The organism is Ruegeria sp. CJ6 (assembly GCF_056536665.1).
Map to the genome: position 1 here is coordinate 336,861 of NZ_JBQFQB010000003.1, position 56,233 is coordinate 393,093.

Sequence of the window (56,233 nt, forward strand, 5' to 3'; positions counted from 1 at the left end):
GGAAATACTGCCGTCGAAGAAGCGCTGTTCCTGACCAACTTCGCAAGCAAAGTCACTCTGATCCACCGCCGCGATGAGTTGCGAGCTGAAAAGATCCTTCAGGATCGGCTGTTCAAGAACGAAAAGATCGAGCCGCTTTGGTTTCACGAACTGGATGAGGTGATCGGAACCGATGCCCCACTGGGTGTGGAAGGCGTCAAGGTCAAGAATGTAAAGACCGGCGAAATCACGGAGATTCCGTGCAAAGGCGTATTTGTCGCTATCGGCCACGCCCCGGCAAATGAGCTGGTCAAAGATACGCTGGAAACCCACATGGGTGGCTACGTCGTGACCAAGCCGGGCACGACGCAAACTTCGGTTCCGGGAGTTTTCGCTGCCGGAGACCTGACCGACCACGTATACCGTCAGGCTGTGACAAGCGCCGGTATGGGCTGCATGGCCGCGCTGGATGCAGAACGATTCTTGGCGGAGAACGACTAAGATGATCACAGATTTCTCCGGCCTCGTCTGGAGAATTCTGTTCCGCACCCAATCGGGTGACCCGCTCTCATCGGCCCGTGCCCCCGAAGGACGGTTTCATCATTCTGGCCAATTCGCGCTTTATGCGTCGCTTAGCGCTGAAGGGGCCGGGATCGCCATTCGGCGCTATGTCTCGCAGTGCGACCCTCCACGGACGATCCATCGCTTGAAGATATCCAAGGCGCAAGTATTGGATTTGCGAGGGCAACCTTCTGCCTCGATCGTCTGGCAAGACATGCGGGCAACCGGCATACTCTCTCCAACATGGCAATTTTCGGACAAGGCCCGCACATACGGCGCGGATGGGCTGCTATATAGTTCGCGCTCGCGCCCTGAACTGAGCCATCTGGTATTGTTCAACGCAGAACACCAGATAATACAAACCGCAGGCGCCCCCTGCGACTGGTTCCCCGAAAGGTGACCGCGCCTATCTTGACCGGCACCCGGCACCGTATCAGGATCAACCGCAGTAACGCGAAGAACAGGTGAGCTTTTGGAAAACGTTCTTTGGCGCGGCGGATGGATGAGCCGGCTCAGAATCGCAAGCGGCCTCGTGCTGTTTGTCTTTGCGTTCTTTCATTTCATCAATATCGGCCTTGGTCTGTTTCACACTGATTTGCTGCACGGGATGCAGGGCGGACGTAAAGCTGTCAGCCGTAATGAGATCGGCAGCGTCGTGATATATGGCGCATTGCTGATGCATATGGGACTGGCGCTTGTCTCACTCGCGCAGCGCCGCACGCTCAGAATGCCTTTCAGCGTCGCGCTTCAGGTTATTCTTGGACTGTTGATCCCGCTGCAGCTTATCTCACATCTGGTTCAGACCCGATACGCGCATGAGATTTTCGGGGTGAATGATGAAATGGGTTACATCATCATTCTGATGTGGCCCAGCACCGCGATCTGGTTTCAAAGCCTATTGCTTCTGCTGGTGTGGATCCACGGATGTATCGGGCTACACATGTGGTTACGGTTGACCACATGGTGGCGTGCGATGGTTCCATATCTGATCGGTCTCGCCGTCTTTGTACCGGGCTTCGCCTTCGCAGGCCTTCTGACCGAGGGGCGGCGAATCTGGGCCGATTTTGCCGACCCCGATCTGCGAGAACAGTATATCGAATACTATAACTGGCCTTCGCAAGAAGAGTTTCGGTCCTTGTTTTCCGTCACAGACTATACGCAGTGGGTATTCTGGGCCGCGCTTGCACTAACAGGCTTGATCTATCTCGGGCGCAAGCTTTGGCGGCGGCGGCATTCGGTGCGGGTGCGCTATGTCAACGGTCCAGAAGTTGTGTCGGAGAAAGGCATGACCCTTTTGGAGATGTCACGCGCAAATGGCATCCCACATACCGCGCTGTGTGGTGGCAAGGGGCGCTGCACGACCTGTCGCGTAGTGGTTGAAGATGGTGCCGATCAGTTGCACCCGCCTACCGAAGTTGAAGCCCGCAGTCTGAAAGCGATCAGCGCGCCAGAAGGAACCCGCCTGGCCTGCCAGATGCGGCCGTCCGATCCGCTCACGGTGTTTCGTGTTTTCCGCCCCGACGGCGCGCGTGATCGTGCGCATGCGAGCCAAGGGCAAGAACGGCAATTGGCGGTTCTGTTTCTGGACATGCGCGGGTTCACCGCCCGCACAACGGGGCAATTGCCGTATGATATCGTGTTTCTGTTGAATCGTTTCTTTGACGCAATTGTCCCAGCAATCACGGCACAAGGCGGGGTTGTCGACAAATACATGGGCGATGGGTTGCTGGCGATGTTCGAAACAGCCAACGCCGCAAGTTCGGCAAGTGCCGGTCTGAGGGCGGCGGCTGGGATCGGACACGCATTGGAGCGTTTCAACCAGCAGCTCCAAGCAGAAGGCAGCCAACCTGTGCGCATTGGTATGGGTCTACATCTTGGTGATCTTGTGCTGGGCGAAATCGGAGCGGCTAAACACGCGCCACGCACGATCATCGGAGACGCTGTAAATGTTGCCAGCCGTTTGGAGGCTGAAACCAAAGCACTGGGGGTTGAGCTCCTTGTATCGGACAAGGTTTTGGACGCGGCTGGGTTACAATGTGATCCCCGCGATCTGCGGGAATTCAGCCTGCGCGGTGTCTCTGAACCCGTCCCTGCCCTGCCCGTCAGGCACGCAGCCGACCTTGAGTCGCAAACCTCACCGCTGGAACAGATTGCCTGAGAATGCGCCTAATGAGCCTGAGCGGCGGGATTTTTTCAATAACATGAAACAAAAAACAGAAAACCGTTCCATTTCGAGAAAAAACCACGCATTTCATCCTTAGTTTTTGCAAGTCTATGGACTTCACCCTCAGGCCGAGGCACATGCCCTGCAAACACCCTTGAAACAAATGCCAACAGAACTGCGATAAGAGTTTTCCGATGACGATGTTAAGCAATCTGGCCCCTATCTCTGAACTGTATGTTTCCTACGAGTCTGCACAGAAATTGAAGATAGAAGCCGCTGATCTGACCAGCTGGGATCTTAAGCCCCGGCAGATTTGCGATCTGGAACTGCTTATGAACGGCGGGTTCAATCCGCTCAAGGGTTTCCTGAGCGAAGCGGACTATGACAACGTGGTCGAAAACATGCGCCTCGCCGACGGGACGCTGTGGCCAATGCCGATCACCCTGGATGTTGACGAAGATTTTGCCGCATCGATCGAGCTGGGCCAGGACATTGCCCTGCGCGATCAGGAAGGCGTGATCCTCGGCACCATGACCGTGACCGACCGCTGGACACCAGACAAGACGCGTGAGGCGGAAAAGGTCTTTGGCGCTGATGATGATGCGCACCCGGCTGTGAATTACCTGCACAATGTAGCGGGCAAAGTTTATCTGGGCGGCCCGGTCACTGGCATCCAGCAGCCCGTGCATTACGATTTCAAAGCCCGCCGCGACACGCCGAACGAGCTGCGCGCCTATTTCCGCAAAGTGGGCTGGCGCCGGATCGTTGCGTTCCAGACCCGTAACCCTTTGCACCGTGCGCATCAGGAATTGACCTTCCGTGCCGCAAAAGAAGCACAGGCCAACTTGCTGATCCATCCCGTGGTTGGCATGACCAAACCGGGCGATGTGGATCATTTCACCCGCGTGCGTTGCTACGAAGCCGTGTTGGATAAATATCCGGCCTCGACTACGTCGATGTCGCTGCTGAACCTTGCGATGCGCATGGCTGGCCCGCGCGAGGCAGTCTGGCACGGGTTGATCCGCGCAAACCACGGCTGCACCCATTTCATCGTCGGTCGTGACCACGCAGGTCCGGGCAAAAACTCTGCCGGTGAGGATTTCTACGGCCCCTATGATGCGCAAGACTTGTTCCGAAAATATCAGGACGAGATCGGCGTCGAGATGGTCGATTTCAAACATATGGTCTATGTGCAGGAACGCGCGCAATACGAGCCGAATGACGAGATTCTGGACAAGGACAACGTCACGATCCTCAACATCTCGGGCACTGAACTGCGCCGCCGTCTGCGCGAAGGGCTGGAGATTCCGGAATGGTTTTCGTTCCCCGAAGTTGTTCAGGAACTGCGCAACCGCTTCCCGCCGCGCTCGCAACAGGGATTCACCGTGTTTTTCACCGGTTTTTCAGGCTCGGGCAAATCCACCATTGCCAACGCCTTGATGGTCAAGCTGATGGAGACCGGGGATCGTCCGGTTACCCTGCTGGACGGGGATATCGTGCGTAAGAACCTGTCTTCGGAACTGGGCTTTTCGAAGGAACATCGCGATCTGAACATCCGCCGCATCGGTTATGTCGCGTCTGAGATAACCAAGAACGGCGGTATTGCCATCTGTGCTCCTATCGCGCCTTACGCAACTACCCGTCGTGCTGTGCGTGAAGAGATCGAACAATTCGGTGCATTTTGCGAGGTGCATGTCGCGACCAGCATTGAAGAATGCGAGCGCCGAGACCGCAAGGGTCTGTACAAACTGGCACGTGAGGGCAAGATCAAAGAGTTCACGGGGATTTCCGACCCTTACGACGCCCCTGAAGACCCAGAGCTGCGCGTCGAGACCGAGAATGTCGAGGTTGACAACTGCGCACATCAGGTTCTGCTTAAGCTGGAAAGCATGGGGCTGATTGCAGCATCCTGATCACTTAAGACGAAAAAATACATCAAAGGCCCTCAGATTTCTGAGGGCCTTTTTCGCAGGTGCGGGTCTGGTTCAGTCGGGCAAATTCACCTGCCCGCGCATCAGGACATGGCCGCGCCCGGCAACTTTGATCCCCGTCATCGCATCCGAAGGTCCAACGCGTGTCACGGTCGCCTGACCGGGGCGGCCCATGTCATGGCCCTGTTCGGCGATGAATGTCTCTTTGTCCATCAGTCCGTGTTTCCAGAGATAGGCCGCCATCGCACCGGTGGCCGATCCGGTGAACGGGTCCTCGGGCGGGCTGGGGGGCGCCATCATCAGGCGCGAGAATGTGTCGCCCGTAGTCGTTGCGCCTTTCAGTGTTACAAGAAACGGTTCAGCCATGTCCGACCCCGAGAAACCGGCCTTTTCGGTAATATGACTGAGCAAAGCAACATCCAGCTTGGCAGCGCGCAGCGCCTCGTGATCGCGCAGGACCGTAATGCAAAAGGGCAGACCGGTTGAAACGAACTGCGGTGGAGAAATTACCACCTCTTCCGGCAGGCTGATGGCGGCGGCAACCAGATCTGCGGGCACATGATCGCCGAATTGCGGGGCGACCTGCGTCATTTCGATGTCATCACCATTCAGTTTGATCGATACAATCCCTGCTCCGGTCTCAAGCGTCAGAGCATCACCCTGAAACAACCCCCGTGATCGCATCGCTGCAACGGTTGCTATGGTCGGGTGCCCGGCAAATGGGATTTCCCGGCTGGCCAGGAAGTACCGGACCCGGATATCAGCGATATCGGATGGCCCGGTAAAAGTGCATTCAACCAGAGAAGTCTCGCGCACATATGCCATGCAAACCGCGTCCGACAGCCCTGCACCCTCATGCACAACTGCGCAGCCGTTGCCACCAAAGGCCTGATCGCTGAACGCATCCACCCAATCGAAATCATACCAGCTCATCGCGCACTCCTGCGTTTCAATCAGCGGCACGATCACCGCTTAGGCAGAAAATGTCACGTCAATTCGGCGGAATGTTTGGTGGCCTAGTGTACGGCCACCGGGGACAGGTCATGTTCGCGTGCCAGTACAAAGGCCAGCTTGCGATCGGCCACCAATGCCAGTTGCTGCCCATCGGAATCGTGGACAGCATACAGCTGATCCAGATCGCCTGCCTGCTCGCGCAGATCTTGCGGCAGGTCGGCCACATCAACGGCCTTTACATAGACAATCCGATTGCCTTCGGCGTTGATCTCAATCGGTGTATTCATTGCTCTTACCCCTTCTTGATGTTGATTGTCTGAACCACGGTTTCAGGCACGGCGCGGGTCAGGTCCACATGCAGCAGACCGTTTTCCATGATCGCCTCGCCCACCTCGACCCCGTCAGCCAGCACAAACATGCGCTGGAATTGACGCGCCGCGATGCCACGGTGCAGGAATATGCGCCCCTCGCTGTCGTCGCGCTGACGGCCCCGGATCACCAACTGGCGATCCTCGATTGTAATCGACAGGTCCTCTTCCGCGAAACCGGCCACCGCCAAGGTGATGCGATAGGAAAAATCCGAGGTCTGCTCGATATTATAGGGCGGGTATCCTTCATTTCCGGCCTTTGCAGACCGTTCCAGAAGGCGTTCCAACTGCTCGAACCCCAAAAGATGCGGGTATGAGCCTAAGGTAAGTTTCGACACGTATTTTCGTCCTTCATTGTCAAAGCGACGTATTCTGCGGTCCCGATGTCGGCAACCGCGTGATATAGAATATGGGAAGATACAGGGATGTCCACAAGGTCTGGCCGGATAAACCCTGACACACTATCTTGTGTTAGAAGCACCACTTGAAACACTGAGTCGTCCATGAACGCACCCACCGATCTTTCGATGAAAACCGATGAAGTCCTACGGGTGGAATTAGAGGTCTTTCGACGCCAGCACCGTGATTTGGACGAAGCGATCGAGGCCTTGCAGGCCAAGGGGACCTCGGACCAATTGACGATCAAGCGGCTAAAAAAGCAGAAACTGCGCCTGAAAGACATCATCCGTCTGATCGAAGACAGATTGACCCCCGATATCATCGCCTGAGACGCGCGTACCGCATTGCCACATATGCGGATTTGGCTATAGTGCGCGCTCTTTCCGATGGCAGGGGCGTAAGCGGATGAGCGATGTGAAAGTAGGGATCATCATGGGCAGCCAGTCGGACTGGCCTACGATGAAAGAGGCCGCCGATATTCTGGATGAGCTGGGCATCGCTTATGAGGCGCGGATCGTCTCGGCCCACCGCACGCCGGATCGCCTCTGGGATTATGGTAAAACCGCCGTGTCGCGCGGCTTGCAGGTCATTATCGCGGGCGCGGGTGGCGCGGCGCATTTGCCCGGCATGATGGCGTCGAAAACACGCGTGCCCGTGATTGGCGTTCCGGTGCAAACCCGCGCGTTGTCGGGCGTAGATTCGCTCTATTCCATTGTGCAGATGCCCAAAGGTTTTCCGGTTGCGACCATGGCTATCGGTTCGGCCGGCGGGGTCAATGCGGGCCTGATGGCCGCGGGCATTCTGGCGCTGCAGGATGCCGCGCTTGCGGAACGGCTGGATGCCTGGCGCGAGGCCCTCTCTGCTTCGATCCCGGAAGAACCTCAGCAATGAGCCGTATCGGTTTCATCGGCACAGGCCACATCGCTGCGCCAATCGCGCGGCTGATGGCTGCAAAAGGTCATGATCTTTACGTCACCGAGCGCAATGCCCAAGTCTCCTCGGCTCTGCAGGCCGAGCTTGGGGTCCGAGTTGGCACTCCGCAAGACGTGATTGATGCGTCCGAGATCGTGTTTCTCTGCCTGCGCCCCCATGTGGCCGAGGACGTTCTGGCCCCGCTAAGCTTTCACGCAGATCAGAAGATTGTTTCGGTGATGGCCGCCGTCTCTGAGGAGCAGCTATCCGGCCTGTGCGCGCCGGCATCGGATTTAGTGCAAACGATTCCGCTGGGTTTCCTTCAGACAGGAGGTTGCCCGTTGGCCGCTTACGGCAAAGATCGCCTCTTGGCAGATTTGTTCGAGCCCGAAAATCCTGTGGTCAAAGTTGCCAATGAGGCCGCGTTGAACGCCCACTTTGCCATCTGCGCCATGGTGCCAGGTATCCTGGACCTTATGGCAACAGGCACCGACTGGTTGGCTGATCAGACCGGTGACAAAGACCGGGCCGAATTCTACACCACGCAGCTTGTGTCAGGGTTTCTGACATCAATGCACAAAGAGCATGCGGGCCAACTGGCAGCCGAGCGTGACGCGCTTGCGACCGAGGGCACACTGAGCCTTCAGATGACGGATATTTTGCAATCCGAGGGCGCGCATGATGCCTTGCGTGCTGCACTGAGTGCCATTGGCAAGAGATTGGAGACATGACGATGTCAGATATGCTTACGCCCGGTGCGACAATCGGGATATTGGGGGGCGGTCAACTGGGCAGGATGCTCTCGATCGCGGCTGCACGGTTGGGGTTCAAGTCCCACATATTCGAGCCGGGCGCAAATCCTCCGGCCGGTCAAGTTGCAAATCAGGTCACGACCGCAGCCTATGATGACGCCGACGCATTGAAGGCCTTTGCTGAGTCGGTCGACGTGATCACCTACGAGTTTGAAAACATCCCCACCCAGGCGCTGGATCTGCTTGAGGCACACCGCCCCATTCACCCGGGTCGAGAGGCGTTGCGGGTCAGTCAGGACCGCTTGACCGAAAAGACATTTCTACAAGGCTTAGGCCTGCAAACCGCGCCCTTTGCAGACATCTCCGATTTGGACAGCCTGCGCGCCGCAATTGATGACATTGGCACCCCCGCTATCCTGAAAACCCGACGCTTCGGCTATGACGGCAAAGGTCAGGCCCGGCTGCGCGCACCCGAAGATGCCGGGGCGGCACTGGCTGATATGGCGGGCGCGCCGTCCATACTGGAAGGGTTTGTGGACTTCAGCCACGAGGTTTCGGTCATCGCAGCACGCGGTCTGGACGGGCAAGTTGCCTGTTTCGATCCGGGCGAGAATGTCCATCGCGATGGCATATTGCACACGACTACAATACCGGCACGCCTGTCTCCGGCGCAGCGGACAGATGCGGTATTGCTGGCCGCCAACATTCTCAACGCGCTGGATTATGTCGGCGTCATGGGTGTCGAATTGTTTGTGACGCCACAAGGATTGATCGTGAATGAAATTGCGCCGCGCGTTCATAACTCGGGTCACTGGACCCAGAACGGCTGCGCCGTGGATCAGTTTGAACAACATATTCGCGCCGTGGCCGGTTGGCCTTTGGGCGACGGTCAGCGCCACTCGGACGTCGTGATGGAGAATTTGATCGGGCATGACATGGACCGCGTACCCGAGCTTTCACGCGAACGGGACGTAGCACTGCATCTCTATGGCAAGGCCGAGGTCAAGGCGAGCCGCAAGATGGGGCATTTCAACCGGATTTCGCGATGAGGTAATCGCGCTTACGCGCGATGCCTCCGGCGGAGGTATTTTTAGCCAGATGAAGCCGGGATCAGCTCAAGAAACGTGTTGCGATACTACCGGACATATAGCTGACACACCCGCCTGACAGTGTGGCAGCCACTTTGTGGGTTGTCGCATCGAGTATCACCAGATCAGCACGATATTCGGGCTGTAGCGTTCCGCGATCCTTCAGGCCTAAAACCCGCGCGGGACCGGACGAGACAAGCGCCCAGGCGCCCGCAATATCCAGCAGGCCAGATTTTACCAACATCAGCGCAGCGCGGCGCGGGCTGGGGTAGTGGTAATCCGATGCCAATGCATCACACAAACCCATCGAGATCAGATCCACCGCGCTGGCATTTCCCTTGTGTGAGCCGCCCCGCACAACATTGGGTGAGCCGAGGATGATGTGATCTCCGCCCGCCCGGGCACATTCGGCGGCTTCCAGCGTTTCCGGAAATTCCGAGATCATCACCCCGCGCTCGCGCCACTCAGCACGATCCTGCGGCGTTGTATCATCATGGCTGCCGAGCCGAATTCCTCGGTTCGCAAGGACAGTGCAAAGGCTGTCCAGTGCTGCTGGCACCTCGGCGCTGCGGTTGTGCATTGCCTTCAGCATCTCAAAATGCACTTCGGGATTCCGTCCCGCCTTCAGTGCCTGCCCTGTCAAGCGGGGTGGTTTTCGCCCCTCAGCCAGCCGGTCATGAGGTAGATGATCGTTCAGAACCACATAAGACACTTGCCAATCCGCAATACGTTCGGGCAGCCCGTCATAGTCGTCAAGCATATGGGTTTCGAAGCGCAGTTGAGGGATCAGTTGGGTTACAACATCATCCCGAACCGAAGCGATGGCGTCAAAAACCTGACCAGCAAACTCGGGCCCGCGCACGCCGCCTTCCCAACTGTGGAACTGCGCCAGAACGGCTGTGGTTATTCCATTCGCGGCCAGTTCCGCCTCAACCGATAAAATGCCCTCTGCCATCTGCTTCATGGCACCGCGTCGGGGGGCAATGTGACGTTCAAAACCGTCGCCATGCAAATCAATGATGCCAGGCAGGATGAGGTATCCTGACAGATCAATCTGTCGCCCTGCCCTGTCGGATTGAACGGCACCTTCGGCGATCGTCAGTTCAGCACGCGACACCCCTTCGCCGGGCAACAGAACATTCGCGCCGGTCAATGTCAGTTCCAACGAGTTCATTGAGTGGGCTCCGAGTCCGGTTCCGAGCAATCTTCCCCAAGGCAGATCTGGTCGATGATATCCATCACCCCGTCAAGCCAAGTGATTTGTGGATCGAACTGTCCGAATTCGATGAAATGCAGGGTCTGCGCCATGACCCGCGGGTTGTTCATCATGAACGTATGCGTCACCGGCAAGACGATGTGATCAGCCATACCTTCAACCTTTGTGGTCTCTATCGATACCTTCCCGTCATCTGGACCATCGATCAGAGACGAGAACAATGGGTTCAATGAGTTCTCGCCTGCGATCACCCCCAGATCAAAATCAACAGGCGGCAGACGGCGTGGAATACCCTCGGGTCCGGTTCCCAATGCCAGCCCGGCAGGGCCGTTCAGAAAGCCGAAAACCTCCCAAGCACCAAGCTCATCCACCAGTTGGCTGCCCTGATTAGGAGGTCCGAGCATGACAACGCGTCCCAGATTCTCGGGGTCGTTGTCCTGCAACCAATAGCGCAGCAGAATGCCCCCCATCGAATGCGCTACAACGTTAACCGTATCCTCCCCGCAGGCGGCGAACGCAGCTGGTAAAGTCTGGTTGGCGAGGTCTGGTATTGGTAGGTCTGTCGAAGGGTAACCTGGACGAACCACAGTGTAACCATGCGCATGAAAAAGCTGTTCCATGACGGTAAACGAGGCCTCTGTGCGCGCGAGGCCGTGCAGAAGGACCACGCATTTCGCATTGGCCACCGCAGGCATAAGGCACAAGAGGAGAACAGCAAGAAATTTCATACACGCCAGATAAGGCCTAACCCAGGCCGAGGGAACCCCTAGCCACGGTTCCGGCGCAACACCGCCAGTGCGATGCCGCCGAGTACAAATCCGGCGCCGAGCAGAAGCCTTAGACTTGCCATCTCGGCTAACAGGATGACCCCGGCAGCAATTGCGATAACTGGAACGCTGAGTTGCACGATCGCGGCCACCGCCGGTGAAAGCTGTGGCACGACACGGTACCATAGCGCATAGCCGAGACCGGACGTGACGCCTCCGGAAAGCGCAGCCAGCCCATAGCCAAGCGGAGACATTTGCCAATTGCTTCCCAGCAGGAACAGGGCAAGTCCCGTGACGGGCAACGCCATGATGAAATTTGCTGCAGTTCCCGACAATGCATCTGGTTCGGACCGGCCCGCGATGGAATATATGGCCCACCCGACCCCGGCAGCCGTCATTAAGCCGGCCCCCTTCGGGTCGACCTGAACCGTCCCAGCAGGCCAAAGAACAAAAGCCAGTCCACCAAGCGCAATACCGGCACCCAATATCTGTCTCAACGTGGGTGCAGAACCGGTCATTGCACCAATCGCAAACATGGTAATTTGCACAACCCCGAACAGGATCAGCGCACCAAGCCCGGCATCAAGCGTCAGATACGCTACTGAAAACCCGATCATATAAAGCGACAGTGACCCGGCCCCAACAACACGTCGACGATTAAAAACAGGGATCGAGCCGCCCCGAAGCGCCACCAATACCGTTAAAACCAAGGCACCAGCCAAAACCCGGATGATGGCAAATCCCGCCGGATCACTTGCGCCGCTATCGATAGCAAGGCGGTTCAGGATCGAATTCGCAGCGAAGGCGCACATGGTCAAAGCGGTCAGAAGAAACAGTCGCATATCAACCGCATAGCCGTTTCAAAGGGATTTGCACACTCACATTCCCGATTGCCGAGCCAATCCCGACCCTCCTCGGACCAGAGCCTACCAGCGCCAATGATACGAATGCACAACAGACATTCCAAACAAAACCGGGGCCGCCCAAAGGCGACCCCGCTATTAAGCACTAAGGCTTAAGCAGCTTACATCATGCCGCCCATGCCGCCCATGTCGGGCATGCCGCCGGCAGGTGCCGCGCCTTCTTTGGCGGGCTTGTCGGCAACCATTGCTTCGGTGGTGACCAGCAGGCCAGCAACCGATGCCGCATCTTCCAGAGCGGTACGGACAACTTTGGCCGGGTCGATGACGCCGAACGAGAACATGTCGCCATATTCCTCGGTCTGAGCGTTGAAGCCGAATGCTGCGTCGTCGCTTTCGCGAACTTTGCCAGCAACAACCGCACCGTCGACACCTGCGTTCTCGGCGATCTGACGCAGAGGCGCTTCGATTGCCTTACGAACGATGTTGATACCTGCGTTCTGGTCAGCGTTTGCACCTTCCAGAGTTTCCAGTGCTTTACCGGCCTGAACCAGAGCAACACCACCGCCCACAACAACGCCTTCTTGTACAGCAGCGCGGGTTGCGTTCAGAGCATCGTCCACACGGTCCTTACGCTCTTTCACTTCAACTTCGGTCATGCCGCCAACGCGGATAACGGCAACACCACCTGCCAGTTTGGCAACGCGCTCTTGCAGCTTCTCACGGTCGTAATCCGACGAGGTTTCTTCGATCTGAGTGCGGATCTGAGCAACACGTGCTTCGATCTCGGCTTTCTCGCCAGCACCGTCGACGATGGTGGTTTCGTCTTTGGTGATCTCGATCTTCTTGGCGGTGCCCAGCATGTCCATGGTGACGGACTCGAGCTTCATGCCCAGATCTTCCGAGATCACCTGACCGCCGGTCAGGATCGCGATGTCCTGCAGCATGGCTTTGCGGCGGTCGCCGAAGCCCGGTGCTTTGACAGCAGCAATTTTCAGGCCGCCGCGCAGTTTGTTGACCACGAGGGTCGCCAGCGCTTCGCCTTCAACGTCTTCCGCGATGATCAGCAGCGGCTTCTGCGACTGGATCACCTGCTCGAGCAGCGGAACCATCGGCTGCAGCGAGGACAGTTTCTTTTCGTGCAGCAGGATCATGCAGTCGTCGAGTTCTGCGATCATCTTGTCTGCGTTGGTGACGAAGTAAGGCGACAGGTAGCCACGGTCGAACTGCATACCTTCGACAACATCGGTCTCGGTTTCCAGACCTTTGTTTTCTTCGACGGTGATAACGCCTTCGTTGCCAACCTTCTGCATCGCGTCTGCGATCTGCTGGCCGATTTCGGCTTCGCCGTTGGCCGAGATGGTGCCAACCTGAGCAACTTCTGCCGAGTCTTTGACTTCACGCGAAGCGTCTTTGATGCCTTCGACAACCTTGGCAGTTGCCAGGTCGATGCCGCGCTTCAGGTCCATCGGGTTCAGGCCAGCAGCAACCTGCTTCAGACCTTCGCGAACGATGGCTTGGGCTAGAACGGTTGCGGTGGTGGTGCCGTCGCCGGCTTCGTCATTGGTGCGGCTGGCGACTTCTTTCACCATCTGCGCGCCCATGTTTTCGAACTTGTCTTCCAGTTCGATTTCCTTGGCAACCGAAACACCGTCTTTGGTGATGCGCGGCGCGCCAAAGGATTTGTCCAGAACCACGTTGCGGCCTTTCGGGCCCAGGGTCACTTTAACAGCATCGGCCAGAACATTTACACCGGCCAGCATGCGGTTACGGGCATCGGTGTCAAACTTGACGTCCTTTGCAGACATGTTGTCTCTCCTTGAGAATATCTGTTGAAATGAAGATCAGAGAAAGCGGGTGCGCTTACTCGATGATCCCCATGATGTCGCTTTCTTTCATCATCAGCAGCTCTTCGCCGTTGACCTGAACCTCGGTGCCCGACCATTTGCCGAACAGGATCTTGTCGCCAGCTTTTACAGCCATCGCGATCAGTTCGCCGCTGTCCTTGCGCGCGCCTTCGCCGGTTGCAACGACTTCGCCTTCGCTGGGCTTTTCTTTTGCGCTGTCGGGAATGATCAGTCCGCCTGCGGTTTTCTCTTCGCTTTCTACGCGACGAACCAGCACACGGTCATGAAGCGGTTTCAATGCCATCTTTGCAGCTCCTTGGGCTCAAAGTTTGTTATCCTCCCCTCGCCGACTGACGAGGCGTTAGCACTCGGGTCTCATGAGTGATAACGACGCATAGCTAGGGAGTTGCAGGAAGCGAGTCAACAATATGTGAAAGATTTTTTTGCCTGGCGCGATAAGCAGGCAAGAACAAGGCACCTAGTCTGGCTGATCCCAGCTGTACGCCCAGTGTTTCAGACCTTCTTGCCCTGCCTCAGACAGCGCGTAGACGCCCTTTTCCACTTTTTCGAACCAGCCGTAATGATTGTCGTACATCAAACGTGTCGCCGCACTTACGCCAGTGGCCTTTGCGACATCGGCCCCCTTGCCCGCTCCGTTTTCCGCCAGATGTGCCGCGCATTTTAGCGCATCCTGTCGGTAAGCCGTTACTATCCCCTGACGCGTGGCACCGCCCGCATTCGGATCGCCCTGCAACCTTTCAAACTCGCGCAGCAATCGCTTTGCCTTGACCTTATCCTTGCGCGGCGCATAGGGGCCGGGATCGCATTGAACCTCGACCGTCCCATCAGAGCGCACGGTGATCAGACCCAACCCCAGGCGACGGCACAACGCCAGATTATCCTTCACCGCCCGTCGCGCTGCCCGGCCTTTTGGTTTACAGACCCCAATGTAGACCTGATCGGTTATTTTCAGACGAGTGATAGCTTGGTGAAACAGCGCGAGGCTGAAGCGAAGCTTGAGTTCAACGATCACCGGCTCCTGCCCGTCTCGCAGAGCAACAATGTCGGCGGCGCCAACTTCACCTTTCACGGTATATCCCTGACGTTCCAACAAGGCTTTGATGGGTGGGTAAAGGTCCTGCTCGAGCTTCATAACGCTATGCTATGTAGTTTCGCGCGGATTGCCAGCCACGGTTTGAAGACAAACTACATTGCAACTTACAAGAAGGCAGGAGTACGTCTTGGTCATATTCGCCATTTCCGGAAGGTTCCATATGCGCTTGCTCAGCTTTTGTCTCGGCCTTTTGCTTCCGATTACCGCCCATGCGGCCTGCGAAGGGAGAGATCTTAGGCTTGACCTGTCGGCCGAAAGTCAAGCTGATCTCGAGAAGACAATCAGTGACATTCCGTTTCCGGAGGGCAACCACTGGATCGCGACAAAAGACGGGACCGTCTTGCACCTGATCGGCACCCTCCACACCAGCGACCCCCGCATGGCACCCGTGGTCGAGCGCTTGGAGCCAGTTCTGAGTCAGGCCGACGCGTTTTTCTTCGAGGTCACACAGGACGAAATGGACGCGTTCGAAAAAGATCTGGCCGATGATTTCAGCCCGGTCCTGATTACGTCCGGCCCCACTTTGATTGACCTGATGTCGGAAGAAGATTGGACAGCGCTGTCCGCGACTCTGGCCGAGCGTGGCATTCCCGCCTGGATGGCCGCCAAGATGCGCCCCTGGTTTCTAAGCATGATGTTGGGCATTCCGCCTTGCCTGATGAATACCCCAGACTTTGATCGCGGCATGGACACGCGCCTGACGGAACTGGCCGAACAACACGGGATACCCCAGTATTCGCTAGAGCGGATCGAGGATCTGATCGCCATGTTCGACAGCCATCCTCTGGAGGAACAAGTGGCGTCACTGACCAGGCTCGCTGGGGCGCTGCAGACCGGAGACGACCAAATGATCACGATGGCGAACGCCTATATCGAAGAGCAGCACGCCGCGATCATTGAGCTTGCGAAAATTCAGGGACTTGAAGCTTCAGGGATGACACCAGAAGAGTTTAACGCCGAATGGAAAGGGTTCGAGGATCAGCTTCTGGTGCAACGCAACGCCAACTGGATGGAAAAGATTCTGGACCTGAAGGATCAGACCGCGGTGATCGCTGTCGGGGCCGGACATCTGAGCAACGACTACGGCTTACTGAACCAGCTACATCAAGCCGGATATACACTGGAACGCGCTGAATTCTAGGTTTTCAGACCAAGGGTCGCAGCAAGTTTGCTTCCGGGTGACAACCGTGTTTGACCACCCTATAAGGCGCGCAAATCCATATTCTTCAGGACACGAGACATGACAACGCTAGTTTTTGGCCACAAATCTCCCGACACCGATTCCACCGGCTCTCCAATCCTGTGGTCGTGGTATCTGAACGAAGTGAAAGGTGATCAGGCACAGCCCGTTTTGCTAGGCGAACCCAACACCGAAGCCGCCTTTATGCTTGAGCGTTGGGACCTGCCCAAGCCGCAAATCATCGAGGACGTGGCCGAGGATGCACCGGTTGTCATCGTCGACACCAACAATCCGGCCGAGCTGCCCGCCAGCATCAACAGCGCCGATATCCGCGCCATAATCGACCACCACAAACTGGTTGGCGGGCTTGAAACCAAAGGCCCCATCGACATCACTGTGCGCCCGCTGGCCTGCACGGCAACCATCATGGTCGACCTGATGGGTGACGACGCCGCCAAGATGCCCGACGCGATCAAAGGTGCCGCGTTGACCTGCATCCTGTCGGACACACTGGAATTCCGCTCACCCACAACCACCGCGCACGACCGCGCCGTGGCTGAGAAACTGGCGGCTGAACTTGGTCTGGATGTCTCGGCCTACGCCGCCGACATGTTTGCAGCAAAATCGGATGTATCGTCATTCTCGGACGCCGAACTGATCCGCATGGACAGCAAAGAATACGAAGTCGACGGCACCAAGTTCCGGGTCTCGGTTCTGGAAACCACTGCCCCCGGTGTCGTGCTGGATCGCAAGGACAGCATCGTAAGCTCGATGGCTGATGTGGCCAAGGAAGACGGCGTTGATCAGGTGTTGCTGTTCGTGGTCGACATTCTGAACGAAGAGGCAACGCTGCTGGTTCCAAATGATCTGGTCAAAGGTGTCGCTGAGAAGAGCTTTGGCGCAACCGTGGACGGTGACGCGGTTGTGTTGCCCGGCGTAATGAGCCGGAAAAAGCAGATTATTCCGAACCTCAAGGTTTGAATTTAGATTATCAAAGGCGCCCGAAACCGGGCGCTTTTTTTTGCGAGGCTCTGCCTCGCGCTCCGAGATATTTTTGGCCAGATGAACAAGGGGGGTTGATTTCGGCCGCTCCGCCTTGGGCTGCACCTCTGGCCAATCCCCCCGCGCTCTGCCATAGGCTTTGACATCTCGCATTCCCTGCTGCACGAGGCGCGCCATGACCCAGATCGTTTCTTCACTCGCTGAAATCTCTGACCGCTACAAAGCGTTATTCGTTGATTTGTGGGGATGCGTCCACAACGGGATCACAGCCTACCCAGAGGCGGTAGCGGCGCTGCAAGCTTATCGTCAACGTGGTGGCACGGTGGTTCTTGTAACCAATTCCCCCAAGCCTCGGGCCGGGGTTGCCGAGCAGCTTTTACATTTCAATGTGCCGGCAGATTCCTATGACACGATTGCAACCAGCGGTGATTCGGCGCGTTCAGCGATGTTTCGCGGGGCGATTGGCGAAAAAGTCTACTTCATGGGGGAATGGCAGCGGGATGCCGGTTTTTTTGAACCCCTGAAACTGCTGGATCATCCGATCCATATTGAACGCGTTCCGCTGGACGCGGCCGAAGGCATCGTGTGTTGCGGCCCGTTCGACCCGATGGCTGACCCGGATGTGAACCGGCCCGACTTTCTTTATGCCAAGCAGAAAGGGATGAAACTGCTCTGCGCCAATCCAGACATCGTGGTGGACCGAGGCGAAACGCGCGAATGGTGCGCAGGTGCTTTGGCCCGACTTTATACCGAGATGGGTGGTGAAAGCCTATATTTCGGCAAGCCACACCCGCCGATCTACGATCTGGCCCGGCGCAGGTTGCAGGCGATTGGGGTTGATGTGTCGGATTCTGAAATACTTGCCATTGGGGACGGGCCGCAAACAGATATCGCTGGAGGAATGGGGGAAGGCATTGATACCCTCTTCATCACCGGCGGTTTGGCAGCCGCAGAAACTAAAACATCACTTCATCCAGACGAAGACGCGTTGAAAGCTCATAACGAGAAGGAACAGATCAATCCAACTTATTCGATTGGTCGCCTGAGATAGCAAAAAAGACTTGATTTTCTGCAACTGCGAAGTAATAAAGTTGCCGACGAGCGGCAGATGATGGTCTTTTGTTGCTCTTTCGATCTCGAATGAGGGCAGCATGTTGGACAACCTTCCGCGCGGAACGATTTGCATCGAAGACATCGAAATGGGCATGTCACGGCACTTGCGCAAAGTCGTGACCGATGAAGATATCGAGATGTTCGCTCAAGTATCGACCGACCGGAATCCGGTTCATCTGGATGATGACTATGCCCGCGATACGATTTTCGAAGGGCGCATTGCCCATGGCATGCTGACCGCCGGCCTGATCTCTGCCGTGATCGGAGAGCAGCTGCCCGGACATGGAACCGTGTACATGGGACAATCGCTTAAATTTCTGGCGCCGGTGCGTCCGGGCGACATGGTTTATGCCGAGGTCAAGGTGATCGATATCGATTTTGCCAAACGCCGGGTTAAGCTGGATTGCCACTGCGCAGTTGACGGAAAGAAAGTGCTGGTGGGTGAGGCCATGGTGCTGGCTCCGAGCCGCAAGTTCGACTGATAATCCACCTTAACCGAACTGCGGCTTGAACCTGACGGGCAGTCCCGCTAGGCAAGCCGCATGCATATCATCCGGGACTTCCAGTTTGTTGAACCAGAAGACCGAGGCGCAAGTGTCGCCATCGGGAACTTTGACGGTGTTCATCTTGGCCATCAATCCGTCATCGAGTTGGCGCGCAATGCTGAATTGAACGCGCCGCTGGGGGTCATGACATTTGAGCCGCATCCACGAGAGTATTTTTCCCCAGAGGCACCGCCCTTTCGTCTGATGCGCGGCAATGCACGCGCGCACCGGCTGGAAAAACTCGGCGTGCAGAAGCTTTATGAACTGCCTTTTAATTCAACGCTCGCGGGTATGACGCCCGAAGCTTTTGCGAGGAATGTCATATGCGATGGTCTGGGGCTTTCTCATGTTGTCGTGGGTGCCGATTTTTGTTTTGGCAAAGGGCGCAGCGGTAACCCTCAGGACCTGGTTCGCTTTGGCGAAGAGATGGGGTTCGGTGTGACCATCGCGCCCCTGTTGGAGCGCACCGAGAATGTGGTTTCGTCGACTGCGATCCGGACAGCTCTGTCAGAGGGGCGCCCGCGCGATGCGGCAACAATGCTGGGGCACTGGCACCGGATTGAAGGTGAGGTCGTCGGAGGCGAGCAACGCGGACGAGAGTTGGGGTACCCGACAGCCAATATGTCGATCGAAGGACTACACCCTCCGAGATTCGGCGTTTATGCAGTTTTGGTCGACGTCCTGGATGGCCCGCATCAGGGCAGCTATCACGGGGCGGCATCGGTCGGGACCCGGCCCATGTTCCAAGGCGAGGTTCCTAACATCGAGACATTTCTGTTCAATTTCTCAGGTGATCTTTACGGTGCCACGCTGTCCGTTGGTCTGGTCGACTATCTGCGGCCCGAAATGACATTCGACGGCCTTGACGGGTTGATCTCGCAGATGGATGCCGATTGCGCGCGCGCGAGAGAGATACTGGCCAGTACATGACTACGGATCCAATCGATCGAGCTGGCCTCGCGCCCCGATTCTGGGAACGCAAGCCGCTGCGCAAGATGAACCAGCGTGAGTGGGAGGCACTGTGCGATGGTTGCGGCAAATGCTGTCTGAACAAGCTGGAAGACGAAGATACGGGCGAGGTCGCATTGACCTGTGTTGCCTGTCGCCTGCTGGATGACGAAACTTGCCGGTGCACCCAATATGATATCCGCCACCAATTCGTGCCCGAATGCATCGTCATGACACCCGATAACATCGACAACCATGCCTATTGGCTGCCGCAGACTTGCGCCTATCGACTGCTCTGGGAAGGCAAACCGCTTTACGACTGGCACCCTTTGCTATCAGGTACGCCTGAAAGCGTTCAAACCGCCGGAGTCTCCGTGCAGCGGCGAACCGTATCTGAATTCGAAACGCCCATGGAAGAGTGGGAAGACTACATCATCGAGGAGCCGAATTAATGCATTTTGCCTCTGATAATTCCGGGCCTGTTCATCCCGAAGTTCTGGCCGCATTGGCCGAAGCCAATCAGGGCTATCAGATGGCTTATGGCGCCGACACCTTGATGAACGAAGTGCGCGACCAAATCCGCGGCATTTTCGAAGCACCGGGTGCGGCAGTTTATCTGGTCGCTACGGGAACGGCAGCTAATTCACTGGCGTTGGCAACGCTGAGCAAGCCGTGGGAAACCGTGTTCTGTTCACCCGTCGCTCATATCCACGAAGATGAGTGCAATGCCCCCGAATTCTACACCGGCGCGAAACTGACTCTGGTGCCGGGTGGCGACAAGATGACCCCCGAAGCGTTGACCAAGTCCATTGAGGGGGAAGAAACCCGCGGCGTGCATGGTCCGCAGCGCGGGCCTGTCTCGATCACTCAGGTGACCGAGCGTGGCTCGGTTTACTCGCTTGCCGAACTTCAAGCCTTGTGTGGCGTTGCCAGGAAGTATGGGTTGCCGGTGCATATGGATGGTGCACGCTTCACTAACGCTCTGGTCGCTTTGAATTGCTCACCGGCAGAGATGACGTGGAAATCTGGTGTTGACGCAGTCAGCTTTGGCGGCACCAAAAACGGGCTGATGGGTGTCGAGGCCGTAATCTTCTTCGACGAAAGCAAAGCTTGGGAGTTCGAGCTGCGGCGCAAGCGCGGGGCGCACCTGTTTTCCAAGCACCGTTACCTGTCTGCCCAGATGGCTGCTTACCTGCAGGATGACCTGTGGCTGAAATCAGCTCGCAAAGCGAATGCCAATTGCGCGCGATTGGCGGATGGTCTGCGGGCAGTCGGGGCAGAATTCCTGCATGAACCCCAGGCAAACATGATTTTCGCAAGCTTTCCCCGCAGCCAACACAAGCGCCTGCACGAGGCCGGTGCCGTCTATCACCTGTGGGGTGGCACGTTGGACGGTGAGGACGAAGACGAGATGCTGGCCTGCCGCCTTGTCTGTGACTGGTCCATCGGAACCGAGCAGATCGATCGGTTTCTGAACCTCTTGTAGCCGTGCCTCCCTGCCCCGGCTATTTCATCTCAGCCAGATGCTTGTCCAGATCATCAAGACGGTCCTGTCCCCAGAACCTCTGATCGTCCGGTGTGATGTAAAATGGTGCCCCGAAAACACCCCGGTCCACGGCTTCTTCCAGATTTGCGGCGTAGGTTTCCGCACCTACCAACAGGCCACTATCAGCTAGATTTGGATTAAATCCTGCCTGTTCCAAGCAATCCCGGATCACGCCATCATCAGAGATGTCCTTTTCTTCTGCCCAGCAGGCACGCAAGAAGGAATGGCAAAGTTTACCCACATCACCTGATCCATCCTGTACTGCTGCGATCACAGCGTAAGAGGACGGTGCCATGTTCGTCGGCCAGTGCGCAGGCTGCAGGTTCAACGGCATATCCAGATTGCGCGCTTGGCGCACCAGTTCCTGCGCGCGGTATTCGATGCGAGAGATATGACGATCTTTTGGTGGCGTTCCACCTGTCCGGCCGAACAGGGCAACAATATCCAATGGTTTATAGTTGATCGTCGCACCGTGTTTTTCCGCGATCTCTTCAAGGCGCATTCCCGCCAGATAGGAATAGGGCGAGAGTGTCGCAAAAAAGTAGTCAATCTGGGCCATGTTCACTTTCTCCGCTGCGTTATCTTTGCGGGACGGTAGACCCATGCTAAGCGGTGTCAACATCACGAATCTGTCACATTGCCACTGCTGCCCGGGGAAAATCAGCCGATGCCGACACTTCACGAACCCAAGCTTATCGCTGGGAACGCCAATCTTCCGCTTGCCGAAACCATTGCACGTCGCATGAGCCTGCATCGCGGCGTTGACCAGGGGCTGGTCGATGCAAGGGTCGAACGGTTCAACGACGGAGAGATTTTCGTCGAGGTTTTCGAGAATGTGCGTGGTGAGGATATGTTTATCGTTCAACCAACCTCGAACCCCGCCAATGACAATCTGATGGAGCTGCTGATCATCGCAGATGCCCTGCGCCGTTCATCCGCAGCCCGGATCACCGCTGTCATTCCGTATTTCGGGTACGCCCGTCAGGACCGCCGCACCAAAGCGCGCACGCCAATCAGCGCCAAGCTGGTGGCAAACATGCTGACTGGTGCGGGTATCGAACGGATTCTAACCATGGATCTGCACGCAGCCCAGATTCAGGGCTTTTTCGACATGCCGGTGGACAACCTTTATGCCTCGCCGATCTTTGCCCTGGATGTGAAGAAGCAGTTCAAAGACCAAATGGACGACCTGATGGTGGTCTCGCCAGATGTCGGCGGTGTGGCCCGCGCCCGCGAACTGGCCAAACGCATCAATGCACCACTTTCGATCGTCGACAAACGCCGCGAGAAGGCAGGCGAAGTGGCTGAGATGACTGTCATTGGTGACGTGAAAGACAAAATCTGCCTGATTGTCGATGACATTTGCGATACCGCTGGCACTCTGTGCAAAGCTGCTCAGGTGCTGATGGATAACGGTGCCAAGGAAGTGCACTCTTACATCACCCACGGTGTCATGAGTGGACCGGCGGTTGAACGTGTGACCAATTCGGTGATGAAATCTCTGGTCCTATCGGACACGATCCAGCCTACGGCTGAGATCAACAAGGCCGCCAATATCCGCATCGTGCCCACAGCGCCGATCTTTACGCAGGCGATCCTGAACATTTGGAACGGCACAAGTGTATCATCACTGTTCGAAGACAAGACACTGACGCCGATCTACGAGTCACTTTATCATATGGATTGATCGAAAAACTGCTGGCTACCATAGATAATGTCTGAATTCATGACGGCCTGCCTATTCGGCGACCGTCATGATTTCTTCCAACGGTTTTTTCATCTTTGCAACTTTTGGCACCTTCGCGTCGTCTTGCGGGTGGCCTACAGCTACGATCATAATAGGCTTTTCATGATCAGGGCGGTTTAGCAGTTTATTCAGGAATTTCATCGGGTTGGGTGTGTGGGTCAGTGAAACCAGCCCTGCATGGTGCAGCGCAGTCAACAAAAAGCCCGTGGCAATGCCCGTGCTTTCAGGCACGTAGTAGTTTTTGAACCGATCTCCATCATCGAAATGACCCCAACGTTGGGCGAAAATCACTATCAGCCACGGTGCGTCTTCCAGATGCGGCTTCTGATCGTTAGTCCCGATTGGTTCAAGCGCCTTCAGCCATTCATCCCCGGCACCGCCTTCATAAAACCTGCGCTCTTCAGCTTCCGCTTCTTCCCGAATACGGTGCTTCATCTCAGGGTTCGAGATTGCCACAAAGTGCCAGGGCTGATGATTGGCCCCTGAGGGCGCTGTTCCGGCTGCGCGAATGCACTCTTCGATGACCGTGCGCTCGACGGGCCGGTCCGAATAATCACGCACGGTATGGCGGCGTTTCATCTTGTCGTAGAACGCTCGCGCTTCGGTCAGCATTTCTTCATCAGACAAGTCCATACGATCCGGAAGATCCAAGGCTTCGTATTCGATATGATCTCGTGCAAACACCTGTAAGATCCTCCGGTTGCGTTAGCCGCTATTTGGGGTGGACAGTCTTCTTTATGGGACGACGCGCGAAGGTGCGCAATCTTATCTCACGAACAGGCCTGCTTCACGAGATATCCCAATCGTCTTCATGCGAAACATCTCCAATTGCGGTCCAATTCACCCGAATTCTGGCGATACGCGTATCGGACCAGGTGCGAAACACCGCATTGAATCCTTCCGACGTTATATCTTCGGCCTGAACTTCAGCGCGTAAAGCGGAAGACGTATCCACATCCCAAAGCACCACGCCTATCTGGACGATTGGCACAGAGCGGAACACTTCTGAAAAACGGACGCTTACGCGACGCTCACGCGGGCCCTCACCAGTCCACATCACGCCACCATCGGCGAAATCGGAAAACAAGACCTCCTCGCCCTGATCAATGCCGATGGGATGGGTTTGAAACTTTTTCATCTATCGTCTTTTATTGTTCAATTCCTGCAGCTTAACTTCAGCGAATGGCAAAATCACGACAAAAAAACGGCCCCGCGTATACGGGGCCGTTCCAAGTGATCAGAATGTCATGAACCCTTACAGGCTCATATGCGTTCCTAGAGCTTCCATGTCAGCCAGCAACTTTGCAGCATCGTCGACGATGGTCTGATCGTCACCGGCCTTGGCTGCCTCGTGCGAGGCGCGGGCGTCAGCGATCAGATCGTCCAGATGCGAACGTGTTACTTCAGCAACCGGAATGGCCTTTTCGGCCAGAACCGACAGGCCATCGCCATTGATCTGAGCAAACCCGCCGGTGACCAGGTATTCACTGGCCCCTTCGGGTGCTTCGACCTTCAGGATGCCCGGGCGCAGAGTTGTAATTGTGGGGGCATGATCGGGCATTGCCGTCATGTCCCCGTCCGCGCCGGGAATCTGGACCGCCGTCGCGCTAAGCGAAGCAAGGCTCCGCTCAGGGCTGACGAGGTCGAATTGCATCGTGTTTGCCATCAGGGATACTCCTTAGGCGGCTTCTGCGGCCATCTTCTCCGCTTTGGCGATCACTTCTTCGATGCCGCCAACCATCAGGAAGGCCGCTTCGGGCAGGTGATCGTATTCGCCAGCGACAACCGCTTTGAACGACGCGATGGTCACATCCAGAGGAACCTGAACGCCCGGCGAGCCGGTGAAGACTTCGGCCACGTCGAACGGCTGCGACAGGAAGCGCTCGATCTTACGGGCACGTGCCACGGTCAGTTTGTCCTCTTCCGACAGTTCGTCCATGCCGAGGATGGCGATGATGTCCTGCAGTGACTTGTAGCGCTGGAGGATCTGCTGAACGTCGGTCGCAACCTTGTAGTGCTCTTCACCAACGATGGCCGGGTCGAGCAGACGCGAGGTCGAGTCGAGCGGGTCAACCGCAGGGTAGATACCCTTTTCCGAGATCGCACGGTTAAGAACGGTGGTCGCGTCCAAGTGAGCAAACGAGGTTGCTGGCGCAGGGTCGGTAAGGTCGTCCGCAGGAACATAAATGGCCTGCACGGACGTGATCGAGCCCGACTTGGTCGAGGTGATGCGTTCCTGCAGAGCGCCCATGTCAGTCGCCAGCGTCGGCTGATAGCCCACAGCCGAAGGAATACGACCCAGCAGAGCCGAAACCTCAGAACCCGCCTGCGTGAAACGGAAGATGTTGTCGACGAAGAACAGAACGTCGGTACCGGACTGGTCGCGGAACTGTTCGGCCAGCGTCAGACCGGTCAGCGCAACACGTGCACGTGCTCCGGGAGGTTCGTTCATCTGACCGTAAACCAGGGCCACCTGCGATTCCGACAGGTTGTCCGGCTTAATAACGTTCGATTCGATCATCTCGTGATACAGGTCGTTCCCTTCACGAGTCCGTTCACCAACACCCGCGAACACCGAAAAGCCCGAGTGCACTTTTGCGATGTTGTTGATCAGTTCCATGATCAGAACGGTTTTACCAACGCCGGCGCCGCCGAACAGGCCGATCTTACCGCCTTTGGCGTATGGGGCCAGCAGGTCAACAACCTTGATGCCGGTTACCAGAACTTCCGACTCGGTCGACTGTTCGTCAAAAGTCGGTGCGGGCTGGTGGATCGCACGGGCTTCGGTTGCTTCAACCGGGCCTTTTTCGTCGATCGGCTCGCCAACCACGTTCAGGATGCGGCCCAGGGTGGCGTTACCAACCGGAACCGAGATCGGTGCGCCGGTGTCGGTGACTGCCTCGCCACGAACCAGACCTTCGGTCGCGTCCATCGCGATGGTGCGGACGGTGTTTTCACCCAGGTGCTGGGCAACTTCCAACACCAGGCGCTTGCCGTTGTTGGTGGTTTCCAGCGCGTTCAGAATTTCAGGCAGCTGATCTTCGAAGTGCACGTCGACGACGGCCCCGATGATCTGTGTGACTTTGCCTTTTGCATTCGCCATGTTTCGTCTCCGGTATGTCTCTACAGCGCTTCGGCGCCGGAAATAATTTCAATCAGCTCGTTGGTGATCACGGCCTGACGCGAGCGGTTGAACTGGATCGTCAGCTTGTCGATCATCTCACCCGCGTTGCGTGTCGCGTTGTCCATTGCGGACATCCGTGCACCCTGTTCAGACGCTCCGTTTTCGAGCAGAGCCGAGAAGATCGCGGTGGCAACCCCCTTGGGCAGCAGGTCGGCCAGGATGGCCTCTTCGCTGGGCTCGTAGTCGAATACCGCACCGCTGTCGTCACCCGTCGCTTCGTCTTCGAACGAGGCGGGGATGACCTGCTGTGCCGTCGGGATCTGGGTCACAACGTTGACGAACTTCGAGTAGAAGATCGTGGCAACGTCGAACTCACCCCCGTCGAAACGAGACAGGACGTCCTTGGCGATGTCTTGCGCGTTGGAATACCCCAGACGCTTGACCTCGCTCAGGTCGATATGTCCAACGAACAGATCGCTAAAATCACGCTTGAGCGCGTCGCGGCCTTTTTTGCCGACGGTCAAAACCTTGACCGTCTTGCCTTTGGCGCGCAACTCGTCCGCCTTTTGGCGAGCGAGTTTGGCGATGTTCGAGTTGAAGCCGCCACACAGGCCGCGTTCAGCTGTCATGACAACCAGCAGATGGACATCATCACTGCCCGTGCCACGGAGCAGCTTGGGGGCGCTGTCGCTGCCCCCGACCGAAGCCGCCAGTCCCGCCATCACGGCATTGAACCGCTCGGCATAGGGACGCGAGGCTTCGGCAGATTCCTGGGCGCGGCGCAGTTTTGCTGCCGCGACCATCTGCATGGCCTTGGTGATCTTGCGGGTCGATTTGACCGACTCGATCCTGTTTTTAAGGTCCTTAAGATTTGGCATATGCCCGCCTCTCCCTTAAGCGAAGGTTGCGGCGTATTCGTCCAGCGCAGCCTTGATCTTGTCGGAAGCGTCACCCTTGATCTTGGGATCTTCGTCCGTGATCCACTGAAGCAGATCCGCGTGCTTGCCACGCAGGTGCGCCAGCAGGCCGGCTTCGTATCGGCCAACATCGGACACGTCGATCTTGTCGAGGTAACCGTTGGTACCGGCGAAGATAACGCAGACGATTTCGGCATTGGTCAGCGGCGAGTACTGCGGCTGTTTCATCAGCTCGGTCAGACGCGCACCACGGTTCAGCAGCTGCTGGGTCGCGGCGTCGAGGTCGGAACCGAACTGCGCAAACGCAGCCATTTCGCGGTACTGAGCCAGTTCCAGCTTAACCGGACCAGCAACCGACTTCATTGAGTTGGTCTGAGCCGAGGAGCCCACACGCGAAACCGACAGACCGGTGTTCACAGCAGGGCGGATGCCTTGGTAGAACAGTTCGGTTTCCAGGAAGATCTGGCCGTCGGTGATCGAGATCACGTTGGTCGGAATAAACGCCGAAACGTCACCACCTTGCGTTTCAATAACCGGCAGAGCGGTCAGCGAGCCCGCACCGAAGTCTTCGTTCAGCTTCGCCGAACGCTCCAGCAGGCGCGAGTGCAGGTAGAAAACGTCGCCAGGATAGGCTTCACGTCCGGGCGGACGGCGCAGCAGCAGCGACATCTGACGATAGGACACAGCCTGCTTCGACAGGTCATCATAGATGATCAGCGCGTGGCGGCCGTTGTCGCGGAAGTATTCAGCCATCGCGGTCGCGGCGTAAGGTGCCAGGAACTGCATCGGTGCCGGGTCGGACGCGGTTGCCGCCACAACGATCGAGTAGTCGATCGCGCCGGACTCTTCCAGTTTCTTCACCAGCTGAGCAACGGTCGAACGCTTCTGACCGATCGCAACGTACACGCAGTACAGCTTCTTCGACTCGTCGTCGCCTGCTGCGTCGTTGTAAACTTTCTGGTTCAGGATCGCGTCCAAAGCAACGGCGGTTTTACCGGTCTGACGGTCACCAATGATCAGCTCACGCTGGCCACGGCCGATTGGGATCATTGCGTCAACCGATTTCAGGCCGGTTGCCATCGGCTCGTGAACCGATTTACGCGGAATGATGCCCGGCGCTTTAACGTCTGCAACGCCACGCTTGGTCGCGTTGATCGGGCCTTTGCCGTCCAGCGGGTTGCCCAGACCGTCAACAACGCGGCCCAGCAGCTCGTCACCGATCGGAACGTCCACGATCGAGTTGGTGCGCTTAACAGTGTCACCTTCTTTGATGTCACGGTCGGAACCGAAGATAACAACACCGACGTTGTCGCTTTCCAGGTTCAGCGCCATACCCATGATGCCGCCGGGGAATTCGACCATCTCACCGGCTTGCACATTGTCCAGGCCGTATACACGGGCAATCCCGTCACCGACGCTCAGCACGCGGCCGATCTCGGCCACTTCGGCTTCCTGACCAAAATTCTTGATCTGGTCCTTCAGGATTGCAGAAATCTCTGCAGCTTGGATTCCCATTTATCCGACCTCTTTCATTGCATTCTGTAGGGAGTTCAGCTTCGAACGGATCGAGCTATCGATCATTTTCGAGCCCACTTTAACGACAAGACCGCCGATGAGGCTTTCATCAACGGTCGCATTGATTGTCACGGTCTTGCCCACACGCTCGGACAGCGTCTTGGACAGTTTATCCATTTGGGTCTTGGTGAGTGCCTTGGCCGAGGCGACATCGGCGGTCACCTCGCCACGCTCGTCAGCCAGCATGTCGCGCAGAACCTGCACCAGTTGCGGTACAACGAACAGACGACGTTTCTGCGCCATCAGACCCAACGTATTGCGCAGGATGGCATGTAGGCCCATCTTGTCAGCAACAGCAGTGATTGCGCTTTCCTGTTCGGCGCGCGAAACCAAAGGCGATGCGATCAGGTCGCGCAATTCTGCGCTATCACCCAATGCGGCTGCCAGATCGTTGATTCCGCTTTCCAGACCTGCAAGGTCATTATTCTCTTTGGCGATCTCGAAGATCGCGGTGGCATAGCGCTCGGCGATGCCAGTGGAAATCGAAGCTGGTTCGGACACGTCCACCCTTCCGATATTTGAGGCCCCGATTTTGAGTAGCGGCCGCTACCTTGGGGCGTGAGGAAACCCCGTCCATTTAGGGCGGGGATCAAAATCACCGGGGATGTAGCAGAGGTGTTCCAACCAAGCAATACGCTATAGCGGTAACAGTTTTATCCACAAATTATTATTTTTCATACACTTAACCCAACTGCGACCCTTTGGACCGATTGGGGCAGTTGAAAAATGTTACGAATATGCAGGTTTTTGCGATTCCTGTGACCTTTTTCCCGCATTTTTTCCGTTCAAAATGCGCCGAACTGTCACGCAGGCTTTAACAAACCATCCAACGCTTTGATCGGGCGCTTCGCTGTGTCTTTGGTAACGCTCCCGCTAGGCGGGCGAATGAGTTTACTGGCCTCAACCATAAGCACGCCTCCGGCCATGACGGTTGGGATGCGTTGTCCAGTCTTCTCGATCAGGCTACCTGATTTTAGCCAGAACCGACGGAACGAAGGCGGCAGGTAAAGCGCCGAGCAATGGTTTTCAGGGACGAAGTGGTGCGCGCGCAATTGGTTTTCCAACTGGGTTGTTGAATAGGGCTGCCCAAAGCCAAACGGCGTCCGGTCTGAGCGCGACCACAGCCCGGCCCGGTTCGGTACGACAAATAGCACACGCCCTCCGGGCCCCAGAACGCGCCAGCATTCTTCCAGCAATTGACTGGGTCGGTTTGAAGTTTCCAAACCATGCATCACCACGAGTTTATCCACATGGCCTGTTTCGATTGGCCACATCGTCTCTTCGGTCAGAACGGAAACATTGGGCATCCCCGCAGGCCATGGCATTACACCCTGCGGACCAGGCATAAGACCAATCACACGGCGCGCATCTTTGAGGTAAGGCCGCAATAAAGGTACGGCAAAACCAAATCCGACCACAGTTTGCCCCTTGGCTTCGGGCCAAAGATCCACCAACCGACCACGGATCGCTGCCTGGGCCGCGCGACCCAGGGTGCTGCGATAGTAGAAATTCCTCAGATCCTGCACATCAAGATGCATTGCGGACACCCGGTCAATCGGCTTAGCTGGGCGCAGTCTAGCAATGAAAGGGCAAAAGGCCATGCCTCTTGAGATCGTTACCATTCCTTGCCTCAGCGATAATTACGCCTTTCTCGCCCATGATCCGGCCAGCGGTGAGACTGCCTTGATCGATGCGCCAGAGGCAGCTCCGATTCTGGCAGAACTGGATTCGCGCGGCTGGCAGCTAAGCCATGTGTTGCTGACCCATCATCATTGGGATCATGTGGACGGGCTGGGCGACATTCTGGCGAAACAGCCCGCGCGTGTGATCGGCGCAAAAGCAGATGAACATCGGTTGCCAAAACTCGATCAGGCGGTGGTTGAAGGTGACACATTTTATATCGGCGGTGAGCCGGTCGAGGTTCTTGATGTGTCCGGTCATACAATTGGGCACATTGCATTCTACATGCCCCAAACTGGCGTTGTATTCACCGCTGACAGCCTGATGGCGCTGGGATGTGGACGATTGTTCGAGGGCACGCCTGCGCAAATGTGGGCCTCTCTCAGCAAGTTGGCGGCCCTGCCCGATGAAACAATCGTGTGCTCAGGCCACGAATACACACAGGCAAACGCCAAGTTCGCCCTGACCATCGATCCCGACAACCCAGCCTTGCTTGACCGCGTGGCCGATATTAATCGCGCCCGCGCTGCCGGAGAACCTACTGTGCCTTCGCTTTTAGGCCTGGAAAAGGCGACAAATCCGTTTCTAAGGGCCTCTGATCCGGCGATTCAGGCCCATCTGGGCATGGAAAACTCTGATCCCGTGTCCGTATTCGCCGAAATTCGAGCCCAAAAAGACAGCTTTTAACCCGTTTCAAGCCCCAATCACGGCCACGGTCACAACAAATGTGACTGTCAAGTGAAAGAAAACCCTTGAAGCCGGGGCGGGATCAACCAAACTCTAATAGTATGAGGACATGGTTGGGATGGGGATCCGGCCTGCAGCCCGCCCCCTTCCGGCCCAATACAGAGGAGCACCCGCGTGCCTTCATTCTCGAGCACACTTGAACAAGCCATCCACGCGGCCCTTGCGGCGGCGAATGAACGGCGGCATGAATTCGCAACGCTAGAGCATCTGCTGCTGGCGCTGTTGGAAGAACCCGATGCGGTGCGCGTCATGAAAGCGTGCAGCGTCGATCTGGACGAGTTACGCAGCACCTTGGTCGAATTCATCGACGAAGATCTGTCAAACCTCGTCACTGATATCGACGGGTCAGAAGCAGTACCGACTGCAGCCTTCCAGCGTGTCATTCAGCGCGCCGCGATCCACGTTCAAAGCTCTGGCCGCACAGAGGTGACCGGGGCCAATGTATTGGTGGCCATCTTCGCCGAACGTGAAAGCAACGCAGCCTATTTCCTGCAAGAGCAGGACATGACCCGTTATGACGCGGTAAACTTCATCGCACATGGTGTGGCCAAAGACCCGGCCTATGGAGAGAATCGTCCTGTAACGGGTGCTGATGAAGCCGAAGAAGAGGCTCAGACGACCTCTGGTGACGCCGAGCAGAAAGAAAGCGCGCTTGGCAAATATTGCGTTGATCTGAACGCCAAATCACGCGCCGGTGATGTAGATCCGCTGATCGGACGCTCGGACGAGGTTGAACGCTGTATTCAGGTGCTGTGTCGCCGGCGCAAGAACAACCCGTTGCTGGTAGGTGACCCCGGTGTCGGCAAAACTGCCATCGCCGAAGGTCTGGCGCATAAGATTGTTGCGGGCGAGGCCCCGGACGTGTTGTCGGAAACCACCATCTACTCGCTTGATATGGGCGCCCTGCTTGCAGGAACTCGCTATCGCGGCGATTTCGAAGAGCGTCTGAAAGCGGTTGTGACCGAATTGGAAGAGCACCCTGATGCGGTTCTCTTCATCGACGAGATTCACACTGTGATCGGAGCGGGTGCAACCTCGGGCGGTGCGATGGATGCGTCGAACCTGCTGAAGCCAGCGCTTCAGGGCGGCAAACTGCGCACCATGGGCTCGACCACGTATAAAGAGTTCCGTCAGCATTTCGAAAAAGACCGCGCGCTGAGCCGCCGGTTCCAGAAAATCGACGTGAACGAGCCGTCGGTCGAGGACAGCGTCAAAATTCTGCGCGGTCTGAAACCGTATTTCGAAGAGCATCACTCGATCAAATATACTGCCGACGCCATCAAGACGGCTGTCGAATTGTCGGCGCGCTATATCAACGACCGCAAACTGCCCGACAAGGCCATCGACGTGATCGATGAGGCCGGGGCAGCGCAGCACCTGCTGGCCGAAAGCAAACGTCGCAAGACCATCGGCGTCAAAGAGATCGAGGCGGTGGTTGCCAAGATTGCGCGAATCCCACCCAAGAACGTCACCAAGGATGATGCAGAGGTTCTGAAAGATCTCGAAACCTCGCTGAAACGCGTGGTGTTTGGTCAGGATGAAGCGATCGAAGCGCTGTCCAGTGCGATCAAACTGGCGCGCGCCGGTCTGCGTGAGCCCGAAAAACCCATCGGCAACTATCTGTTCGCTGGCCCCACCGGTGTTGGCAAAACAGAGGTGGCGAAACAGTTGGCTGACACGCTTGGTGTTGAACTGCTGCGTTTCGACATGTCGGAATACATGGAGAAGCACGCGGTCAGCCGTCTGATCGGTGCGCCTCCGGGTTATGTCGGGTTTGATCAGGGTGGTTTGCTGACCGACGGTGTCGACCAGCACCCACATTGCGTCTTGTTGTTGGATGAAATTGAAAAAGCACACCCGGACGTGTTCAACATTCTGTTGCAGGTGATGGACCACGGCGAGCTGACCGACCACAATGGCCGGACGGTGAATTTCCGCAACGTGGTCCTGATCATGACATCGAACGCAGGTGCGCAGGAGCAGGCGAAAGCCGCCATCGGCTTTGGCCGCGACCGGCGCGAAGGTGAGGATACCGCAGCGATCGAACGTATGTTCACGCCGGAATTCCGCAACCGTCTGGACGCCGTGATCTCATTCGCGCCGCTGCCGAAAGCGGTCATTTTGCAGGTCGTTGAGAAGTTTGTCCTGCAGCTGGAAGCACAGTTGCTGGATCGTGGCGTAACCATCGATCTGACACCGCGTGCCGCCGAATGGCTGGCCGACAAGGGCTATGATGACAAGATGGGTGCGCGTCCTCTAGGCCGTGTCATTCAGGAGCACATCAAGAAACCTCTCGCCGAGGAACTGCTATTCGGCAAACTGGCCAAAGGCGGCGTGGTCCGTGTCTCGATGAAGAAGGGCGAGCTGAACCTGGAAATCCTGGGCCCCGATCAGCCCCGCATTCCGGGCGACAAGCCCCCGCTTTTGACAGCGGACTAACCCACGGCTTCTATAACGAAAAACGCCCACCTTTTCGGTGGGCGTTTTTCATTTTTGGCAGGTAATCCAAGTTGGTTCGTACCAGCCTTATCGCTCTGTCAGCTTCAACTCGATCCGACGATTCTGGGCGCGCGCTTCGGGTGTGTCGGCGGGATTAACAGGCTGGAATTCTCCGAACCCGTTTGCCGCCAAGCGATCAGGTGGAATGCCCAGTGCGTCAACCATGTAGCGCACCACAGAAAGGGCACGGCCCTGGCTGAGCTCCCAGTTGTCGCGATATCGTCCGCTGCCTGCAAGTGGCACATTATCGGTATGCCCATCGACACGGATGACCCAGTTCAGCCCCTCGGGTATTTCGGCGGCAACGCTTCGCAGGATATTGGCAACTTTGGCAACCTCCTGACGGCCTTCCGCGGACAGGTTTGCGGACCCGGTGGCAAACAGCACCTCCGACGAGAACACGAAGCGGTCGCCCTCAATGCGCACACCATCCTGATCACCCAGCACATCGCGCAGTCGCCCGAAGAATTCCGAGCGATAGCGCTGCAAATCCTCGGCCTGTGCGGCTAGTTCCTGATTTTGGCCCGCCAGTTTCTCGGCCTCGGCTTCCAGCCGAATACGTTCAGCCTCTTCCAGCAGTCGGCGACGGCGTTCTTCCGAGGCTGCGCGCGCTAGAGCGGCATTCAGATCCTGGCCCAGCGTCTGTATCTGGATCTCGGCGGCGGTATTACGTTCTTCGTAATCGTCTAACAAAGCCTGCAGCGATCCCAACTGGCTGCGCAGGGCTGCCATCTGCTGATTAAGCAGCGCGGTCTGACGTTGCGCTTCGGTCGAGATTTCCTGTTCCGATGCAAGCGCCTCTCGGGCGAGCGCCAGCAGCGCCGCGCGCTCTTCGGCCAGCGACCTCTGTTCGGCTGCATTTGCTTGCGCCTGGGTTTGGGCATCCAATGCGGCTTGCAATTGTGCCCTCAGTTCTTCGGCATTGATCTCACCAAACTGGCGCTCAAGCTCTGCCTTGGCAGCCTGTGCCGCAGCCAGCAAAGTCAGAGTGTCCTCGGCTTCCTTTCGCTGTGTTTCCAGCGCCAAGGTCATTGCCGTCAGTTCGGCATCTGCATTCTGCAGACGATCACGCAACGCCTCAGCAGCGGCGGCTTCGGCCAGGCGCGCGGCCTCTTCCTCGGTCAGTTGCTGTTCTAGCTCGGATATCTGAGCTGCCTGTGCATCTTCGCTGGTTTCAAGTTCGGCGACGAGAGCTTCAAGTGCTTCGCGTCGAGCCGCGGCAAGGCGGGCGGCTTCGGCCTGTGCGTCGATTTCTTGTCTGCTTTGAGCAAGTGCCAAATTCAAGGCATCTTGTTCATTTAGCAACTCATCGCGTTGCGTTTCTAGCGCGGCGATATCCCCCTGCGCACGCGCCTGATCAGCCAGCAAAGCCGCGACCTGTGCTTCAAAGTCGGTTATGCGGGTTTGTGCCTGCGCCAGATCGTCTTCGACCTGATTAAGCGTTGCATTCAAGTTCCCAAGACGCGCTTGAAGACGGCTGTTTTCCCGCTCTTCCAACCCCAGCGCCCCGGCCAGAGCGGCGATTTCGTCGGACAGCGCAGTCAGTTCATCCTCTTGACCTGAAATGGTTTCGCGCAGCACAAATTGCACGACCATGAAGATGGTCAGCACAAAGGTCAGCACCATCAACAATCCCGTCATCGCATCCACGAAGCCGGGCCAGACCGAGCCCGAAAACCGTTGACCTGTGCGGCGGGACAGCGCCATGGGTTACTCTCCTTCCGGGGGGGTACGTACGGCGCCCCGTGGCAAAGTCAACGCTTTGACCAGCAGCTCAAAATCCTTGCGCAGTTCGTTCATGCTGTCCTGACGACCAGCGGAGATTTCTTCGAGTATACGCAGCAACTGAACATCCATCGACCGCAGGCGCATGCGGCTTTCCGCATCGATCCCCTCGCCCGCGCCATGTTCGCGCATGTGATCCAACAAAGCGTCCTGCCCCAGCGCCACACGTTCAAGCGCAGCCGTTACGCCTTCGGTCTGGGCCTGCCGCTGGTTCATTTCCCCGATGACATCGACCAAATGTCCCAGTTTGGTCGAGACGTTCGTGCGATCAACTTCTTGCGCCGAGAACATGTCCTGCAGTGCATCCATTTGTTCAGACATGGCGTCCAGTACTGGGGTCAGCACGGCCAGTTCCGCGCCGCCCTCATCGCCCGCAGCAAAGCCAACGCGGGTGATTGAGGACAACCATTCTTCCAATTCGCGATAGAACCGGTTCTGGCCATGGCCCGCGAATAGTTCCAGCAAACCGACGATCAAGGATCCGGCCAGACCCAGCAATGACGACCCAAAAGCAACGCCCATGCCCTGCAGCTGCGCTTCCAATCCGGTCATCAGACGGTTGAAGACGGCCAGACCTTCTTCACCTTCCTGCGGGTTCAGGCTGCGGATCGTATCAACGATGGCGGGGACAGTGGTGGCCAAACCAAAAAATGTCCCCAGTAGGCCAAGGTAGATCAGCACGTTGGTGATGTAGCGGGTGATCTCGCGCTCTTCTTCGACCCGTTCGGCGACGGAATCGAGGATCGATCGGGTAGAGCTAGAGCTGATCTGAGACCGCGCCCCGCGTTCCCTCAACAACGACGCCAGTGGGGCAAGCAGTTGCGGCGGGCGCACATCGTCACGTTCGATCCCTCCGGCAAAGGCTTCGATCCAACGAACCGATCCGATCAGCTGTGTGACCTGCAGAAAACAGGCAGCGACACCGATGACAAAGACCAGCAAAATGAACCCGTTAAGATACAGATTGGCCTGAATAACCGGCAGTACATATGGCAACGCCATGAACACGCCAAGTCCTGACAGCCCTATTGCGATCAGCATCATCAAAATCTGACGGATCGGTTGTGAGAAATGTGGTCTCACGCCCTGTTGTGCCTGCGCCATGCGCGTGGCTCCTGGTATTGTCTGCTCTGGGCTGAACCTATCGAAGTTCGCCCCGTGACGCCAAGAGTTTATGCGCTGATTGTCCGCACCCGTTGCGACAACCACTCAAGATCAGGGTCGTGCAGTCCGATCTCGGTCAAGTGCGAGGCAGTATTGTAGAGATATTCGGTATTTGGCCCACGTCCGCCAACCGCGTGGGCGATGATCCGAGCCTGCTCTTCCAATGGAAGACCGCCGCAATACTGAACGTGGTGAGCATCGATGACGTAAGTCACTGCATTTACGATCTGCCCGCAGTCCAGATGCACGTCCAGCATCCGCTCCAGATAGGCTGACGAGATCAGCTCACGCTCACGCAATTCAGCCAAAGTGCGCTCTTCGTGACCTGCCTCGACAGCAAGCGCCAATCCAGTGCAATGCGCGTCTGGCTGTTCGTCCAGCGCCAATACCAAACCGGGGTCTTCTTCCGTGCCGCGATGGTGGATAGAGCGCATGCAAAACGACCGCGCATATCCGTGCAACTTAGCGCGTTCGCTGCGTGCCACCGGAAAGCCCGGGTTCCACAGCAGCGATCCATATCCGAATACCCACATCGTCATTGCACTGGTCCTTGCCCGTTTGGCCCTATAAACATCAAATCCGAGGCAGGAAAAAGGGCCATTCATCATGCGCCGTCTGATACGCGTTTTCGTATTTATCGCCCTCGCGTGGAGCGCGTACTGGTTTGTTGCCGGTTATGGTCTGCGAAACGCCCTGACCGGTTGGTTTGACCGGCAGCAAGAACTGGGCTGGCAGGCCGAATTCTCGGACGTGTCGACGGCAGGATATCCATTTCAGCACATCACACGCCTGAATAATCCCGCTTTGGCCGATCCGGTCAACGGAACGGCGTGGAGTGCGGACTGGGTCGAGTTCCAAAGCCCAGCAATCTGGCCCGGCCGCCAGATGCTGCGCTTTGCCAGTACGCCGCAGCGCCTTTCCTATTTCGACCAGACCACGACCGTTCAGGCCGAAGCGCTACAAGCCGAATTGCAGCTCCAACCCGGTGTCGCGCTGGTGCTCGAGAAAATGGCGCTGACCTCAAAGCGCTGGCTGCTGACAACCGAAGGTGATCCGCAAGCCGGAGGCCAGTCGCTGAGCCTTGTGATGGAGCAATCTGGAGCGCCCGAAAGCTATGGGATTACTGCGAAGATCGACGGATTTACCCCCGGCGATGATCTGAGACGCCTGATGCGTTCAGCATCGACCCTGCCGCAATCGTTCGAAACGCTGGAAATGGATATGTTTGTCACTTTCGACAAACCCTGGGACCGCACCGCACTTGAGCAGCGTCGCCCCCAACCCGTTGCGATTGATCTGCGTTTGGCAGAAATGAAATGGGGTGAGCTGCGTCTGTTCGCCACCGGCGAACTGGAAGTTGACGAACAGGGCATTCCAACGGGTGAAATTGCGATGAAAGCCGAAAACTGGCGCGACATGATCGCGATGGCAAACGCCGCAGGTGCGCTGCCGGATCAGGCAGTCGATCCTGTGACCCGCGCATTGGGCTTCATGGCTGGACTGGGTGGCAACCCAAATGCGCTGGATTTACAGCTGAATTTCAGAGATGGGTTCGTCGCCTTAGGTCCGTTGCCCCTTGGTCCTGCCCCGAGACTGGTGCTGCGTTAACGGCAATAGGTGCCGCTGCGGTAGCGCGCGGTGTCTAGGTGGAAATGATCCCGATGGTAGCGATCAGAGTTTGGTCCGAGAACCGTGCCAAATGGCCCACACGCGCCGCGCCATACCTTGGTCAGTTGCTTCTTGGACGGATTTTTGCGCCAGCCATTTAGAACCGTCACCACCTCACCATCGGCCATCTTGAAGCCCGAAATGTCGATGGCGCGCCCTTTACCATGCTCAGAAATCCGCGCCCCTTTACGGTTGTTACGTGTTCTGCAGGCGTAATGCGCGGCGACCTGTAGCTCTACCACCGGACCTCGGCGTTTGAACGTGGGCTTTACAGTTTTGTCGACCCAATTATTCAGCGCCTGTGCAGTGCCGCAATCCATCGTCGCTGGGCGGCTCAGCCCGACCCCCGATACTGAGGTGATTTGCACTGCATCCTTGATCCCGCAGGCTTTGATCTTGCCCTTCACACGTCCAACCGGCTTACCCTGAATATCGATATCGCCACAGACTGAACCCTTACGCAGCTTGCGTTTCTTAAGAAAGACGCGTTGTTCCAATTCTTCCGGGCGCACAAACGGGCGGATCGAATTCTCGGGCCCGAGCAATGGTAATTCAGCGGGACGGGCTGCAGCGGCCGTTACCTGCGGCGAAGCGGGCCGTAGCACAGGCCGGATGTTGGGGGTGACGATTGCCACCATCGCTTGGGTGGTTTCCGGGCGCGTCAACGGCACAATAGAAGTTTCAGGCGCCGCCGCATTTGCAGTCGTTGCCGCCAAAGCAACGCAGAAAATCAAATGGCTGCAACCGATCTTTCTCATGTCGATGTTTTTCCCCGCCCAAAATCTGGCGCATCCGTATCCTGGCCCGCATCAATGATGCCGCGGCGGATCGCCCGTGTGCGCGTAAAGTAGTCGAACAATTGCTCTCCGTCACCTGTTCGGATGGCCCGCTGTAGCGCAAAGAGCTCTTCCGTAAACCGGCCCAGAATCTCCAGCGTTGCGTCTTTGTTGGTCAGAAACACATCACGCCACATCGTCGGGTCCGAAGCCGCGATGCGAGTGAAATCGCGGAAACCAGCTGCCGAATACTTGATGACTTCGGTGTCTGTAACCCGCCGGAGATCATCCGCAACTCCCACCATCGTATAGGCAATCAGGTGAGGTGCGTGCGAGGTGACCGCCAGCACCAAATCATGATGCGCGGCGTCCATCTCATCGACATTCGATCCCAGACCCTCCCACAAAGCCCGCAGGCGAGCGATTGCATCCGGGTCGGAATCTTCGACCGGCACCAACAGGCACCAACGGTTGTCGAACAGTTCGGCGAATCCCGATTCAGGCCCGGAATGCTCGGTCCCGGCCAGAGGGTGTGCCGGAATGAAATGAACGCTATCGGGTATGTGGGGTGAGACGGCGTCAATCACGTGACGCTTTACCGACCCCACGTCTGAAACGGTGGCACCGGATTTCAGAACCGGCGCAATCTGCTGCGCCACAGGTCCCATTGCACCAACGGGGACACACAAAACCACTAGATCAGCACCTTCGACCGCCTCTTCCGCGGTCTCGCAAACCCGGTCACAAAGGCCGATCTGGCGCGCCGTCTCGCGGGTTGCCTCGGATCGCGCATAGCCCGTCACTTCGCCCGCAAGCCCAGCCCGTTTGATCGCCCAGAACATGGACGATGCAATCAGGCCCAACCCGATCAGCGCAACACGGTCGTAAATCTGGCTCATACAGCGCCCCCTTTGAACGCAGTAATCGCTGCAACCACGCGACCGCAGGCGATTTCGTCGCCTACGGTGATCCGCAGCGCGTTTGGCAGGTTGTAGCCCGCGACCCGCCGCACGATCAAACCCTGCGTTTTCAAATAGTCATCGCAGGCTTCCGCCTCGGCCCTGTCAGCAAAACGGGCGAGGATGAAATTCGTGCATGACACATCGGATGAAACGCCGACCTTCGCCAGTTCATCAGACAACCAAATCCGGAGGCGTGCATTTTCAGACAGGCAGAACCGCAGATATTCCTCATCCCGCACGGCGGCCTCGGCCGCCGCGAGAGCCGTCAGCGATAGGTTGAACGGCTGACGAACGCGGTTCAGCACATCAATAATCTCTTTCGCCGCATAGCCCCAGCCAACGCGCATCCCACCTAGACCGTACACTTTCGAAAACGTCCGGGTCATGATGACATTGCTAAACCGGTCCACCAGCCCTGCGCCTCCATCGAAACCATCGACAAATTCGGCATACGCACCATCCAGCACCATCAGGCAATTGGCTGGCAATGCATCCGCCAACCTCTGCAATTCGGCGTCAGAGACCATGGTTGAAGTAGGATTTCCCGGATTGGTCACAAAGACAATCCGTGTCTGCCCAGTGACCGCGGCAAGGATGCTATCTACGTCTACACGGCGATCCCTCTCGGGCACCATGACCGGGGTCGCGCCAGCCATTCGCGCGATGATCGGATACATGGAGAATCCATGCTCGGTATATATCACCTCATCACCCGGACCAGCATAGGCCTGCGCCACGAACTGCAACACTTCATCACTGCCGACACCGCAGATGACCCGATTGGCATCCAGTCCGTGCCGTTCAGAAATTGCGGCGCGCAGGCTGGCATGATCGGTGCTGGGATAACGATGCAGCGAAACGGCACTTTCGCGCACCGCTTCGATCGCCTTGGGACTTGGCCCAAATGGGTTTTCGTTGGAACTCAGCTTGATGACATCCGCAACACCGTCAACATGCGACTGTCCGCCCTGATACAGCGCGATGTCCATTATGCCGGGTTGAGGTGTGATCTGGTTCATGAGGGGCTCCACTAGCTTGGCCCCTCATACCTTTCTCAACGGGTTGAGAAAAGCGGCAATTATCTTACGCCGCTTTGAAGCGCGCCGTCGCCGGATCGGCATTGTAGAATGGGACGAACTCCTCGGTCCGGCGCGACAGCTCGTTAACGCTGTCGATAATGAACCGAACGGTCTCTTCGCTCATGAGGTAAGAGAAATTCAACCGCACCCAACCCGGTTTCTTCATTTCCTCACCCTCCGACAGGGCCGCATGCAATTCTTCCGACGTTGCCCGATCAATGCCCAGCAAACGATGCGCATAGGGTCCGGCACAGGCACAGCCGCCACGTGCCTGGATGCCGTAGATATCGCTGAGCATCCGGGTAAACAGCTGCTGATGCACCGGCTGCCCATTCCGATCACACACGAGGAACGAGAATATCGGCAGGCGGTGTGCATTCTCGGCACCTAGCAATGTCAGATGTGGGTTGTCGGACCACCCATCCAACGCCATGCGGTTACACTGCGCCTCACGCTGTGCGATTTCATCCGTTCCGACCGCATCCTTGACAATGAAGGCCAGGGCCGCACGAATGTCTCCGATCACATTTGGTGTACCCGCCTCTTCCCGTGTCGCGAGATCGGCGCTGTAGTCGTGCCGCCAAGGCGAGACAAAGCTGACAGTCCCACCTCCGGGCCAACTCGGACACGTCCGCTTCACAACGCATTGGTTAACGACCAGAACACCCGACGCCCCCGGCCCACCCGGAAACTTATGCGGAGAGACAACGATCGCGTCCTTCCGCGCATCTTCCGGCCCCATGTCCATTGGCAAATAAGGTCCACCACCCGCATAGTCCCATACCGCAAGCGCACCATGCTCTTTCAGCATCCGCGTCACTGGATCAGGGTCGGTGATGATGCCGGTGACGTTTGACGCCGCTGAGAATGACCCAATCACAAGATCGGAATCTGCGTGTTCGATCAGCACTGCCTTTAGCGCCTGCATATCGGGACCGCCGTCAACGGCTTCTGGAATCTGGATCACCCGCGCCTTGCTTTCACGCCACGGCAGAATGTTCGAATGATGCTCATACGGACCGATCAAAACGACCGGCTGATTAGCCTCTTGCACTCCCAGCAGACTAACCAGCCGGTTAAGACCCGCTGTAGCGCCAGACCCGGTAAAGATCACCGCGTCCTCTTCCTTGGCGCCAACTATGCGGGCGATCTTGGCCCGCGCCTCGCGGCGCAAACGGGTTATATAGGAACCGCAATAGGAGGCTTCGGTGTGGCTGTTGGCATAGAACGGCAACACATGCTCGGCCACGAAATTTTCGACCTGTCGCAACGCGCGACCCGAGGCAACGTAGTCCGCATACACAAGCGGCACGTCCCCATGCAGACCCGGGATGAGTACCCCCTCACCGATCAGCCCATCACGCAGAGTATTTCCGTGAGCAGCAGATTGAATTTCTGCGCGAAAGTTGGACAAGGTCATAACACAGGCTCCATATTGCTAACTCCAATATGATTGATCCATCCTGTGGAAACCTCACAATTTTATGCTTTATGTGTCCGAGTTTTGTGTCATATGAGTTTATATGGAGAAAAAATTAGATCAAATTGACACGCGTCTTCTGAAGGAACTGCAAAAAGACGCAACACTTTCCCAGCGAGAATTGGCAGATAGGGTCGGCCTGTCCCAAAATGCCTGCTGGCGAAGAATAAAGGCCTTGAACGACACAGGTGTCCTGCAAGGTTCTACGGCGCGCATCGCGCGCGAAAAGCTTGGGCTGAATCTGGTGGTTTTCGTCATGCTACGCACGCGCCACCACTCTGCCCAATGGTTGCAGGCCTTTCGCAGTCATGTCCTGACCATTCCTGAAGTGGTCGATTTCCATCGCATTGGCGGCGACTATGACTATCAACTCAAGGTCGTTACAGAAGATATGGCCTCTTACGACAAAGTCTATCAACGCCTCATCGATAAGATCGAACTGGACAGCGTCACCTCCTATTTCGCAATGGAGGCCATTGCCGAAAGTCGCCCGCTTCCTATCTGATCCGCCTCTTCATCTGGCCGAATATATCTCGGGGGAGTCGCGCAGCGACTGGGGCAGAGCCCCATCAAAACAAAAAAGACCGCGCTGAAAGCGCGGCCCTTAAACTCAACAGGTCGGCGAAGATTAGTTCTTCGCGTAGAATTCGACGACCAGGTTCGGTTCCATCATAACCGGGTAAGGCACATCGCTCAGGCCCGGTGCACGCACGAAAGTCGCGGTCATTTTCGAGTGGTCGGCGTCGATGTAGTCAGGCACATCACGCTCGGCCAAGCCGACAGCTTCCAGGACAACGGCCAACTGCTTGGACTTATCACGCACTTCGATAACGTCGCCTTCTTTGACGCGATAGGACGGGATGTTGACCCGCTTGCCGTTCACTTTAACGTGGCCGTGGTTCACGAACTGACGTGCGGCGAACACGGTCGGAACAAACTTGGCGCGGTAAACAACGGCGTCCAGACGGCGCTCCAGCAGACCGATCAGGTTTTCACCGGTGTCGCCTTTGACACGCTCAGCTTCTGCATAGATGCGGCGGAACTGCTTCTCGGTCAGGTCGCCGTAGTAGCCTTTCAGCTTCTGCTTGGCACGCAGCTGCAGACCGAAGTCAGACAGTTTGCCCTTGCGGCGCTGGCCATGCTGGCCAGGGCCGTATTCACGACGATTAACCGGGGATTTCGGACGACCCCAGATGTTTTCGCCCATCCGGCGGTCGATTTTGTACTTGGCAGACGTGCGTTTGGTCACGGCTGATCTCCTTCTTTAGATTGAGGCCCCGATGGGCCACTATGAAGGGCGTTGTCCTCTTGAGGTTTCCCCCATGACAGGCATCCCCTCGCGGGGGCCACCAACACCAATGAAGCCGCGCTTATATCCCTGCTTCGGCCAGAGTCAACACGCCACAGCAAGCAAAGGGTAGGATTTCTGCTTAGAGTTGGAATCTTTCTGAGAAGTATCCGTTATTCAGCGGCCCAACCGGCAGTATTTGATAGACTTACCGGCACTGAACTTGCATTTGCGCGAGCCGCCGGGAACACGACAACCTTGTCGTCATAACCGCTGTCAATCTCAACAGGTTCAATATGCGAAGCTGCCAAACTGACCCAGAAATCTTGATCAGGCTCAGGGCATCCATCCTCAAACACAAGCACCAGAGACGCTTCGTTCACCTCACGCACCAGCTCGGCAACGAAAGTCTGAGCCCCGTTTGACAACTCGATCTTGGCACTTTCGTTGATCTCGCCGGGGTTGGCGAAACTGGCTCTGGCCGCCAATATAGATCCAAGACCGGTGGAGCCTGCGTGCAGCGCAACTTGGTCTGCACTTGCGGCGAGTTGGACCCCTCGCCCCCTCCAAGACCAAGAGCTACCAACGCGCATGTGGGCCAAAGGCGCCGCCTCAAGCCCGTCAACTTCCGTCTGTGTCCAAAATATTGCTATTCGACCGTTATAACCGGTTCTCATCTGTCCGCCCGCACTTTTACTCATCCCACAAGTAACTGTGCTTGTGTATCAACGAAAAAATGGGCGGAAAAGAGACCGAAATGCAGCAATCACGAAAATGTTGCTAAAGAACAGCCTCATATTGATACTTATCGTCGAATGTTGGTGACCGTCTGGCGCACTGCGCTAGACTCTAGGCTCATTGAATTTCGGAGCCTGAAAATCGCTGCGAGTGCGATGGCTGATGGGAACTCTTTCGGCCATCTTTCGTAGCAGGATTCTACTCGGCTCGATTCCTTCAAGCGACCGAACATGACCTCGATGCGGTTTCGGCGCTTGAACCTGTGTTTGTCTTTTCGGACAGGCTTCTCGCGTGACTCTCTGCCGGGCATGCATAGGCGTGTCCCTTTGTATTTCATAACCTTTCGGAACTAGTCAGAATCGTAACCCCGATCAGCAATCATCCAATCGGCGGCTGGTAGGCTGCTCAGAAGTGCCCTGGCACCCGTGTAGTCACTGATCTGATCGACAGTTATGAAAGACCGGACTGGGTGACCAGAAGCATCGGTGACGGCATGCAACTTGGTGTTCATTCCGCCTTTGGCACGCCCAATCAGGCACCAGCGCCCCTTTTTTCAACCGTAGGCTTAAAGCCATGCGATGTGCCTTCAGATACTTGCGCAGGCCCACTCGAACGCATGGCGTTCACCTGCTCACTTTTATCATGATCGCCCTGTGATCGGAATGGTCCGAAGCCAGCCCTTCCATGATCCGTGCAAACACGCCGTTGTCGCTCTAACGTTTTCAGCAGTTGTAGAGCGTCTTGGGTGGGCCTTACTCTCTCGGAGCATCGGACCAGCCCCGTATCGGACTAGCCGACCTTGAACTCGCTTTTCAATCGCTGCTAGCGAAATTCACCTTAAACGCATGACAATTCCGTTTGCGGTTGTTGCAAAAAAATTTGCGATCACGCTGCCTTGTAATGTTTGAAAACTTCAGTGGTGCCATCCTTACCGATCAGGAAAACCGAATAGGCTTCCCGCTCACTCTCCGGCCCCATACCAGGTGAGCCATAGGGCATACCTGGCACTGTCAGCCCGACCGCATCAGGGCGTTCGGCCAACAAGCGCAGGATGTCCGCCGGGGGCACATGACCTTCTATGACATAGCCCTCGAGCAAGCCCGTGTGACAGGACGCCATCTCTTCTGGAATACCCTTGTTAGCTTTGTATTCAGACAAAGTCTCCCAGGAGGCATTCTGCACTTCCATCTCGAATCCTTCGCGTTGCATAATATCAATCCACGCGCCACAACACCCGCATGCGGGGTCCTTGAGAACCTTCACCAGCGGTTTGGTCGTTGCAAATGTAGGTGAAGCCAGGGCGATACCGGAGGCGCTGAGGCCAGCCAGGAAAAGGCGTCGGTCAAGTATCGTGGTGGTCATGTCATTTCCTTTCCGTGTTTACGCCTGCGCTGTGATATTCGGTCTTGTGACCGAAATCGCAGGCAAGTGCTATGATTTGTGTCAAGCACGCGATCATGACCAGCCCTGTTTCTGTTCGCTTTCGGTGCATAGCGCACGCATGTCGCAACCGTTTGGATAAGATGAGCGCCAAGGCAAATACTGATAGTTTAGCCTCTCTTCCACGCATAATAATCTCCTTACGACCGCAGTGCATGCTCGAACAGAAACAATTTGAAAACCCGCACTTTCGGGACTTTGGATGTTAGGATATTTGTGGAGGAAGATTGGGCGTCAGAGGCGCTTGAGAATTCTGGTTATCCGTGTCCATGTTACGGTTTCTTTGGCCATAAGCTTCCACCAAAACCGCAAGTCCTAATTGGGTCGGGTTTTCACCAACGCAACAGGTTCCAGTGTGGCATGCCCCGCCACAACTCACGCAGTCGTCCGCGCAATCTTGATCGGTGGTGGAATGAAAACGGCAATTGTTGTGTTTGAATTCTGATGCTTTTGACGCGATCGAAACGCCATTTTGTTTGTGGCTGTCTGCGATCTCAAAGTCGTTATTTGCAAAAGCAACAGAGCCGATGATTGTCACCGTCAGGCAAACGCACACTAAAAGCGTTTCTCTTAAAACAGGGATCAACTCATTCACCGTACTGCGGACGTAGTGTGATCGTGGCAACGTGCCGACCCGAAGCCAACAAAACTACAATTGATAGCGCGGCACGCACTAGAGAAGAGCGGATTGCAACGTCTGAAGAAAAAGATTGCCAAACTTGGAGGCAGATCAAACAACAAGGTCAACTACGCTTGGCCCAAGTTTTTTAGAATTGGACAGTCTGGGCGGTGGTCGCCAGCGCATTCTTCGATCAGATGAGACAGTGTTTCATGCATCGCCTTCAGATCGGAAATCTTATCGTCGATCTCTTTCAGATTCTGTTTTGCAATTTCTTTCACGTCCGCGCTGGCACGTTCTTTGTCCTCGTACAACGCCAGTAGTGAACGGCAATCCTCAATGGTAAAGCCCAATGAGCGGGCCCGCCCGATGAAGGCCAGCTTGTGCAGTTCCTTTTCGTCGAAATGGCGATACCCATTGAGGCTCCGCTTGGGTTTGATGAACCCGATATCCTCGTAATAGCGGATGGTTTTGGCAGGCAGACCCGAACGTTCTGCTACATCTCCGATATTCACAGCGGTTCTCCTATACTATCCAGCATGCACTGAACGCAGCGTTTGCTCGGTGTTCTGCGAGATCTGTTCTCGCCCAACTTTGATCGGCTTTACCCAGCGCAACCGCAGCGCATTGGTTAGGACAAATACGCTGGACAGCGCCATGGCACCTGCGGCCAAAACCGGCGACAGCAGCGGGCCGCCAAACGGATAAAGCACCCCTGCCGCAACCGGTATGAGCAGTGTGTTGTAGCCGAACGCCCAGAACAGGTTTTGGCGGATGTTACGCATGGTGCGCTGACTAATATCGAAGGCATTGACCACGCCGGTCAGGTCGCCTGACATCAGAACGACGTCAGCCGCTTCGATGGCAATGTCAGTGCCTGTCCCGATCGCAATTCCTACGTCAGCTGCCGCCAAAGCAGGCGCATCATTGATGCCATCACCAACAAAGGCCAGTTTTCCGCCATTTGAACGCAAATCCTGTAACGCGGATACTTTACCCTCGGGCAGAACTTCAGCCACGACATGATCGATGCCAAGCTGCGCTGCAATGGATTTGGCAGTAGCGGCATTGTCGCCAGTAATCATCGCTACTTTCAGGCCCAGCCCGTGCAGAGCTTCGATTGCATCCGGCGTGGTGGTTTTGATTGGGTCCGCCACAGCGATTACGGCCGCGATAGCCCCGTCTACGGCAGCATAAAGTGGAGTCTTTCCGTTGATTGCGAGTTCAGCGCCCCGATCAGAAAGCGCGCCCATTTCTACCCCTTCGCGACTCATCAGGCGGTCGGCCCCGATCAGGATTTTATGGCCTTCGACTGAAGCGCTTACCCCGTAACCGGTGATCGACGTGAAGTCTTCTGGCTTCGAAAGCTCCAGACCACGGGTTTCAGCCGCGCGCACGATGGCCGTGGCGATCGGATGTTCGGATGTGACCTCGACGGCAGCAACAAGGTGCAGAACCTCGTCTTCGGTCATTCCTTCGGCCACAATCAGGTCGGTCAGCTCCGGACGCCCTTCGGTCAGGGTGCCCGTCTTGTCCACCGCAACAACGGTGGTTTCCTGCAGCATTTGCAAGGCATCGCCCTTTCGGAACAGGACGCCCATCTCGGCCGCGCGGCCGGTGCCGACCATGATTGAGGTGGGTGTGGCCAACCCCATGGCGCAGGGGCAAGCAATGATCAGTACCGCAACCCCGGCCACCAACGCCAGGCTAAGCGCGGGATCGGGTCCGAACAACATCCAAACCAGCACAGTCATTACGGCCACAGCGATCACTACAGGCACGAACCACAGCGTGATACGGTCGACCAGGCCTTGAATCGGAAGCTTGGCACCCTGTGCTTGTTCGACCATTTGAATGATCTGGGCCAACATAGTGTCTGCGCCGATCTTTTCAGCCCGGTACGTCAATGCGCCCGTGCCATTTACGGTCCCCCCAACCACAGTTGCGCCCTCGGTTTTTTCGACGGGAACCGGCTCTCCGGTGATCATGCTTTCATCGACATATGACGCGCCGGTCATTACGGCACCATCCACCGCGATTTTCTCGCCCGGTCGAACGTGCACAATATCCCCTACAACAATCTGCTCAATCGGTAGCTCGACAACCGATTCGTCGCGCTCAACTCGTGCTGTTTTTGCCTGCAGACCGACCAGTTTTCGGATCGCTTCACCAGTTCGACCCTTGGCGCGCGCCTCGAGGAATCGCCCGAGCAATATGAGAACCACGATCACCGCTGCGGCCTCGTAGTAGACATTTGCGGTTCCGACCGGAAGAACACCCGGCGCAAAGGTCGAGATAAGCGAGAACCCATAGGCCGCCGAAGTGCCCAGAGCCACCAGAGAATTCATGTCCGGCGCGCCTCTGAACAAGGAAGGGAATCCCTTGGTGTAGAACTGCAAGCCTGGCCCAAAAAGAACGATCGTGGTCAGAAGGAATTGCAGGTAATAGCTGTTCTGGATGCCGATGGTGCTCGCTATCAGGTGGTGCATGCCCGGAATAACATGCGAACCCATTTCGAGAATGAATACCGGCAAAGCGAGCAAGGCGGCGAAGCTTGTTCGCCGCGCCAGATGGCTGATCTCTGCCGCTTTGCGGTCGTGTGGTTGGGTCTGCGTTGCGGATCGCAGGCTCGCCGGATAGCCAGCAGTTGCCGCAAGCGCCGCGATGGCTTCGGGTGTTGTGACTCCCTCAGCATAACGCACAGTTGCACTTTCAGTGGCCAGATTGACCGACGCAGACAAGACGCCGCCATCGGCTTCCAGGGCTCGTTCAACGCGCCCTACACAGGATGCGCAGGACATGTTCTGAATATCCAGCGTGACCTCTGCCGTCCGCGCCGGATATCCGGCGCGGTTTAACGCATCAGCAATGGCCGCTTTATCGGCTGGATCGCGGAAATCGACCTGAACGCTTTCACTGGCGAGATTAACCGAAGCGGCATCTACCCCTGGCACATCTTTCAATGCGCGCTCGACGCGCCCAACGCAGGAAGCACAGCTCATACCCTGAACCTGGAACCGCGCATGTGAATTTTCAGTCATATTGTCACCACGTATGTTCTGCTGACGGGCAACATAAGGGTTCCAGCAAGTGGAAGGTCAAGGGATGAGGCTGACTTTCTTTCTCATCATTCATGACGAAGCTAAGTATCCCGGATATGAGCTGCGGGCACCGCAAGTCAGCTATAGACAAAGCCATTGACACAGTAAGTTCCTCCGCACAGTTGGACTTTGACATGAAAAACCGCAGGGTACGTGTCTTAAGCACCAATCAACTTGATCATATCCTTGCAGCTCAGAGTCCGAGTGATACGAAGCCACGTTCGCAACAGAAGTTTAGGAGCGCAAATGCTGTCGTCCCTTAGTTCTATCTTGCGTCTCTGACTGCCTCGATTAGCCGGGTCATTTCATCTTCGGCGATCAGACCCGGGGCAAGCGCATCTCCAATCACAAACGAAGGGGTGCCACTGAAGCCAAGCTGCCGGGCCAATTCCATGGACACCTGAATATGCGCGTCGACTTCCGGCGCCTCCATGTCTGCGCGCAATTGATCCTCGTCCAGGCCAAGTTCCCGAACAACTTTCAGGACACTGGCCTCAGTGGCACGACCGTTCAGAGCCATAAGCGCCCAATGAAATTCTTCATATTTTCCCTGATTACGTGAGGCAAGCGCGGCGCGTGCCGCAAAGTCGGAACCTTCTCCGAGTATGGGCCATTCTCGGTAAACAACTCGGACTTCGGAATCGCCTGCGATTACGTTTTTCACGACCGGGGCCGCGCGTTTGCAATATGGGCAGTTATAGGCAAAAAACTCGACTACGGTTACATCACCTTCCGGGTTTCCAATGACAGGCGCATTCGGATCCTGTTCCAGCAATTCACGCTGATTTTCCAAGACGTTTCCAATGGCTTCGGCTTTTGCCTGATCTTCGCGCTGTTGAAGCAATTGAATCGCCTGCATGATGATTTCAGGGTTTTCCATAATGGCTTCCAGAGCAAGCCGTTTTACATCGGCGTCAGACAATTCGTCAGCACTCGCCATAGCAGCACCAATCGACATAGTGATGGCAATTAAGCCTGCAAAAAATCGTTTCACATCAGTTACCTTCCGTTTGTTCTGCCTCGGTGCGCTGCTCTTGCAGCTTGCGTTCCCGATCCGGCCAACTCTCCTTGATGAAGGCGAGGATGTCCCAGATTTCCTGATCCGACAGAGTGTACTCGAAACCTGGCATACCGCTTTTGACGTCAGTGACACCCATCTGCTTCAAAGTTTGGTCCCCGCCAAGCTTTGTATAATCGAACAACAGCTTGTCGCCGTGATGCCAGGTGTGCCCTGTTCGGTCATGCGGGGGAGCTCGCAAGACGCCATCTGGATCAGGTGTCTGCCAATCTGGTTGACCCTCCAGACTTGCCCCGTGGCATGACGCGCAGTTTTCGGCGTACAAAACTGCACCACGTGCCGAATCCGCTGATGCACCGTTTTGTGCACGCCCGCTCAGGCCCCAGCCAGCGACCGCGACAATGATCACCACAGCAGCTAGTGACACCCATTTCGCCGCGCTCTTGTTCATGACGCCACGCTCAGCCAGGTCTTCATTCCAGCGGCCTGATGCGAAAGCATGTGGCAATGAAACAGCCAGTCCCCCGGGTTATCCGCAACGAACGCAATCTCCCGCGTTTCCATCCGGTCAACCAGTATTGTGTCTCGCAACGGTCCCAGGCTCCCGTTCGACAGAACTTCCTGAAAGTGCGTCCCGTGCAAGTGCATGGCGTGCGCAAAGACAGTGTCGTTCTGCATCTGAATACGGACTATGTCGCCACGCGAAACAGAAGCGAGCGGGTCTTCGGGTAAACCTGCGACTCCGTTGAATGTCCAGATCTGTCCTTCCTGAACCAACTCATTAGCGCTCATGACTTGGCCGTTGTAAGTACCTTGACGCAGTCCGCCCATCGCCCCGCCTTCCATCACCAATGGAACCTTTAAGGCGTCAGAAACATCTTCAAGAAAAGAAACAGGGTTGGGTGGCAGAGCTTCAATCTCACCGCGGCTGGCAGATGTACCGCTTCCCGAAACCGGGATCTCAGCGATAACAAATGATTCATCGCGTTCGTGAAGAGTTATTTGAACGGCTTCGTTCGATTCCGCTGTGACGTCGACGATCAAATCTGCTCGCTGCGCAGGTCCGAAAACAAGTGTTTCGAAATCTTCTGGCTGCCTTACAGGCATGCCATCATAAGCGACCAGTTTCCCGTTTGCGCCACCTACTGACACATACATGATCCGATCAGTTGCCACGTTGACCATTCGAATTCGCAATCGCTGGTTCGTCAAAACTTCGGTCATTGGCGATATGCGCGCGTGAACGTAGTTTCCCATCCGACCTGCATGGGTCCAATCATGCATTGCACCAAAATCATCTACTATTTGAGCGTCCTTACCCAACCGCCAATCATCCAGAAGGATCGTGATGTCATGGTCCGTGTCCGGCGGGTCCGTTTCGTCGACGATGAACGCGCCGTAAAGGCCCCTGGCCACTTGTTCCGTTGACTGGTTGTGAGAGTGATACCAGAAGGTCCCCGCGTCCTTCAGAGGCAAGTCATACTGAAATTTGCCGCCGGTTGGTACAGCCTCCTGCGTAAGGCCCGGCACCCCGTCCATATTGTTCGGAACCCGCAATCCGTGCCAATGGATTGCTGTAGGCTGAGGTAGCGAGTTCAGGAGTGTCCGGCGAACCGTTTCGCCTTGCCGGGCACGAATTTCAGGGCCTGGAACACCGCCATTATATCCCCATATCTCGGTTTCCGGATAGTTGTTGGGGGCAACACGCGCCAATCCTGAACGCGCCTCGATTATTCGGGGGGCGGTAGCCGACCTCCCAATAGTCGGCACTGCGATTAGTGCCGACGTGCCTGCAACGAATTGCCTGCGATTGAGCTTCATTAGGACTTCCTTCCAAAGAATACTTGATCTCGCACTGGATTATCCCCCGTCGTGCACATCCAGCAGATAGGTCGCCATTGCCTTCAGGTCTTCGTCTGTCAGAAAGCTGGTGCCATAGTTTACGACCTCTCCCATGGCGCCGCCGAAGACATCGCCATCAGGCATGACGCCGGTGCGCAACGCGTAGGCCAGATCATCAACTGTCCACCCACGCATTTGCAGGGTCTCAAAGTCGATGGCCGGTGCCTTGTCACCGCCCGGCAGTGAGTCACTTCCCTTGAAGTGTTCCGTGTCAGAATTTCTTGCGCCAGCCAGGTTTCTCCCGGTGTGACAGGCGGCACAATGCGTGGCACCTTCAACGAGTAACCGGCCTCGGTTCCATACATCATCATTGCCCTGCACGGGATCGGTCCGCGGCGGTTCCAAAAATGCCGCCCGCCACAGCTTCAGGCCCCATCTCTGATTGAAGGGGAACACCATTTCCTGCTCTTTTGACGGTTCCGCTACTGGCGGAACCGTTTGCCAGGCGGCCCAAAGATCGGCGATGTCCTGATCCGTGAAGTTGGCATAGAACGGATAAGGAAAGGCCGGGTAGTAGGGTTGTCCGTCGGGCGACACACCCTGACGCACAGCGCGGGCAAATTCCTCGATGGTCCAATCACCGATCCCGTGATCGGGATCTGTGGTCAGGTTCGGCGAAAAGAGCGTGCCGAACGGGGTATCCAACTCCACCCCACCGGCCAAGGGCGCACCTCCTTTGGCAAAGTCTGTGTGGCAGGCGATACAGCCGCTTGCCCTTGCCAAATACGCCCCGCGGTTAACGTCACCTTGAATGTCGAGAGCTTGTAAGGGCTGGCCAATCGGCCAAGCCATCACAGCAACAAACCCTGCTGACGCCGTAACGGCGGTAGCAAGACCCAACCGTATTATCGGCTTCATGATGCATTCCTATTCCGACCGAAATCGCGTGTGACACGCCGAGCATGTCTGGCTCAGCATCATGAACACACCATCTGCCGGCATTTCAGATAGCTGTGCTAAGTTTGGACTGCCAGCCATCATCCCGCTGCCCATCATGGAACCACCTCCCATCATGGAACGACCTCCCATCATGGATTTGCCGCCCATCATGCCGGAACCATGACCCGATCCGGACGCCATCAGCCCGTTGTCTGCCGAAAGCGCAAGGCCTTCTGAGTAGATTTCCAACCGTCTGGCTATTTCTGTAAAGGAACCCCAATCCTGCCAGATTTGCGATTTGGCCTCCGAGGGTTTGCCATCAGATCCCTCTGGAAACAGCTTTGTCATGCTTTCACCGGCGTGGCTTCCGATTTTCTTGGCTTCGCTTCGTACCGTTTGCGCATTGTAGGGCGTTTTCCCCTGCATCATCGGTGTAAGGACCTTCATGCTGTCCTTCATCGCGGTCATACCGTCCATGCGTTCTTTGACGACGCCGGTTGCGCCACCATGCGCCAAGGCGGCCGCCGCAAATAGAGAAACCAGGGCCACGCCTGTAGTCATTTTTAGAAAGTTCATTTCTTTGTCCTTTTCGTCTGCTTCGACGCGCCCATCTTGAGCGCAATTCGACTCGTCAGATCAGGACACGCGGCGGTGGTGGGTCAAACGCGATAATACCAAGAACCCGGTATTGAGCTCGCGGGATCGAGTATCTTCGTTCCGTGCCTTGGGGACCAGGCGGTGTTGGACCCATCAAAAATAGTCCAACAGCGTTGCAGATCGCTCCGCCATGACAATGCCCGGGATGACCCTGCTTGACATGTTCGACGTCCGCAGAGTCGGTTTGGTCAATCACATGCTGTGAATCACCGCCATGTGCATGAGCAGAATCGGCCGTCACAAGTAGCCCGCCAATAGCCAGCGCAATTGACAGGATGGAGTAACGAATTGCTGTGCCCACTCGACTCGTCACCTTCAGAAAATCCCGTTTTCTTGCTGCAACTCTCTTATGTACGCCACGATGCCCTTCACATCCGCGCGGGTCAAACCATCGACCGGCGGCATGTTACCGAACTTCCAATGGTGTGCCCGAACACCATTCTGGACGGCCACGTAAAATGCCTCGTCCGAATGGTGGCTTGGTTCATAGATTTTATGCACCAATGGTGGTGCAAGGCCCTCCAGACCAGTTGCATTCCCGCCATGGCACGCCGAGCATTTTGCGTCGAATGCCACTTTGCCGACGGCCGCAAATTCGCTTAGCTGGTCCGGTAGATTGACGTTTTGGATTGGATCTCCCGACGCCAGCGTCGACGTATCAGGTGCCGTCATCGAATGGCCAGCTGGTTGCTGATTTAGATTGTAGACGATTGCGACGGCACCTGCGATCGCCACACCGCCTATCATGAGTGTAAGTTTATCCATTTTACTATTTCACGTCGTTGTCAGTTACCGAGCTTAAGCACCTGTCCAGAAAAGCCGACTTGACCATGGTCAGATCAGTTTTACCTGCGTGCCCACGGTGGCCAGTTCGAACAAGTCCGCGATCTGCTCATTGTACAAGCCGATGCAGCCATTCGAGGATCTTCTTCCGATCTTGCGTGTGTCGTTGGTGCCGTGGATCCGGTAGTATTGCCAGCTCAAATAAAGTGCGTGTGTCCCCAGAGGATTCTCCGGACCCGGGCCCACATAGTCGGGCCAAGCGGGGTTGCGCTTTTTCATTTCTGGTGTCGGTCGCCAAGATGGCCCCTCAACCTTGCGAGTTACTGTGGTGTAGCCCAGCCTTGTAAGGTCTTCCGTCAGCGGCACGCTGGTTGGATACATCCGATAGACGCTCTCGTCTTCTGACCAATATTGCAGGACCTTGGACTGTGTATCGGACAGGATCACACCATTCTTAAGCGTATCAAAGTGATCCTGCCATTTAGCAACGCGGAATGAAGAAACATTGCGGCGCGTCCTCTCGGTTGTCATCGATTGGGCCCAAACGGCCGGTGCTGGAAAAAGAGTTGTCGCAGCAAACGCGGCAATCACTCCGCGTCGCGTAACAGCCTTTCTATCCCTGTTCGGTTTCATGCCTGCCATCCCAAACGTGTATTCTTGCTTTACGACTCATTTGGGCTGTATGCCCGGTTCCCGCGCTGGAAGGTCAACAAACAACAGGTTTTGCGTAAGGGATATTTCATCTGGAATGCCGCCGCCGTGGGCACATGGGGCGGAATCAAAGGTGGCTTCAGATCGTCAAGCTATTGTGAAAATCCAACTTTTCTTAGACATAATGCCAGTTCGCTTTCAGAAAGAGCTTTGTTTTCTGCACCGATCAAACACAATAAAAGCAACGTTAACAATCGCTTAAATTCTGGTGAATTGATTTGATCAGCTGCCGGTGCGAAGGTATCAGATACTAAGAATGACAATCATGCTGGTCGAAGCACGATTCTCGTAGGAACTTGGGGACAGCAACCGCTGGGTAAATTCGTATCGAAATTCGCGCCGCATGAACTACGCACAATCAGAGTCTCCACTTCATTGGCAAGTGGTTGATCGAAGTGCGCTAATAACGCTTCCATTGCTTCGTCAGTGGTCCTACCGGGCGCTACGCAAAGGATTTAGTAGATAGGCTCCAAGTGCTCATATTCGTCTGAAGTTAGTGTGAGTGGCTCTCGGGCAAACGCAAAACAGGGGAAAAAAGCTGCGTTGATTATATGTTTAGCAATTTTCATCATCCGCTCTTAGATATTCAATCTGACTTTCTAAACACTCTGAAAATGAGATTAGGAAATGTCCGAAGCATTAAACGGA

Annotated in this window: 59 protein-coding genes and 1 pseudogene (1 of these 60 running past the window's edge); 21 read left to right on the plus strand and 39 right to left on the minus strand. The window is 56.4% G+C overall.

Going from position 1 to position 56,233, the window contains the following annotated elements:
* The 4 genes from trxB to ACR0BT_RS11350 all read left to right on the plus strand — a co-directional run.
* Positions 1–480 carry the 3' portion of a thioredoxin-disulfide reductase gene (trxB, locus tag ACR0BT_RS11335; RefSeq protein ID WP_480763154.1) on the plus strand. Its footprint begins 462 nt before the window's first position, so 480 of the gene's 942 nt are visible here — the last part of the coding sequence; the start codon falls outside the window, past its left edge; its stop codon occupies positions 478–480.
* A 1-nt stretch (position 481) separates the two neighbouring features.
* Positions 482–940 carry an RES family NAD+ phosphorylase gene (locus ACR0BT_RS11340; protein WP_480763155.1) on the plus strand — a complete coding sequence of 153 codons (459 nt, stop codon included), beginning with the start codon at positions 482–484 and terminating at the stop codon, positions 938–940.
* A 102-nt stretch (positions 941–1,042) separates the two neighbouring features.
* Entirely contained in the window at positions 1,043–2,698 is a 1,656-nt protein-coding gene (locus tag ACR0BT_RS11345) for an adenylate/guanylate cyclase domain-containing protein (RefSeq protein WP_480763156.1), read from the plus strand.
* Between the two features lie 200 nt (positions 2,699–2,898).
* A complete protein-coding gene (locus ACR0BT_RS11350; RefSeq protein WP_480763157.1) occupies positions 2,899–4,617 on the plus strand; it encodes a bifunctional sulfate adenylyltransferase/adenylylsulfate kinase in 1,719 nt (572 codons plus the stop codon).
* A gap of 72 nt (positions 4,618–4,689) precedes the next feature.
* On the opposite strand, the gene ACR0BT_RS11355 is transcribed toward ACR0BT_RS11350, so the two are convergent.
* From ACR0BT_RS11355 to ACR0BT_RS11365, 3 genes are all read right to left on the minus strand, one after another.
* On the minus strand, positions 4,690–5,568 hold the full coding sequence (locus ACR0BT_RS11355) for a PhzF family phenazine biosynthesis protein (RefSeq protein WP_170512499.1): 879 nt from the start codon (positions 5,566–5,568) through the stop codon (positions 4,690–4,692).
* A gap of 83 nt (positions 5,569–5,651) precedes the next feature.
* Complete coding sequence (locus ACR0BT_RS11360) at positions 5,652–5,876, minus strand: DUF1150 family protein (RefSeq protein WP_170392397.1); 225 nt, start codon at positions 5,874–5,876, stop codon at positions 5,652–5,654.
* A gap of 5 nt (positions 5,877–5,881) precedes the next feature.
* On the minus strand, positions 5,882–6,295 hold the full coding sequence (locus ACR0BT_RS11365) for an Hsp20 family protein (RefSeq protein ID WP_010441788.1): 414 nt from the start codon (positions 6,293–6,295) through the stop codon (positions 5,882–5,884).
* 165 nt (positions 6,296–6,460) lie between these two features.
* Here ACR0BT_RS11365 and ACR0BT_RS11370 point away from each other — a divergent pair, with 165 nt between their 5' ends.
* From ACR0BT_RS11370 to ACR0BT_RS11385, 4 genes are all read left to right on the plus strand, one after another.
* The gene (locus ACR0BT_RS11370) at positions 6,461–6,685 is read left to right on the plus strand and encodes a YdcH family protein (RefSeq protein ID WP_010441787.1); all 225 of its coding nucleotides are present in this window, start codon (positions 6,461–6,463) and stop codon (positions 6,683–6,685) included.
* Between the two features lie 76 nt (positions 6,686–6,761).
* A complete protein-coding gene (purE, locus tag ACR0BT_RS11375) occupies positions 6,762–7,247 on the plus strand; it encodes a 5-(carboxyamino)imidazole ribonucleotide mutase (protein ID WP_170512500.1) in 486 nt (161 codons plus the stop codon).
* The gene (locus ACR0BT_RS11380) at positions 7,244–7,999 is read left to right on the plus strand and encodes an NAD(P)-binding domain-containing protein (protein WP_170512502.1); all 756 of its coding nucleotides are present in this window, start codon (positions 7,244–7,246) and stop codon (positions 7,997–7,999) included. The genes purE and ACR0BT_RS11380 overlap by 4 nt, the downstream gene beginning before the upstream one ends.
* A 2-nt stretch (positions 8,000–8,001) precedes the next feature.
* Positions 8,002–9,069: a 5-(carboxyamino)imidazole ribonucleotide synthase gene (locus ACR0BT_RS11385; RefSeq protein WP_480763158.1), complete on the plus strand. Its 1,068-nt coding sequence runs from the start codon at positions 8,002–8,004 to the stop codon at positions 9,067–9,069.
* Positions 9,070–9,130: 61 nt separating this feature from the next.
* Here ACR0BT_RS11385 and ACR0BT_RS11390 read toward each other — a convergent pair whose 3' ends face one another.
* From ACR0BT_RS11390 to ACR0BT_RS11415, 6 genes are all read right to left on the minus strand, one after another.
* Entirely contained in the window at positions 9,131–10,282 is a 1,152-nt protein-coding gene (locus tag ACR0BT_RS11390; RefSeq protein WP_480763159.1) for an alpha-D-ribose 1-methylphosphonate 5-triphosphate diphosphatase, read from the minus strand.
* Positions 10,279–11,052, minus strand: coding sequence for an alpha/beta fold hydrolase (locus ACR0BT_RS11395; protein ID WP_170392407.1), 774 nt, complete (start codon positions 11,050–11,052; stop codon positions 10,279–10,281). The genes ACR0BT_RS11390 and ACR0BT_RS11395 overlap by 4 nt, the downstream gene beginning before the upstream one ends.
* Positions 11,053–11,090: 38 nt before the next feature.
* Positions 11,091–11,933 (minus strand): DMT family transporter, encoded by an 843-nt coding sequence (locus ACR0BT_RS11400; protein ID WP_480763160.1) that lies wholly within the window; start codon positions 11,931–11,933, stop codon positions 11,091–11,093.
* Positions 11,934–12,115: 182 nt separating this feature from the next.
* Complete coding sequence (gene groL / locus ACR0BT_RS11405) at positions 12,116–13,759, minus strand: chaperonin GroEL (protein WP_170392413.1); 1,644 nt, start codon at positions 13,757–13,759, stop codon at positions 12,116–12,118.
* Between the two features lie 55 nt (positions 13,760–13,814).
* A complete protein-coding gene (groES, locus tag ACR0BT_RS11410) occupies positions 13,815–14,102 on the minus strand; it encodes a co-chaperone GroES (RefSeq protein WP_010441779.1) in 288 nt (95 codons plus the stop codon).
* A gap of 174 nt (positions 14,103–14,276) precedes the next feature.
* Positions 14,277–14,951, minus strand: a complete 675-nt coding sequence (locus tag ACR0BT_RS11415) for a DUF2161 domain-containing phosphodiesterase (RefSeq protein WP_480763161.1) — start codon at positions 14,949–14,951, stop codon at positions 14,277–14,279.
* A gap of 121 nt (positions 14,952–15,072) precedes the next feature.
* Between ACR0BT_RS11415 and ACR0BT_RS11420 the strand changes: the two genes are divergently transcribed.
* The 7 genes from ACR0BT_RS11420 (at position 15,073) to ACR0BT_RS11450 (ending at position 21,186) form a co-directional block, all read left to right on the plus strand.
* Complete coding sequence (locus ACR0BT_RS11420) at positions 15,073–16,053, plus strand: TraB/GumN family protein (protein ID WP_480763162.1); 981 nt, start codon at positions 15,073–15,075, stop codon at positions 16,051–16,053.
* A 99-nt stretch (positions 16,054–16,152) separates the two neighbouring features.
* Positions 16,153–17,073, plus strand: a complete 921-nt coding sequence (locus ACR0BT_RS11425; protein ID WP_480763163.1) for a manganese-dependent inorganic pyrophosphatase — start codon at positions 16,153–16,155, stop codon at positions 17,071–17,073.
* 196 nt (positions 17,074–17,269) lie between these two features.
* Positions 17,270–18,145 carry a TIGR01459 family HAD-type hydrolase gene (locus ACR0BT_RS11430; RefSeq protein ID WP_480763164.1) on the plus strand — a complete coding sequence of 292 codons (876 nt, stop codon included), beginning with the start codon at positions 17,270–17,272 and terminating at the stop codon, positions 18,143–18,145.
* A 100-nt stretch (positions 18,146–18,245) separates the two neighbouring features.
* Positions 18,246–18,689, plus strand: a complete 444-nt coding sequence (locus tag ACR0BT_RS11435; RefSeq protein ID WP_074736482.1) for a MaoC family dehydratase — start codon at positions 18,246–18,248, stop codon at positions 18,687–18,689.
* Positions 18,690–18,749: 60 nt separating this feature from the next.
* Complete coding sequence (locus ACR0BT_RS11440) at positions 18,750–19,682, plus strand: bifunctional riboflavin kinase/FAD synthetase (protein ID WP_170392424.1); 933 nt, start codon at positions 18,750–18,752, stop codon at positions 19,680–19,682.
* Positions 19,679–20,152 carry a YcgN family cysteine cluster protein gene (locus ACR0BT_RS11445; RefSeq protein ID WP_480763165.1) on the plus strand — a complete coding sequence of 158 codons (474 nt, stop codon included), beginning with the start codon at positions 19,679–19,681 and terminating at the stop codon, positions 20,150–20,152. The genes ACR0BT_RS11440 and ACR0BT_RS11445 overlap by 4 nt, the downstream gene beginning before the upstream one ends.
* Positions 20,152–21,186, plus strand: a complete 1,035-nt coding sequence (locus ACR0BT_RS11450; protein ID WP_480763166.1) for a threonine aldolase family protein — start codon at positions 20,152–20,154, stop codon at positions 21,184–21,186. Before ACR0BT_RS11445 ends, ACR0BT_RS11450 begins: the two co-directional genes overlap by 1 nt.
* Positions 21,187–21,205: 19 nt before the next feature.
* On the opposite strand, the gene ACR0BT_RS11455 is transcribed toward ACR0BT_RS11450, so the two are convergent.
* Positions 21,206–21,805, minus strand: a complete 600-nt coding sequence (locus ACR0BT_RS11455; RefSeq protein ID WP_170512521.1) for a 2-hydroxychromene-2-carboxylate isomerase — start codon at positions 21,803–21,805, stop codon at positions 21,206–21,208.
* Positions 21,806–21,913: 108 nt separating this feature from the next.
* Between ACR0BT_RS11455 and ACR0BT_RS11460 the strand changes: the two genes are divergently transcribed.
* Positions 21,914–22,933, plus strand: coding sequence for a ribose-phosphate pyrophosphokinase (locus tag ACR0BT_RS11460; RefSeq protein WP_170392433.1), 1,020 nt, complete (start codon positions 21,914–21,916; stop codon positions 22,931–22,933).
* A 51-nt stretch (positions 22,934–22,984) separates the two neighbouring features.
* Here the strand turns inward: ACR0BT_RS11460 and ACR0BT_RS11465 are convergent, their stop codons facing one another.
* The 8 genes from ACR0BT_RS11465 to ACR0BT_RS11500 all read right to left on the minus strand — a co-directional run bounded on the left by ACR0BT_RS11465 (position 22,985) and on the right by ACR0BT_RS11500 (position 30,147).
* Positions 22,985–23,677 carry a nitroreductase family protein gene (locus tag ACR0BT_RS11465; protein ID WP_170636076.1) on the minus strand — a complete coding sequence of 231 codons (693 nt, stop codon included), beginning with the start codon at positions 23,675–23,677 and terminating at the stop codon, positions 22,985–22,987.
* A gap of 103 nt (positions 23,678–23,780) precedes the next feature.
* Positions 23,781–24,131 carry an H-type lectin domain-containing protein gene (locus ACR0BT_RS11470; protein ID WP_170636077.1) on the minus strand — a complete coding sequence of 117 codons (351 nt, stop codon included), beginning with the start codon at positions 24,129–24,131 and terminating at the stop codon, positions 23,781–23,783.
* A gap of 117 nt (positions 24,132–24,248) precedes the next feature.
* Complete coding sequence (locus ACR0BT_RS11475) at positions 24,249–24,659, minus strand: F0F1 ATP synthase subunit epsilon (RefSeq protein ID WP_170609502.1); 411 nt, start codon at positions 24,657–24,659, stop codon at positions 24,249–24,251.
* Between the two features lie 12 nt (positions 24,660–24,671).
* Positions 24,672–26,096, minus strand: coding sequence for a F0F1 ATP synthase subunit beta (gene atpD / locus ACR0BT_RS11480; protein ID WP_039537698.1), 1,425 nt, complete (start codon positions 26,094–26,096; stop codon positions 24,672–24,674).
* A 20-nt stretch (positions 26,097–26,116) separates the two neighbouring features.
* The gene (locus ACR0BT_RS11485; RefSeq protein ID WP_170392441.1) at positions 26,117–26,995 is read right to left on the minus strand and encodes a F0F1 ATP synthase subunit gamma; all 879 of its coding nucleotides are present in this window, start codon (positions 26,993–26,995) and stop codon (positions 26,117–26,119) included.
* Between the two features lie 15 nt (positions 26,996–27,010).
* Entirely contained in the window at positions 27,011–28,549 is a 1,539-nt protein-coding gene (gene atpA, locus ACR0BT_RS11490) for a F0F1 ATP synthase subunit alpha (RefSeq protein WP_170392443.1), read from the minus strand.
* Positions 28,550–29,110 (minus strand): F0F1 ATP synthase subunit delta, encoded by a 561-nt coding sequence (locus tag ACR0BT_RS11495; protein ID WP_170564161.1) that lies wholly within the window; start codon positions 29,108–29,110, stop codon positions 28,550–28,552.
* Positions 29,111–29,412: 302 nt separating this feature from the next.
* The gene (locus tag ACR0BT_RS11500) at positions 29,413–30,147 is read right to left on the minus strand and encodes a methyltransferase domain-containing protein (protein WP_170401881.1); all 735 of its coding nucleotides are present in this window, start codon (positions 30,145–30,147) and stop codon (positions 29,413–29,415) included.
* A 61-nt stretch (positions 30,148–30,208) separates the two neighbouring features.
* On the opposite strand from ACR0BT_RS11500, the gene gloB reads away from it, so the two are divergent.
* Both gloB and clpA read left to right on the plus strand, forming a co-directional pair.
* A complete protein-coding gene (gloB, locus tag ACR0BT_RS11505; RefSeq protein ID WP_480763167.1) occupies positions 30,209–30,976 on the plus strand; it encodes a hydroxyacylglutathione hydrolase in 768 nt (255 codons plus the stop codon).
* Positions 30,977–31,150: 174 nt separating this feature from the next.
* Entirely contained in the window at positions 31,151–33,475 is a 2,325-nt protein-coding gene (gene clpA / locus ACR0BT_RS11510; RefSeq protein ID WP_480763168.1) for an ATP-dependent Clp protease ATP-binding subunit ClpA, read from the plus strand.
* Positions 33,476–33,562: 87 nt separating this feature from the next.
* On the opposite strand, the gene ACR0BT_RS11515 is transcribed toward clpA, so the two are convergent.
* The 3 genes from ACR0BT_RS11515 to ACR0BT_RS11525 form a co-directional block, all read right to left on the minus strand.
* The gene (locus tag ACR0BT_RS11515) at positions 33,563–35,242 is read right to left on the minus strand and encodes a peptidoglycan -binding protein (RefSeq protein ID WP_480763169.1); all 1,680 of its coding nucleotides are present in this window, start codon (positions 35,240–35,242) and stop codon (positions 33,563–33,565) included.
* A gap of 3 nt (positions 35,243–35,245) precedes the next feature.
* Positions 35,246–36,424: a biopolymer transporter ExbB gene (locus ACR0BT_RS11520; RefSeq protein WP_480763170.1), complete on the minus strand. Its 1,179-nt coding sequence runs from the start codon at positions 36,422–36,424 to the stop codon at positions 35,246–35,248.
* A 68-nt stretch (positions 36,425–36,492) separates the two neighbouring features.
* Positions 36,493–37,023: a gamma-glutamylcyclotransferase gene (locus ACR0BT_RS11525; RefSeq protein WP_170594547.1), complete on the minus strand. Its 531-nt coding sequence runs from the start codon at positions 37,021–37,023 to the stop codon at positions 36,493–36,495.
* Positions 37,024–37,090: 67 nt separating this feature from the next.
* Between ACR0BT_RS11525 and ACR0BT_RS11530 the strand changes: the two genes are divergently transcribed.
* Positions 37,091–38,092 carry a DUF2125 domain-containing protein gene (locus tag ACR0BT_RS11530; RefSeq protein WP_170392459.1) on the plus strand — a complete coding sequence of 334 codons (1,002 nt, stop codon included), beginning with the start codon at positions 37,091–37,093 and terminating at the stop codon, positions 38,090–38,092.
* Here ACR0BT_RS11530 and ACR0BT_RS11535 read toward each other — a convergent pair.
* The 4 genes from ACR0BT_RS11535 to ACR0BT_RS11550 all read right to left on the minus strand — a co-directional run bounded on the left by ACR0BT_RS11535 (position 38,089) and on the right by ACR0BT_RS11550 (position 42,389).
* A complete protein-coding gene (locus tag ACR0BT_RS11535; protein ID WP_170420536.1) occupies positions 38,089–38,910 on the minus strand; it encodes an extensin family protein in 822 nt (273 codons plus the stop codon). The two genes, ACR0BT_RS11530 and ACR0BT_RS11535, sit on opposite strands and share 4 nt — an antisense overlap.
* On the minus strand, positions 38,907–39,827 hold the full coding sequence (locus ACR0BT_RS11540) for a prephenate/arogenate dehydrogenase family protein (RefSeq protein ID WP_170392462.1): 921 nt from the start codon (positions 39,825–39,827) through the stop codon (positions 38,907–38,909). Before ACR0BT_RS11540 ends, ACR0BT_RS11535 begins: the two co-directional genes overlap by 4 nt.
* Positions 39,824–40,909 carry a histidinol-phosphate transaminase gene (hisC, locus tag ACR0BT_RS11545; RefSeq protein WP_170392463.1) on the minus strand — a complete coding sequence of 362 codons (1,086 nt, stop codon included), beginning with the start codon at positions 40,907–40,909 and terminating at the stop codon, positions 39,824–39,826. Before hisC ends, ACR0BT_RS11540 begins: the two co-directional genes overlap by 4 nt.
* A 64-nt stretch (positions 40,910–40,973) precedes the next feature.
* On the minus strand, positions 40,974–42,389 hold the full coding sequence (locus ACR0BT_RS11550; protein WP_480763171.1) for an aminotransferase class V-fold PLP-dependent enzyme: 1,416 nt from the start codon (positions 42,387–42,389) through the stop codon (positions 40,974–40,976).
* Between the two features lie 103 nt (positions 42,390–42,492).
* On the opposite strand from ACR0BT_RS11550, the gene ACR0BT_RS11555 reads away from it, so the two are divergent.
* Positions 42,493–42,954: an Lrp/AsnC family transcriptional regulator gene (locus ACR0BT_RS11555; protein ID WP_170401903.1), complete on the plus strand. Its 462-nt coding sequence runs from the start codon at positions 42,493–42,495 to the stop codon at positions 42,952–42,954.
* A 123-nt stretch (positions 42,955–43,077) separates the two neighbouring features.
* Here ACR0BT_RS11555 and rpsD read toward each other — a convergent pair whose 3' ends face one another.
* From rpsD to ACR0BT_RS11625, 14 genes and pseudogenes are all read right to left on the minus strand, one after another.
* Complete coding sequence (gene rpsD / locus ACR0BT_RS11560; RefSeq protein WP_170392466.1) at positions 43,078–43,698, minus strand: 30S ribosomal protein S4; 621 nt, start codon at positions 43,696–43,698, stop codon at positions 43,078–43,080.
* A 212-nt stretch (positions 43,699–43,910) separates the two neighbouring features.
* Complete coding sequence (locus tag ACR0BT_RS11565) at positions 43,911–44,225, minus strand: hypothetical protein (RefSeq protein ID WP_255611765.1); 315 nt, start codon at positions 44,223–44,225, stop codon at positions 43,911–43,913.
* 317 nt (positions 44,226–44,542) lie between these two features.
* Positions 44,543–45,251, minus strand: a pseudogene (locus tag ACR0BT_RS11570) (IS5 family transposase); the annotation flags it as partial.
* Between the two features lie 109 nt (positions 45,252–45,360).
* Positions 45,361–45,837, minus strand: a complete 477-nt coding sequence (locus ACR0BT_RS11575; RefSeq protein ID WP_480763172.1) for a DUF411 domain-containing protein — start codon at positions 45,835–45,837, stop codon at positions 45,361–45,363.
* Positions 45,838–46,120: 283 nt separating this feature from the next.
* Positions 46,121–46,510, minus strand: a complete 390-nt coding sequence (locus ACR0BT_RS11580) for a hypothetical protein (RefSeq protein WP_480763173.1) — start codon at positions 46,508–46,510, stop codon at positions 46,121–46,123.
* Between the two features lie 152 nt (positions 46,511–46,662).
* A complete protein-coding gene (cueR, locus tag ACR0BT_RS11585; RefSeq protein ID WP_170392471.1) occupies positions 46,663–47,049 on the minus strand; it encodes a Cu(I)-responsive transcriptional regulator in 387 nt (128 codons plus the stop codon).
* 15 nt (positions 47,050–47,064) lie between these two features.
* Entirely contained in the window at positions 47,065–49,575 is a 2,511-nt protein-coding gene (locus tag ACR0BT_RS11590) for a heavy metal translocating P-type ATPase (RefSeq protein WP_480763175.1), read from the minus strand.
* Between the two features lie 325 nt (positions 49,576–49,900).
* The gene (locus tag ACR0BT_RS11595) at positions 49,901–50,629 is read right to left on the minus strand and encodes a DsbA family protein (protein ID WP_480763176.1); all 729 of its coding nucleotides are present in this window, start codon (positions 50,627–50,629) and stop codon (positions 49,901–49,903) included.
* A 1-nt stretch (position 50,630) separates the two neighbouring features.
* Positions 50,631–51,104 carry a c-type cytochrome gene (locus ACR0BT_RS11600; RefSeq protein ID WP_480763178.1) on the minus strand — a complete coding sequence of 158 codons (474 nt, stop codon included), beginning with the start codon at positions 51,102–51,104 and terminating at the stop codon, positions 50,631–50,633.
* Complete coding sequence (locus ACR0BT_RS11605) at positions 51,101–52,474, minus strand: multicopper oxidase family protein (protein WP_480763179.1); 1,374 nt, start codon at positions 52,472–52,474, stop codon at positions 51,101–51,103. Before ACR0BT_RS11605 ends, ACR0BT_RS11600 begins: the two co-directional genes overlap by 4 nt.
* A 39-nt stretch (positions 52,475–52,513) precedes the next feature.
* On the minus strand, positions 52,514–53,413 hold the full coding sequence (locus ACR0BT_RS11610) for a c-type cytochrome (RefSeq protein WP_480763180.1): 900 nt from the start codon (positions 53,411–53,413) through the stop codon (positions 52,514–52,516).
* Positions 53,414–53,422: 9 nt separating this feature from the next.
* Positions 53,423–54,010, minus strand: coding sequence for a c-type cytochrome (locus ACR0BT_RS11615; RefSeq protein WP_480763182.1), 588 nt, complete (start codon positions 54,008–54,010; stop codon positions 53,423–53,425).
* 396 nt (positions 54,011–54,406) lie between these two features.
* Positions 54,407–54,856 carry a c-type cytochrome gene (locus ACR0BT_RS11620; protein ID WP_480763183.1) on the minus strand — a complete coding sequence of 150 codons (450 nt, stop codon included), beginning with the start codon at positions 54,854–54,856 and terminating at the stop codon, positions 54,407–54,409.
* Between the two features lie 69 nt (positions 54,857–54,925).
* A complete protein-coding gene (locus tag ACR0BT_RS11625; protein ID WP_480763184.1) occupies positions 54,926–55,516 on the minus strand; it encodes a L,D-transpeptidase in 591 nt (196 codons plus the stop codon).
* Positions 55,517–55,531: 15 nt separating this feature from the next.
* On the opposite strand from ACR0BT_RS11625, the gene ACR0BT_RS11630 reads away from it, so the two are divergent.
* Entirely contained in the window at positions 55,532–55,807 is a 276-nt protein-coding gene (locus ACR0BT_RS11630; RefSeq protein WP_480763185.1) for a hypothetical protein, read from the plus strand.
* Positions 55,808–56,233 lie beyond the last annotated feature (426 nt).

Excerpts from the sequence above, each read along its gene's own strand:
- ACR0BT_RS11340 (WP_480763155.1), top strand. The coding sequence starts at position 482 with ATGATCACAGATTTCTCCGGCCTCGTCTGGAGAATTCTGTTCCGCACC.
- ACR0BT_RS11345 (WP_480763156.1), top strand. The coding sequence starts at position 1,043 with ATGAGCCGGCTCAGAATCGCAAGCGGCCTCGTGCTGTTTGTCTTTGCG.
- ACR0BT_RS11350 (WP_480763157.1), top strand. The coding sequence starts at position 2,899 with ATGACGATGTTAAGCAATCTGGCCCCTATCTCTGAACTGTATGTTTCC.
- ACR0BT_RS11355 (WP_170512499.1), bottom strand. The coding sequence starts at position 5,568 with ATGAGCTGGTATGATTTCGATTGGGTGGATGCGTTCAGCGATCAGGCC.
- ACR0BT_RS11360 (WP_170392397.1), bottom strand. The coding sequence starts at position 5,876 with ATGAATACACCGATTGAGATCAACGCCGAAGGCAATCGGATTGTCTAT.
- ACR0BT_RS11370 (WP_010441787.1), top strand. The coding sequence starts at position 6,461 with ATGAACGCACCCACCGATCTTTCGATGAAAACCGATGAAGTCCTACGG.
- purE (WP_170512500.1), top strand. The coding sequence starts at position 6,762 with ATGAGCGATGTGAAAGTAGGGATCATCATGGGCAGCCAGTCGGACTGG.
- ACR0BT_RS11380 (WP_170512502.1), top strand. The coding sequence starts at position 7,244 with ATGAGCCGTATCGGTTTCATCGGCACAGGCCACATCGCTGCGCCAATC.
- ACR0BT_RS11385 (WP_480763158.1), top strand. The coding sequence starts at position 8,002 with ATGTCAGATATGCTTACGCCCGGTGCGACAATCGGGATATTGGGGGGC.
- ACR0BT_RS11390 (WP_480763159.1), bottom strand. The coding sequence starts at position 10,282 with ATGAACTCGTTGGAACTGACATTGACCGGCGCGAATGTTCTGTTGCCC.
- ACR0BT_RS11395 (WP_170392407.1), bottom strand. The coding sequence starts at position 11,052 with ATGAAATTTCTTGCTGTTCTCCTCTTGTGCCTTATGCCTGCGGTGGCC.
- ACR0BT_RS11400 (WP_480763160.1), bottom strand. The coding sequence starts at position 11,933 with ATGCGACTGTTTCTTCTGACCGCTTTGACCATGTGCGCCTTCGCTGCG.
- groL (WP_170392413.1), bottom strand. The coding sequence starts at position 13,759 with ATGTCTGCAAAGGACGTCAAGTTTGACACCGATGCCCGTAACCGCATG.
- groES (WP_010441779.1), bottom strand. The coding sequence starts at position 14,102 with ATGGCATTGAAACCGCTTCATGACCGTGTGCTGGTTCGTCGCGTAGAA.
- ACR0BT_RS11415 (WP_480763161.1), bottom strand. The coding sequence starts at position 14,951 with ATGAAGCTCGAGCAGGACCTTTACCCACCCATCAAAGCCTTGTTGGAA.
- ACR0BT_RS11420 (WP_480763162.1), top strand. The coding sequence starts at position 15,073 with ATGCGCTTGCTCAGCTTTTGTCTCGGCCTTTTGCTTCCGATTACCGCC.
- ACR0BT_RS11425 (WP_480763163.1), top strand. The coding sequence starts at position 16,153 with ATGACAACGCTAGTTTTTGGCCACAAATCTCCCGACACCGATTCCACC.
- ACR0BT_RS11430 (WP_480763164.1), top strand. The coding sequence starts at position 17,270 with ATGACCCAGATCGTTTCTTCACTCGCTGAAATCTCTGACCGCTACAAA.
- ACR0BT_RS11435 (WP_074736482.1), top strand. The coding sequence starts at position 18,246 with ATGTTGGACAACCTTCCGCGCGGAACGATTTGCATCGAAGACATCGAA.
- ACR0BT_RS11440 (WP_170392424.1), top strand. The coding sequence starts at position 18,750 with ATGCATATCATCCGGGACTTCCAGTTTGTTGAACCAGAAGACCGAGGC.
- ACR0BT_RS11445 (WP_480763165.1), top strand. The coding sequence starts at position 19,679 with ATGACTACGGATCCAATCGATCGAGCTGGCCTCGCGCCCCGATTCTGG.
- ACR0BT_RS11450 (WP_480763166.1), top strand. The coding sequence starts at position 20,152 with ATGCATTTTGCCTCTGATAATTCCGGGCCTGTTCATCCCGAAGTTCTG.
- ACR0BT_RS11455 (WP_170512521.1), bottom strand. The coding sequence starts at position 21,805 with ATGGCCCAGATTGACTACTTTTTTGCGACACTCTCGCCCTATTCCTAT.
- ACR0BT_RS11460 (WP_170392433.1), top strand. The coding sequence starts at position 21,914 with ATGCCGACACTTCACGAACCCAAGCTTATCGCTGGGAACGCCAATCTT.
- ACR0BT_RS11470 (WP_170636077.1), bottom strand. The coding sequence starts at position 24,131 with ATGAAAAAGTTTCAAACCCATCCCATCGGCATTGATCAGGGCGAGGAG.
- ACR0BT_RS11475 (WP_170609502.1), bottom strand. The coding sequence starts at position 24,659 with ATGGCAAACACGATGCAATTCGACCTCGTCAGCCCTGAGCGGAGCCTT.
- atpD (WP_039537698.1), bottom strand. The coding sequence starts at position 26,096 with ATGGCGAATGCAAAAGGCAAAGTCACACAGATCATCGGGGCCGTCGTC.
- ACR0BT_RS11485 (WP_170392441.1), bottom strand. The coding sequence starts at position 26,995 with ATGCCAAATCTTAAGGACCTTAAAAACAGGATCGAGTCGGTCAAATCG.
- atpA (WP_170392443.1), bottom strand. The coding sequence starts at position 28,549 with ATGGGAATCCAAGCTGCAGAGATTTCTGCAATCCTGAAGGACCAGATC.
- ACR0BT_RS11500 (WP_170401881.1), bottom strand. The coding sequence starts at position 30,147 with ATGCATCTTGATGTGCAGGATCTGAGGAATTTCTACTATCGCAGCACC.
- gloB (WP_480763167.1), top strand. The coding sequence starts at position 30,209 with ATGCCTCTTGAGATCGTTACCATTCCTTGCCTCAGCGATAATTACGCC.
- ACR0BT_RS11515 (WP_480763169.1), bottom strand. The coding sequence starts at position 35,242 with ATGGCGCTGTCCCGCCGCACAGGTCAACGGTTTTCGGGCTCGGTCTGG.
- ACR0BT_RS11520 (WP_480763170.1), bottom strand. The coding sequence starts at position 36,424 with ATGGCGCAGGCACAACAGGGCGTGAGACCACATTTCTCACAACCGATC.
- ACR0BT_RS11525 (WP_170594547.1), bottom strand. The coding sequence starts at position 37,023 with ATGACGATGTGGGTATTCGGATATGGATCGCTGCTGTGGAACCCGGGC.
- ACR0BT_RS11530 (WP_170392459.1), top strand. The coding sequence starts at position 37,091 with ATGCGCCGTCTGATACGCGTTTTCGTATTTATCGCCCTCGCGTGGAGC.
- ACR0BT_RS11535 (WP_170420536.1), bottom strand. The coding sequence starts at position 38,910 with ATGAGAAAGATCGGTTGCAGCCATTTGATTTTCTGCGTTGCTTTGGCG.
- ACR0BT_RS11540 (WP_170392462.1), bottom strand. The coding sequence starts at position 39,827 with ATGAGCCAGATTTACGACCGTGTTGCGCTGATCGGGTTGGGCCTGATT.
- hisC (WP_170392463.1), bottom strand. The coding sequence starts at position 40,909 with ATGAACCAGATCACACCTCAACCCGGCATAATGGACATCGCGCTGTAT.
- ACR0BT_RS11550 (WP_480763171.1), bottom strand. The coding sequence starts at position 42,389 with ATGACCTTGTCCAACTTTCGCGCAGAAATTCAATCTGCTGCTCACGGA.
- ACR0BT_RS11555 (WP_170401903.1), top strand. The coding sequence starts at position 42,493 with ATGGAGAAAAAATTAGATCAAATTGACACGCGTCTTCTGAAGGAACTG.
- ACR0BT_RS11575 (WP_480763172.1), bottom strand. The coding sequence starts at position 45,837 with ATGACCACCACGATACTTGACCGACGCCTTTTCCTGGCTGGCCTCAGC.
- ACR0BT_RS11590 (WP_480763175.1), bottom strand. The coding sequence starts at position 49,575 with ATGACTGAAAATTCACATGCGCGGTTCCAGGTTCAGGGTATGAGCTGT.
- ACR0BT_RS11600 (WP_480763178.1), bottom strand. The coding sequence starts at position 51,104 with ATGAACAAGAGCGCGGCGAAATGGGTGTCACTAGCTGCTGTGGTGATC.
- ACR0BT_RS11605 (WP_480763179.1), bottom strand. The coding sequence starts at position 52,474 with ATGAAGCTCAATCGCAGGCAATTCGTTGCAGGCACGTCGGCACTAATC.
- ACR0BT_RS11610 (WP_480763180.1), bottom strand. The coding sequence starts at position 53,413 with ATGAAGCCGATAATACGGTTGGGTCTTGCTACCGCCGTTACGGCGTCA.
- ACR0BT_RS11615 (WP_480763182.1), bottom strand. The coding sequence starts at position 54,010 with ATGAACTTTCTAAAAATGACTACAGGCGTGGCCCTGGTTTCTCTATTT.
- ACR0BT_RS11620 (WP_480763183.1), bottom strand. The coding sequence starts at position 54,856 with ATGGATAAACTTACACTCATGATAGGCGGTGTGGCGATCGCAGGTGCC.
- ACR0BT_RS11625 (WP_480763184.1), bottom strand. The coding sequence starts at position 55,516 with ATGGCAGGCATGAAACCGAACAGGGATAGAAAGGCTGTTACGCGACGC.